Origin of the sequence: Parasphingomonas zepuensis, assembly GCF_036663735.1 — a bacterium.
Classification (GTDB): domain Bacteria; phylum Pseudomonadota; class Alphaproteobacteria; order Sphingomonadales; family Sphingomonadaceae; genus Sphingomonas.
Map to the genome: position 1 here is coordinate 452,403 of NZ_JAXOJO010000001.1, position 55,910 is coordinate 508,312.

General features: G+C 67.5%; 53 protein-coding genes (2 of these 53 cut by a window edge). 25 read left to right on the top strand and 28 right to left on the bottom strand.

Annotated elements, in window-relative coordinates; all coding sequences use genetic code 11:
* The 4 genes in view from U1769_RS02240 to U1769_RS02255 are tightly spaced (at most 23 nt apart) and all read right to left on the bottom strand, a layout consistent with a single transcriptional unit that may run on beyond the window.
* Positions 1–256: the 5' portion of a DUF1801 domain-containing protein gene (locus U1769_RS02240; protein WP_332711341.1), read on the bottom strand. Its footprint begins 131 nt before the window's first position; only the first 256 of its 387 coding nucleotides appear in the window; the start codon lies at positions 254–256; its stop codon lies off the left edge, out of view.
* Positions 253–477 carry a hypothetical protein gene (locus U1769_RS02245; protein ID WP_332711344.1) on the bottom strand — a complete coding sequence of 75 codons (225 nt, stop codon included), beginning with the start codon at positions 475–477 and terminating at the stop codon, positions 253–255. Before U1769_RS02245 ends, U1769_RS02240 begins: the two co-directional genes overlap by 4 nt.
* A gap of 23 nt (positions 478–500) precedes the next feature.
* Positions 501–911 (bottom strand): SRPBCC family protein, encoded by a 411-nt coding sequence (locus tag U1769_RS02250; protein ID WP_332711347.1) that lies wholly within the window; start codon positions 909–911, stop codon positions 501–503.
* Positions 908–1,231, bottom strand: a complete 324-nt coding sequence (locus tag U1769_RS02255) for an ArsR/SmtB family transcription factor (protein ID WP_332711349.1) — start codon at positions 1,229–1,231, stop codon at positions 908–910. Before U1769_RS02255 ends, U1769_RS02250 begins: the two co-directional genes overlap by 4 nt.
* Positions 1,232–1,322: 91 nt before the next feature.
* Here U1769_RS02255 and U1769_RS02260 point away from each other — a divergent pair, with 91 nt between their 5' ends.
* From U1769_RS02260 to U1769_RS02270, 3 genes are all read left to right on the top strand, one after another.
* The gene (locus U1769_RS02260) at positions 1,323–2,018 is read left to right on the top strand and encodes a hypothetical protein (protein ID WP_332711352.1); all 696 of its coding nucleotides are present in this window, start codon (positions 1,323–1,325) and stop codon (positions 2,016–2,018) included.
* A 165-nt stretch (positions 2,019–2,183) separates the two neighbouring features.
* Entirely contained in the window at positions 2,184–2,429 is a 246-nt protein-coding gene (locus U1769_RS02265; protein ID WP_332711354.1) for a hypothetical protein, read from the top strand.
* A 62-nt stretch (positions 2,430–2,491) separates the two neighbouring features.
* The gene (locus U1769_RS02270; protein ID WP_332711356.1) at positions 2,492–3,034 is read left to right on the top strand and encodes a hypothetical protein; all 543 of its coding nucleotides are present in this window, start codon (positions 2,492–2,494) and stop codon (positions 3,032–3,034) included.
* Between the two features lie 36 nt (positions 3,035–3,070).
* On the opposite strand, the gene U1769_RS02275 is transcribed toward U1769_RS02270, so the two are convergent.
* The 5 genes from U1769_RS02275 to U1769_RS02295 form a co-directional block, all read right to left on the bottom strand.
* Complete coding sequence (locus tag U1769_RS02275; protein WP_332711359.1) at positions 3,071–3,697, bottom strand: thermonuclease family protein; 627 nt, start codon at positions 3,695–3,697, stop codon at positions 3,071–3,073.
* 3 nt (positions 3,698–3,700) lie between these two features.
* Positions 3,701–4,681, bottom strand: a complete 981-nt coding sequence (locus tag U1769_RS02280) for a phosphoribosylaminoimidazolesuccinocarboxamide synthase (protein WP_332711362.1) — start codon at positions 4,679–4,681, stop codon at positions 3,701–3,703.
* A gap of 80 nt (positions 4,682–4,761) precedes the next feature.
* Positions 4,762–4,953 (bottom strand): hypothetical protein, encoded by a 192-nt coding sequence (locus U1769_RS02285; protein ID WP_332711365.1) that lies wholly within the window; start codon positions 4,951–4,953, stop codon positions 4,762–4,764.
* Between the two features lie 134 nt (positions 4,954–5,087).
* Positions 5,088–7,961 (bottom strand): TonB-dependent receptor domain-containing protein, encoded by a 2,874-nt coding sequence (locus tag U1769_RS02290; protein WP_332711368.1) that lies wholly within the window; start codon positions 7,959–7,961, stop codon positions 5,088–5,090.
* Between the two features lie 52 nt (positions 7,962–8,013).
* Positions 8,014–8,952: a LysR substrate-binding domain-containing protein gene (locus U1769_RS02295; protein WP_332711371.1), complete on the bottom strand. Its 939-nt coding sequence runs from the start codon at positions 8,950–8,952 to the stop codon at positions 8,014–8,016.
* A 93-nt stretch (positions 8,953–9,045) separates the two neighbouring features.
* Between U1769_RS02295 and U1769_RS02300 the strand changes: the two genes are divergently transcribed.
* The gene (locus U1769_RS02300; RefSeq protein WP_332711373.1) at positions 9,046–9,915 is read left to right on the top strand and encodes an aldo/keto reductase family oxidoreductase; all 870 of its coding nucleotides are present in this window, start codon (positions 9,046–9,048) and stop codon (positions 9,913–9,915) included.
* A 388-nt stretch (positions 9,916–10,303) separates the two neighbouring features.
* Complete coding sequence (locus U1769_RS02305; protein ID WP_332711376.1) at positions 10,304–10,942, top strand: imm11 family protein; 639 nt, start codon at positions 10,304–10,306, stop codon at positions 10,940–10,942.
* Positions 10,943–10,950: 8 nt separating this feature from the next.
* Here the strand turns inward: U1769_RS02305 and U1769_RS02310 are convergent, their stop codons facing one another.
* Positions 10,951–12,003, bottom strand: coding sequence for a TauD/TfdA family dioxygenase (locus tag U1769_RS02310; protein ID WP_332711379.1), 1,053 nt, complete (start codon positions 12,001–12,003; stop codon positions 10,951–10,953).
* Positions 12,004–12,276: 273 nt separating this feature from the next.
* Between U1769_RS02310 and U1769_RS02315 the strand changes: the two genes are divergently transcribed.
* The 4 genes from U1769_RS02315 to U1769_RS02330 all read left to right on the top strand — a co-directional run bounded on the left by U1769_RS02315 (position 12,277) and on the right by U1769_RS02330 (position 16,714).
* The gene (locus tag U1769_RS02315; RefSeq protein WP_332711382.1) at positions 12,277–12,537 is read left to right on the top strand and encodes a PqqD family protein; all 261 of its coding nucleotides are present in this window, start codon (positions 12,277–12,279) and stop codon (positions 12,535–12,537) included.
* A gap of 36 nt (positions 12,538–12,573) precedes the next feature.
* Positions 12,574–14,466 (top strand): asparagine synthetase B family protein, encoded by a 1,893-nt coding sequence (locus tag U1769_RS02320; RefSeq protein WP_332711385.1) that lies wholly within the window; start codon positions 12,574–12,576, stop codon positions 14,464–14,466.
* A 46-nt stretch (positions 14,467–14,512) separates the two neighbouring features.
* Complete coding sequence (locus U1769_RS02325; RefSeq protein ID WP_332711388.1) at positions 14,513–16,348, top strand: RiPP maturation radical SAM C-methyltransferase; 1,836 nt, start codon at positions 14,513–14,515, stop codon at positions 16,346–16,348.
* A 66-nt stretch (positions 16,349–16,414) separates the two neighbouring features.
* A complete protein-coding gene (locus U1769_RS02330) occupies positions 16,415–16,714 on the top strand; it encodes a PqqD family protein (RefSeq protein WP_332711391.1) in 300 nt (99 codons plus the stop codon).
* Between the two features lie 39 nt (positions 16,715–16,753).
* Here U1769_RS02330 and U1769_RS02335 read toward each other — a convergent pair whose 3' ends face one another.
* From U1769_RS02335 to U1769_RS02360, 6 genes are all read right to left on the bottom strand, one after another.
* Positions 16,754–17,362, bottom strand: a complete 609-nt coding sequence (locus tag U1769_RS02335; protein WP_332711394.1) for a 2OG-Fe(II) oxygenase — start codon at positions 17,360–17,362, stop codon at positions 16,754–16,756.
* The gene (locus tag U1769_RS02340) at positions 17,359–18,216 is read right to left on the bottom strand and encodes a Stf0 family sulfotransferase (protein WP_332711396.1); all 858 of its coding nucleotides are present in this window, start codon (positions 18,214–18,216) and stop codon (positions 17,359–17,361) included. Before U1769_RS02340 ends, U1769_RS02335 begins: the two co-directional genes overlap by 4 nt.
* Positions 18,217–18,316: 100 nt before the next feature.
* On the bottom strand, positions 18,317–18,469 hold the full coding sequence (locus U1769_RS02345) for a hypothetical protein (RefSeq protein WP_332711399.1): 153 nt from the start codon (positions 18,467–18,469) through the stop codon (positions 18,317–18,319).
* A 69-nt stretch (positions 18,470–18,538) separates the two neighbouring features.
* Positions 18,539–19,558 carry a class I SAM-dependent methyltransferase gene (locus U1769_RS02350; RefSeq protein WP_332711401.1) on the bottom strand — a complete coding sequence of 340 codons (1,020 nt, stop codon included), beginning with the start codon at positions 19,556–19,558 and terminating at the stop codon, positions 18,539–18,541.
* A gap of 60 nt (positions 19,559–19,618) precedes the next feature.
* Positions 19,619–20,557, bottom strand: coding sequence for a hypothetical protein (locus U1769_RS02355; protein WP_332711404.1), 939 nt, complete (start codon positions 20,555–20,557; stop codon positions 19,619–19,621).
* Positions 20,558–20,589: 32 nt separating this feature from the next.
* Entirely contained in the window at positions 20,590–21,669 is a 1,080-nt protein-coding gene (locus tag U1769_RS02360) for an acyltransferase family protein (protein WP_332711407.1), read from the bottom strand.
* Positions 21,670–21,786: 117 nt separating this feature from the next.
* Here U1769_RS02360 and U1769_RS02365 point away from each other — a divergent pair, with 117 nt between their 5' ends.
* Positions 21,787–23,229: a nicotinate phosphoribosyltransferase gene (locus U1769_RS02365; protein WP_332711410.1), complete on the top strand. Its 1,443-nt coding sequence runs from the start codon at positions 21,787–21,789 to the stop codon at positions 23,227–23,229.
* 62 nt (positions 23,230–23,291) lie between these two features.
* Here the strand turns inward: U1769_RS02365 and U1769_RS02370 are convergent, their stop codons facing one another.
* Positions 23,292–24,632, bottom strand: a complete 1,341-nt coding sequence (locus U1769_RS02370; protein WP_332711413.1) for an ATP-binding protein — start codon at positions 24,630–24,632, stop codon at positions 23,292–23,294.
* Positions 24,629–25,345 (bottom strand): response regulator, encoded by a 717-nt coding sequence (locus U1769_RS02375; protein WP_332711416.1) that lies wholly within the window; start codon positions 25,343–25,345, stop codon positions 24,629–24,631. Before U1769_RS02375 ends, U1769_RS02370 begins: the two co-directional genes overlap by 4 nt.
* Positions 25,346–25,505: 160 nt before the next feature.
* Between U1769_RS02375 and U1769_RS02380 the strand changes: the two genes are divergently transcribed.
* The 3 genes from U1769_RS02380 to U1769_RS02390 all read left to right on the top strand — a co-directional run bounded on the left by U1769_RS02380 (position 25,506) and on the right by U1769_RS02390 (position 27,398).
* Positions 25,506–25,988 carry a hypothetical protein gene (locus U1769_RS02380; protein ID WP_332711418.1) on the top strand — a complete coding sequence of 161 codons (483 nt, stop codon included), beginning with the start codon at positions 25,506–25,508 and terminating at the stop codon, positions 25,986–25,988.
* Positions 25,989–26,049: 61 nt separating this feature from the next.
* On the top strand, positions 26,050–26,493 hold the full coding sequence (locus U1769_RS02385) for an EF-hand domain-containing protein (protein WP_332711421.1): 444 nt from the start codon (positions 26,050–26,052) through the stop codon (positions 26,491–26,493).
* The gene (locus U1769_RS02390) at positions 26,493–27,398 is read left to right on the top strand and encodes an alpha/beta hydrolase family protein (protein ID WP_332711423.1); all 906 of its coding nucleotides are present in this window, start codon (positions 26,493–26,495) and stop codon (positions 27,396–27,398) included. Before U1769_RS02385 ends, U1769_RS02390 begins: the two co-directional genes overlap by 1 nt.
* A 45-nt stretch (positions 27,399–27,443) precedes the next feature.
* On the opposite strand, the gene U1769_RS02395 is transcribed toward U1769_RS02390, so the two are convergent.
* From U1769_RS02395 to U1769_RS02420, 6 genes are all read right to left on the bottom strand, one after another.
* Positions 27,444–27,653: a hypothetical protein gene (locus U1769_RS02395; protein WP_332711426.1), complete on the bottom strand. Its 210-nt coding sequence runs from the start codon at positions 27,651–27,653 to the stop codon at positions 27,444–27,446.
* Between the two features lie 21 nt (positions 27,654–27,674).
* Positions 27,675–29,264, bottom strand: a complete 1,590-nt coding sequence (gene groL / locus U1769_RS02400) for a chaperonin GroEL (protein WP_332711429.1) — start codon at positions 29,262–29,264, stop codon at positions 27,675–27,677.
* Between the two features lie 66 nt (positions 29,265–29,330).
* On the bottom strand, positions 29,331–29,645 hold the full coding sequence (gene groES / locus U1769_RS02405; protein ID WP_332711431.1) for a co-chaperone GroES: 315 nt from the start codon (positions 29,643–29,645) through the stop codon (positions 29,331–29,333).
* Between the two features lie 179 nt (positions 29,646–29,824).
* Positions 29,825–32,413 (bottom strand): bifunctional lysylphosphatidylglycerol flippase/synthetase MprF, encoded by a 2,589-nt coding sequence (gene mprF / locus U1769_RS02410; protein WP_332711433.1) that lies wholly within the window; start codon positions 32,411–32,413, stop codon positions 29,825–29,827.
* A complete protein-coding gene (locus U1769_RS02415; RefSeq protein WP_332711436.1) occupies positions 32,383–32,772 on the bottom strand; it encodes a DUF2147 domain-containing protein in 390 nt (129 codons plus the stop codon). Before U1769_RS02415 ends, mprF begins: the two co-directional genes overlap by 31 nt.
* Complete coding sequence (locus U1769_RS02420; RefSeq protein WP_332711438.1) at positions 32,769–33,512, bottom strand: AcvB/VirJ family lysyl-phosphatidylglycerol hydrolase; 744 nt, start codon at positions 33,510–33,512, stop codon at positions 32,769–32,771. The genes U1769_RS02415 and U1769_RS02420 overlap by 4 nt, the downstream gene beginning before the upstream one ends.
* Positions 33,513–34,021: 509 nt before the next feature.
* Between U1769_RS02420 and U1769_RS02425 the strand changes: the two genes are divergently transcribed.
* The 7 genes from U1769_RS02425 to U1769_RS02455 all read left to right on the top strand — a co-directional run bounded on the left by U1769_RS02425 (position 34,022) and on the right by U1769_RS02455 (position 43,355).
* Positions 34,022–36,433 carry a TonB-dependent receptor gene (locus U1769_RS02425; RefSeq protein ID WP_332711441.1) on the top strand — a complete coding sequence of 804 codons (2,412 nt, stop codon included), beginning with the start codon at positions 34,022–34,024 and terminating at the stop codon, positions 36,431–36,433.
* Between the two features lie 3 nt (positions 36,434–36,436).
* Positions 36,437–37,840: an MFS transporter gene (locus U1769_RS02430; RefSeq protein WP_332711444.1), complete on the top strand. Its 1,404-nt coding sequence runs from the start codon at positions 36,437–36,439 to the stop codon at positions 37,838–37,840.
* Between the two features lie 14 nt (positions 37,841–37,854).
* Positions 37,855–38,790: a TauD/TfdA dioxygenase family protein gene (locus U1769_RS02435; RefSeq protein WP_332711446.1), complete on the top strand. Its 936-nt coding sequence runs from the start codon at positions 37,855–37,857 to the stop codon at positions 38,788–38,790.
* Between the two features lie 149 nt (positions 38,791–38,939).
* Positions 38,940–40,610 (top strand): arylsulfatase, encoded by a 1,671-nt coding sequence (locus U1769_RS02440; RefSeq protein WP_332711448.1) that lies wholly within the window; start codon positions 38,940–38,942, stop codon positions 40,608–40,610.
* 25 nt (positions 40,611–40,635) lie between these two features.
* A complete protein-coding gene (epsC, locus tag U1769_RS02445; protein ID WP_332711451.1) occupies positions 40,636–41,583 on the top strand; it encodes a serine O-acetyltransferase EpsC in 948 nt (315 codons plus the stop codon).
* Positions 41,584–41,781: 198 nt separating this feature from the next.
* Positions 41,782–42,678 (top strand): TauD/TfdA dioxygenase family protein, encoded by an 897-nt coding sequence (locus tag U1769_RS02450; protein WP_332711453.1) that lies wholly within the window; start codon positions 41,782–41,784, stop codon positions 42,676–42,678.
* 35 nt (positions 42,679–42,713) lie between these two features.
* The gene (locus U1769_RS02455) at positions 42,714–43,355 is read left to right on the top strand and encodes a hypothetical protein (RefSeq protein WP_332711456.1); all 642 of its coding nucleotides are present in this window, start codon (positions 42,714–42,716) and stop codon (positions 43,353–43,355) included.
* 8 nt (positions 43,356–43,363) lie between these two features.
* On the opposite strand, the gene lgt is transcribed toward U1769_RS02455, so the two are convergent.
* Positions 43,364–44,194, bottom strand: a complete 831-nt coding sequence (gene lgt / locus U1769_RS02460) for a prolipoprotein diacylglyceryl transferase (RefSeq protein WP_332711459.1) — start codon at positions 44,192–44,194, stop codon at positions 43,364–43,366.
* Positions 44,195–44,540: 346 nt separating this feature from the next.
* Here lgt and U1769_RS02465 point away from each other — a divergent pair, with 346 nt between their 5' ends.
* On the top strand, positions 44,541–44,846 hold the full coding sequence (locus U1769_RS02465) for a ribosomal protein L7/L12 (RefSeq protein ID WP_332711462.1): 306 nt from the start codon (positions 44,541–44,543) through the stop codon (positions 44,844–44,846).
* A gap of 173 nt (positions 44,847–45,019) precedes the next feature.
* On the opposite strand, the gene U1769_RS02470 is transcribed toward U1769_RS02465, so the two are convergent.
* From U1769_RS02470 to U1769_RS02480, 3 genes are all read right to left on the bottom strand, one after another.
* The gene (locus U1769_RS02470; protein ID WP_332711465.1) at positions 45,020–46,000 is read right to left on the bottom strand and encodes a DUF6607 family protein; all 981 of its coding nucleotides are present in this window, start codon (positions 45,998–46,000) and stop codon (positions 45,020–45,022) included.
* Positions 46,001–46,046: 46 nt separating this feature from the next.
* Entirely contained in the window at positions 46,047–48,314 is a 2,268-nt protein-coding gene (locus tag U1769_RS02475) for a TonB-dependent hemoglobin/transferrin/lactoferrin family receptor (RefSeq protein WP_332711468.1), read from the bottom strand.
* Between the two features lie 355 nt (positions 48,315–48,669).
* On the bottom strand, positions 48,670–50,175 hold the full coding sequence (locus U1769_RS02480) for a tryptophan halogenase family protein (protein WP_332711470.1): 1,506 nt from the start codon (positions 50,173–50,175) through the stop codon (positions 48,670–48,672).
* Between the two features lie 221 nt (positions 50,176–50,396).
* On the opposite strand from U1769_RS02480, the gene U1769_RS02485 reads away from it, so the two are divergent.
* From U1769_RS02485 to U1769_RS02500, 4 genes are all read left to right on the top strand, one after another.
* Positions 50,397–51,011, top strand: coding sequence for a TetR/AcrR family transcriptional regulator (locus U1769_RS02485; protein WP_332711473.1), 615 nt, complete (start codon positions 50,397–50,399; stop codon positions 51,009–51,011).
* Between the two features lie 369 nt (positions 51,012–51,380).
* Complete coding sequence (locus tag U1769_RS02490) at positions 51,381–51,788, top strand: hypothetical protein (RefSeq protein WP_332711475.1); 408 nt, start codon at positions 51,381–51,383, stop codon at positions 51,786–51,788.
* The gene (locus U1769_RS02495) at positions 51,785–53,065 is read left to right on the top strand and encodes an efflux RND transporter periplasmic adaptor subunit (RefSeq protein WP_332711478.1); all 1,281 of its coding nucleotides are present in this window, start codon (positions 51,785–51,787) and stop codon (positions 53,063–53,065) included. The genes U1769_RS02490 and U1769_RS02495 overlap by 4 nt, the downstream gene beginning before the upstream one ends.
* A gap of 137 nt (positions 53,066–53,202) precedes the next feature.
* Positions 53,203–55,910, top strand: the 5' portion of a protein-coding gene (locus U1769_RS02500; protein ID WP_332711481.1) for an efflux RND transporter permease subunit. It continues 469 nt past the right edge of the window; 2,708 of the gene's 3,177 nt are visible here — the first part of the coding sequence; the start codon lies at positions 53,203–53,205; its stop codon lies beyond the right edge, outside the window.

The window sequence follows — 55,910 nt, forward strand, 5'->3', positions numbered from 1 at the left end:
ACAGGCCGGCCGGATCGTCGAGCGCGGCGCCCTTCGCGAAGGTGAGCTTCACGACCTTGCGATAGGTCTCCCCGGTGCAGACGATGCCGTTGCGGGACCAGACCGGCACGCCGCGCCATTTCCATTCCTCGACCATCGCCGGATCGGCCTGGAGGATCAGCGCGCGGACCCGGGCGAGCGTCTCGCCGCGCCAGTCGGCAAGGTCCGCGATGCGCTGGTCGATCCGTTGCGCCGGCGTCCCGCTGCCGTCGCTCATCGTGCCTGCTCCCGGGCGCGGGTGCGCCAGCCGGCGGTGTAGGGCAGCGCGAACAGACACAGGCCGCTGAGCATCAACAGGATGAGCGGGAACAGCGCCAGCAGCCCGACCCAGACGACCTGGCTGCCCAGCGCCAGGGCCACGAGGTTGGCGATGACCGCCAGGGTGAAGGCGATGGACAGCCAGCGGTGGATGCGGCGGATCGTCATGTTCCAGTTCATGGGAATCTCCGATTGAAGAGACGTCAGTCGAGTTCAGCGAGCACCTGTTCGAGCGCCTTGAAGAAGCGCGGCCAGCCGGCCTTCGCACCGTGATAGGCCTGGAGCTGATCCGGCTTGAAACCGGTCTGTTCCATGCGCAGCCTTGTGCCGGTGGCGAGCGGGGTGAGCGTCCAGGTGACGACGCTGTCGAGGCCCTGGCTGACCCAGCTGTACGCGAGCGTGCGGTTGGGCTCGACCTCGCGCACTTCGCAATCGACCTTGCCCCAGTCGGCGCTGAGATCGAAGCGGTGGCCGACGACCGGCGCGAAGGCGTTCTTCATCAGCCATGCCTCGATCAGATGCGGCTGGGTGAGCGCGCGCCAGATCTTTTCGGGCGGGTGGGCGATATCGCGTTCGACGATCACCGTCCGCGTGGTGGCTTCGGGTTCCATCATTGATCCATCCTCTTCAGCAGGTCTTCGAGATCGTCGAAGCGCCTTTCCCAGAAGCCGGTCATCTGGCTGGTCCAGTCGATCAACGGGGCGAGCGCGCCGCGCCGGGCGCTGTAATGGGTCTGGCGGCCATCGGGGCGATCGAGCACCAGCCCGGCCTGTTTGAGCAGCCCGAGATGCTTCGACACGGCCGGCTGCGAGACGCCAGCGAGCGCGGTCAGGGCGCCGACCGTCTGCTCCCCATCACGGCACAGCCGCTCATAAAGGGCGCGCCGCGTTGGATCGGCGAGCGTTTTGAAGAGCAGTTCGGGGGCGGTGGACATGGGGATGTATAACTCTGCGGCTATGGATTATCCATAACCACGGGGTTATGCGTTAGTCAAGCTGGAGGATCGGGTGGTCGGCAGGGCGCGAATGGCCTCCTTGCCGGTGATCAGTCGTTCGGCCATGAACCCCTTCATGAACCGTGACGACCCGAAGCAAAGCATCGGCCCCGCCGATTTGGGCGGGCACCGCTCGCGTGGGGCCGCGCATTGGCTGATCGCCCTTGTTGCGGCCGTGGCCATGGCAAGCCCCGGATCGGCGAGAATGCCCCCCGCGGGCGTCGCTCGCCAAGTACCGGCCGGTTTCAAGGTCCTGGCGAGTGCCAGGATGGCGGCGGGTCGCCGGATCTTCGAAATCGTCGCCCTTGGTCACCGTGGCGAGAGCGGCCGCCGGTCGGGCGCTGCGCCGGCGCGGCCCCTGCTGGTCTTCGAGCAGAAGGGCGGCGGCTTCGTCCTTGCCGGACGCAACGACCATGTGGTGATGAAGGCAGACGAAGGCGGCCAGTGCGACCCGTTTCTCGATGGGGGCGCGACGATCGCGACGAAGGGGCGCTACTTCACCGTCCAGAATGGCGTCGCCTGCGGGCAGCACTGGACGGATTATGTGACTTTTCGCCTGGACGACCGCATCGGTGCCTTCGTGCTGGACAATGAGCGCTTCGAATCCTGGTCGATGAACCAGGACAGTTCGCCGGACGCCGAAGCGATGGTTCGCGACGCGCCGCCGCGTGTTACGCGGGACAGGCCCGGGCGTTTCACGCTGTTCTCGAGGTGGCGGCCGCGCTGATTCCTCGCCGGATGGCAGCGGGATTCATGGTGCCGAAGGCCCGGCTGGCGATCGGCCGGCGCTGCCCGGAGCGGCCGCCGGGAGGAGGCTGGCGCGCGACGACGCGTGGCGCAGTTGCGGATATGCATGTGCTCCGCTGCGTTGACACCGCGAAGGAGAAGCGAAGTGGATGAAGATGACCTCGTCGTCCTGCCGATACCCGCGCTTGTCGCCGTGTTGCTCAACCGGGAACGGGACAAGGGCTCTCCTCTGAACGAAGCGGAAGTGCTTGCGATTCGCGATGGCGCGGAATGCGTGATGGCGCCGCCCGACGTGGCAGCGAAAGTCAGACAGGAACGGGGTTACGACGATATCAGGCCCGAATACGCGTGGGAGGACTGGAACGCGATCCGGCCGAGCCTGGAACTATAGATCTTACGCCGCGCATCCCCGGGGATGTTCAGACCGCGCGATACTATTCAAGGAAATGATTCATGCTTCGCTTTGCCCTGTCGCTCCTCATCGCTACCGCAGGCATGGTGTCCGCGCCAGTCATGGCCCAGCTATCGCAGGCAGACCGGGCGACGATCGCCGAGCGGATCGCCGCTTTCGACACGATGATGAAGGAGGGGCGCGTCGGCGACAGTCTCGACTTCGTCCCGCCGCATCTGCTCGAGACGACTGCGAAGAAATTCGGCGTACCCGTGGCGGCCTTCAAGGCATCGTTCGGGGGGCAGATCGCGACGATGATGAAGGACGTGAAGTTCGTGTCGTTCCACATGGACCTGAGCGCGGCGAAAGAGGGCGTCACGCCGGACAAGAGCCGCACCTATCTCATGATTCCGACCGAGACCGTCATCGAGAGCCCGGCGACCGGGCGGTTGCAGAGCAAGAACACGACGCTCGCTCTCAAGGATGGGGGTAGCTGGTACCTGGTGCGCGTCGACCGCGCCGAGCAGATCGTGATGCTGCGCGAAGCCTATCCCGCGTTCGAGGGCATCGAATTCCCGAACGGATCGACGACAGCGGTCAAATAGCGGCGGCCGACTCCCGGTACTGTACCGACAGCCATGTTACTGGCCGGATTCTCTCCCGGCCCATTCGGAGGGCAGATCGAAGGACCCGGCCCATAAGCCGCGCTTCTGGTCGCTGGCGTCCGCTTCGTCGTCCATGAACTGGCCTTCGATGTCGACCGCCGCGCCCCGCGCCACCATTGCCAGATTGAGCGAGCCGTTGCTGCTCTCGCAGGTCTCGTCGCCGTTGCAGGGGGTATCGCGCACGAAGCAGAGGCCGATGAAATGCGATGTGTCCGGTCCTTCGGGGCGGCATGCCACCTTGCGGCCGCCGATCAGGGTCGCGAGTTCGTCCCGGGCAAAGGCGCCGCACGGCCAGGGGCGTCCGCCGCGGTGGCAGGTCTGGGCGAGCTCGGGCGCGTCGATCGTCCAGAGATCGACCTCCGTCCCGCCGATGCGGAGCGAGTCGCCATCGACGACCAGCGCGGGGCCGAACAGCGCCGTCGGGGGCTGTGCGGGTAGCGGCTCGCGGGAAGCGGGTGTCGGTGTCGCGTCGGGGACGGCCGGCGCGGCCATGCGTGCGGCATCGGCGCGCTTGATCGGATGCACGCGCGGCCGGGCGGCGTCATACACGTACAGGCCGCCGGCGAGGATGGCGAGCAGCAGCAGTGCCCAGCGCCACCGCATGGTTCAGGCGGACTCGAACAGCGGCGTCAGGCGCTCCACGATGCGATCGAGCACGGTCGCGCCGGCGAGGTCGGGCTCGAACGGCTGGCCAGTGATCAGCTCGAACGCTTCGGCGTAGATCGCCGAGGTGGCGAGCACGAGCTCCTGCGGGATGGGCGGGATCGGATCGTGGTACGGATCGCAGCGCGCCGCGACCCAGGCGCGGATGACGTCCTTGTCGAAGCTGTCGGGGCGTTCGCCGGCGGCGAAGCGCTGTTCATAGCTTGCCTGTTTCCAGTAGCGGCTGCTGTCGGGCGTGTGGATCTCGTCGGCCAGGATGATGGTGCCCGCGGCATCGACGCCGAATTCATATTTGGTGTCGGCGAGGATCAGCCCGCGCTCGGCCGCCATGGCCTGCCCGCGCGCGAACAGGGCGAGCGCGGTGGCGCTGATCTCCTCCCACTGGGCCGGGGTGAGCAGCTTGTGCTCGAGGATCTCGGCCGGGGTGAGCGGCGCATCGTGGCCGCCGTCGAATTCCTTGCTGGTCGGGGTGATGACCGGGGCCGGCAATGCCTGGTTGTCGCGCATCCCGTCCGGCAGGGTCATGCCGTACATGTCGCGCTGCCCGGCCTTGTAGAGGGTGAGGATCGAGGTGCCGGTGGTGCCGGCGAGATAGCCGCGCACGACGATCTCGACCGGGAGGATATCGAGCCGGCGGCACAGCAGGACATTGGGATCGGGATAGCCGAGCACATGGTTGGCGCAGAGATCGGCGGTCTGTTCGAACCAGAAGCGCGCGGTCTGGGTGAGGATCTGGCCCTTGAACGGCACCGCGCAGAGGATCCGGTCGAACGCGCTCAGGCGATCGCTGGCGATGATGACGCGGCGCCCGTCGGCGAGATCGTAATTGTCGCGGACCTTGCCGCGGTAATGGCGCGGCAGTTGCGGGATGGTCGCATCGTCAAGCGTGCGCGAGGCATTGGCGGCGAGTAGCTCGGGCGACATGACGGATCCTCGATCGGGGCGCGGGGCGCCTCCTACCGCAGAGCGCCCGCGCGTGCCAGTGGCGGTTCGCCGGCGGCAGGCTATCCGGTGGTCGGCCGGTCGGAGCCGGCGGCCGGGGGATCGCGATCGAGTTTCCAGCCAGCCTCGGTACGCAGCATCGGCGCGCCGCAGCCCAGACAGGTGCTGCGGAAATCGGTGCCGTCATGGACGACGTGGCGGCGGCTGCGATGGTGGCGGCCCGCCAGACACAGGAAGAACTGGAGTAAACCCATCGGCGAGCACCCTCTCAACGAGCCCCCCCGGGCCGTGGCCGGACGCAAATAGAGTCCATCAGAATGAGTCGCAATTAAAATCGGCATCGATACTGCCAATTCCTGGGGAGTCGCGCGGATCCGGGCGCCCAGCGCTAGAATTTCACCTCCGCCAGCATGGTGAAGGAGCGGCCGCGGGGATCGGCGACGCGGGGTTCCCAGGAGCTGCCGGTGCCGTTGTTGCTGTCATAGGAGATGGCGAAGGGCGGATCGGTATCGAGCAGGTTGCGCACGCCGAAGGTCAGGCGCAAGCCGGGGATGCCGGTATAGCCGAGCGAGAGATTGTAGAGGATGTAATCCTTCACCCGGGCTACGTCGTTCGCCGGATCGAAGGTGCCGGCGAGCACGCCGGGCAGCACCTGGTTGCGATAGCCGGAGCGGAAGATCTGCGAGAGCGCCACCGTCCAACGATCATTGGCGTAGCTGATGAAGCCATTATGTTTCCAGCGCAGGCCGAGATCCGAGGCGAGCGAATAGACGCCGAGTTCCTGGATCACCGCCGCGGTGGCGTTGACCCGCTCGTCCTTCTTGAGCAGCCAGGTCGCGTCGATCCCGGCCGACACGGTGCCGCCCGCCGCATCGATCGCGCCCCGCGCGGTGATGTCGATGCCCTGGGTGCGGGTGGTGCCGGCATTGGCATAGCTGTCGTCGATGTCGGTCAGCACACCGGCGCCGTTGCGGATGAAGCGATCGGCGAAGGCATCGTAATTAGCGAACAGATATTGCAGCGGCAGCACCTGGATGGTGTCCTCGCGGCGGATCGACCACCAGTCGGCCGAGGCGCTGAAGTGGCGCGACGGCTCGAACACCACGCCACCGCCGAATTCGCGCGCCGTCTCCGGCCCGAGATCGCGGTGGCCGCCGCTGAGGATGTTGACCGAGGTGCCGTTGACGGCGTTGAGCGACGGGCAGCCAGTCGCGGCATTGACCCGCCCGCCCGGGCAATTCTTCGGATCGGCGAAATCGGAGCCGGTATAGACCGTCGCGATCGTCGGGTTGAAGATCTGGTTGAAGGTCGGCACGCGGAATGCCGTGTTGTACGAGCCGCGCAGCATCAGCCAGCGCGCCGGGCGATATTTGAGCGAGACCTTCGGATTGGTGGTGGTGCCGAAGCCGGTATAATCGTCGATGCGCCCGGCGGCCGAGAGCTCGAAGCCGGAGAACAGCGGCACCAGCAGCTCGGCATAGGCGGCCTTGATCTCCCGGCGGACGCCGCCGAGCACGTTGAGATTGTCGTACGGCGCCGCGATCACCACGCCCGCCGCCTGATCCGCCGGCGAGCGGGGATCGCCGTCGAAGCTGTAGGATTCGCGGCGATAATCCACGCCGAGCGCTGCCTTGACCATGCCGCCCGGCAGCCGGAACAGCGAGCCGGAGACCGAGGCATCGCCCTGCCGCACGGCATAGGTGCCACCATACAGGGTGAGCCCGGCGGCCGAGGCCGAGCGGATCGCGGCGCGCCCGGCGTCGCTCTGGCTCTGGCCGGGAAAGAGGAAGGGATTGACGGCGCCGCTGTTCAGCGCCGCGACCAGCTTCGCCTGGTAATAATAGCCCGAGCCGAGCTGCGAGCTCGACTCGCTTTCGGCATAGGACAAGCCGGCGCTGTAGTCCCAGCCGGCGATCAGCGGCCCGCGTGCATTGAGCGCGGCGCGGAAAGTGGTGGTGCGCGTCGTGATCTCGCGCTCGCCGCATTCGAGGCAGCGCCAGCGATAGGCGAAGCTCGATCCGGCATTGGCCAGGCCGGGAAAAGCCGCGTTGAGCCGGGCGACGACTGCGGCGAAGGCGGCATCGTTGACGCCGGGAACCAGCCGGTAGGCGTAATTCTGCGTCGTGGTGTTGGGTGTGATCTGCACCGGCGAGAAGCGCTTGACGGAATCGGCCCGCGAGCCGGTGAGTTCGAGCGCGACCTCATGCGCGCCGAGGCGCTTCGCGGCGCGGCCATAATAGGTCAGCGTGTCGAGCTTCTGCTGGAGATAGACGTTGCGGCCGGTATCGAAGGCGCAGGCCAGGCCATTGCCCGGCGCGCCCCACACCTGCGTATCGTAGATGTCCTGATCGGCGATCGCGTCGCAGCCCGGCCCGCCCGGCAGGCGCAGCAGGTTGATCCCGCCAGTCGCGACCTGGCTGGTGCCGGGGATGAGCGGGAAGCTCGCCCCGGTCGGGAAGCTGGTGCCGGCGAGGTTGACGATCGTCGCGAAGGGGGTGCCGCGCGTATCGACGCCGAGGCCGCGATCATGCTGGAAGGTATCGACGAAGCCGCGCGAGCGCGCATCGAGCGGGGCGACCCAGCTATAGCCGACCGTGCCCATCACATTGAACCCCTGGCGATCGATATCCCCGAAGCCGGCGATGGCGGAGACGCGCTGGATCGGGGAATCGCCGCGTTCGGTGATATCGGTGAAGGCCGAGGCGCCGACGCCCCGATAATTGGTGCGGGTGATGAAGTTGATCACGCCGCCGACCGCATCGGTGCCGTAAATCGCGGACGCACCGTCCTTCAGCACCTCGACCCGGTCGAGCGCCATGAAGGGAATCTGGTTGACGTCGACCGCGGCGCCGGTGGTGCCCTGCGCCGCGACGCGCCGGCCGTTGAGCAGCACCAGCGTCGCCGCCGGGCCCTGGCCACGCAGATTGGCGAAGGACGCGCCATTGTTGCCGCGACGCTCCGCCGTGACGACATCCGAATTGCTGGCGAGATTGTCGGCGCCGTTGCCGTTGTCGGTGAGGAAGGCGAGCAGTTGTTCCGGGCTGCTGATGCTGTTGCGGCGGAGTTCCGCCGTCGTCACGATCTGCAGCGGCAGCGCGCTGTCGTTCGGATCCTGGCGGATGCGCGAGCCGGTAACGAGGATGTCCTTGCCCTCTCCGGCGTCAGCCCCCGTGCCAGCCAACGTGTCGGCCGGCAGGTTGCTTGTCTGGGCAGCGGCGGGCAGCGTCGCCAGCGCGGTTGCCGAAACCAGGGCGGATTCCAACCATCTCGACCAGCGCATATCACCCCCCAGACTTACCCCTGAGCGCAGCGTATCACAGTCGTGCTGGTGGTAGCGACCCCGCCTCTGGCGGCGCCAAGGCGGGTGCCCGGATGTAATCGAGGAACGCCCGGAGCGGCGCGGGGACGAGGCGGCGGCCGGGATAATAGAGGAACGGGCCGGAAAAGGACTCGCACCAGGGCTCGAGCACTGGCTCTAGCGCGCCGCTGTCCAGCTCCGGCCGCAGCCATTCTTCGAACAGATAGAGGATGCCGCCACCGGCAACGGCAGTGGCGATGGCGAGCTCCATCGCGCCGCCGGGACTCACCACCAGCGGCCCGACCGGATCGACCCGCACCAGCTCGCCGTCGCGCTCGAATTCCCATGGCGCCATGACGCCATTCGAGAAGCGGCCGCGCAGACAGGCATGGCCGAGCAGGTCGCGCGGATGCTCGGGCCGGCCCCGCGCAGCGAGATAGGACGGCGCGGCAGCGGCGGCGAAACGCTGCACACGCGGGCCGATCGGCACGGCGATCATGTCCTGTTCGAGCCGCTCGTCATAGCGGATGCCGGCATCGCAACCCGCCGCGAGCACGTCGACGAAGCTGTCCTCAGCGACGATCTCGAGCCGGATTTCGGGAAAAGCGGCGAGGAAGCCCGGCACGATCCCCGGCAGCACCAGCCGTGCGACGCTGACCGGCACGTTGAGCCGGAGCGTACCGGCCGGGCGATCGCGAAAGCCGTTCACGACATCGAGCGCCGCATCGACTTCGCGCAGTGCCGGGCCGAGCCGGGCGAGCAGGCGTTCGCCGGCCTCGGTCGGCATGACGCTGCGCGTGGTGCGGTTGAGCAGCCGCACGCCAAGCTGGGCCTCGAGCCGGCGCACTGCCTCGCTTAGCGCAGACGCGCTCGCGCCGCTGGCGCGCGCGCCCTCGCGAAAGCCCCGCGCCTGGGCGACCGCAAGAAAGGCGTTGAGATCGCCGAGATCAGCCATTGTCCATATTCCCGCACAAGCCGTGCGCATATTGATCCCTAATCGCGCAGCTTGCCAGCGCCCATCTGGGGCGGACCGCAAGAGGAGAAGATCATGTCATCCATCGACCAGTCCGGCACATTCAATCTTGGCGACCGCGCCGTGAAGCGGCTCGGCTACGGCGCCATGCAGCTCGCCGGGCCGGGCGTGTTCGGGCCGCCCCGGGACCATGACGCCGCCATCGCCGTGCTGCGTGCCGCGATCGCCGCCGGCATCGACCATATCGACACCAGCGACTTTTACGGCCCGCACGTCACCAACCAGCTGATCCGCGAAGCACTCGCGCCCTATCCCGACGATCTGGTGATCGTCACCAAGATCGGCGGCCGCCGCGGCGACGACGGCTCCTGGCTGCCCGCGGCATCGCCCGACGAGCTGCGCCAGGCCGTCGAGGATAATCGCCGCAATCTCGGCCTGGACGTGCTGCCGGTCGTCAACATGCGTTTCTGGGGCGATGGCCATGGCCCGGCGGAAGGGTCGGTCGCGGCAGAGATGCGCGTGCTGGCCGAGCTGCAGCAGCAGGGGCTGGTGCGTCATGTCGGCGTGAGCAACGTGACGGCGGCGCAGGTGTCCGAAGCGCGGGGCTTCTGCGAGATCGTGTGCGTGCAGAACCAGTATAATCTCGCGCACCGCGGCGACGACGCGCTGATCGATTCGCTGGTCGAACAGGGCATCGCCTATGTGCCGTTCTTCCCGCTCGGCGGGTTCACGCCGCTGCAATCCTCCGCCCTGTCCGACGTGGCGGCGAAGCTCGGCGCGACGCCGATGCAGGTCGCGCTGGCCTGGCTGCTGCAGCGCGCGCCGAACATCCTGCTGATCCCGGGCACATCCTCGACCGCCCATCTGCACGAGAATATCGCAGCGGCCGACATCGTGCTGCCCGACGCCGCCATCGCCGCGCTGAACGGGATCGGCGGCAGATAAGCGAACGCCCTGCCCGGTGGACCAGTATAGTTTCGCCGGGCACCAGTGAATTTGCTTGGCACCGGGCAAAACCTGGCGACTCGATAGTTAATCGCAGCTCGGTCCTTTACTTTTCAGTCACCAGAATAGGCCCGGATGGCAGTGCAATCGCCATACGCGCATCACGGAACCGGTGCTCGCATTGCAGATTGCCGGACGATCGCAAGGCTCCCGCCCGCACGTCGGCGCGGATTATTTTTTCAACTCTTGGACCATCATTATTCTCTGCTTAATCAAGCCGTTTTTATATGGGAGCGACTGGAACAGGGTGACGGGGGAAGTGTTGCACATGCCGCCTTTACGCATGGCTTTGCGCGATCGGTCCGGCGTCGGCCGGGGGGCCTGACCGATGGCCCATCTGATGCTCGACAAATCCCATCAGCGCTATCGTCCGCGGACGGAAAGCGTGCCGCCGACGCGCGAGGTGGTGCGGGCGCGCAATGCCTATGGCTGGAACAACAGCGGACAATTCCCGTTCGGCCCGGCCAGCTGGGACCGGCAGGGCGTGCGGCTGCCCGAAACGCTGTTTCCGCGCAGCGTCCATATCCAGAGCGGCACCGGCGAGTTGCCGGACGCAATCAACGCCGGCGGTTTCCTGGGCTGTTCGCAACGGCTGAAGGACGTGATCGAGGAGCTCGAACCCGAGGTGCACCAGTTCCATCCGGTGCCGGTGACGGTGAAGGCGGGCGAGCGCACGCCGACCACCTATTACGCCACCGTGCTGGGCCGTGCGCTGGTCGACCAGGTGGTGCTCGAACAATCGACGATGAAGCGATCGAGCGGCGGCAGCTTCGCCAAGGTCGACAATCCGTCGCTGTGGGACGGCGGCAAGATCGCGATCGACCGATCGCTGTCGAGCGGTTGGCATGTGTGGATCAGCTGGGATCTGTACAGCCACTGGACCTGCTCCGACGAGCTCAAGGCGCGGCTCGACGCCGCCAAGATCAGCTGCTTCGACTATATCGAGCTGCGCCAGATCAACGGCTGAGCGCCGGTTCAGGCGTCCGCGGTCTGTGCCTGTTCGGCCTGGCGGCGGCGTTCGAGCATCTCGCGCAGGGCGGGGAGATCATAGCGTACCCCCGCCTCGCCGCGGCCGTGCATCGCATCCATCTGCTCGGCCTTTTCGATGAAGCCGCGCGGCATCGGCCGCCCATCATCGGCGTGCATCCATAGCCGCAGCATGAGCCGTTTCCGGCTCGCGCTGTTCTCGAAATGGGTGCGCGAGTGGAGCACGGTGAAATTGTGCCAGAACAGCATCTCGCCCGGCTGCAGCACGAAGCTTGCCGCAATCTCCGGCCGCCGGGCCACCGCGCCGACGAAATCGAGCGCGTCGCGCAGGCCCTGGGGCAGATCGGTCTGCGCCTGCGCCGCCGCGTTGAGCATGAACATCGGGTGGAGATAACAGCTGACGAGGTTGCCGACCCGGCCGAACACCGGGATCCTGTAATCCGTGTTGCTGCCATTGCCGAGATCGAAGAAATAGCCTTCCTCCAGCGCGGGGAGCAGATCGGGCCGTTCGCGAGCGATGACGTTGTAGATCGCGAGGCTGCTCACCACGCCGCTCTGCCCGCCGCTTTCGGCGAGGCGCACCGACGCGAGGCTGAGCAGTTCGTGGAAATCGGTGTGCGGACCGAGCTCGATATTGCTCTGATAGCCGCGCCCCTGGGGATTATCCTCATTCTGTTCGACCCGGCCGAGCAGATCGCCCTTCGGGCTCTGGATCGCGCGCCGCCCGAGGAAACTGCCAAGGCCCCAATAGAGCTTGCCGAAGACATCCTCACCATACCGGCCGATATCGACGCCGGACAGGATGATCGCGCCGCGGCCGTGCCGCAGCTCGAACTTCACTGCCTGCATCAGATCGGCGATCGCCGGATCGGCGAAGCTGTCGCGCCCGATCGCCGCGAGCGGCCGATCGGCCAGCGCCTCGGCCGCCCGGTCGAGCGCCGCGATATGCCCTGCGCCGAGCCGGTGGGTGAGCCCCTCGCGGCCGCCCAGCGCAGCGCTCGTCCAGGCGCTCGGATGATCGATGGCGGCAGGTTCGAACATGCGGCGATTCTCCATGTAGCGGGGCGAAATATGGCATCGAAGCGCCCGCCCGTACAGTCATCCGGGCATGGCGAACGGGCTTTCGCGGCTCAGGCAGGTGCCCAGCCGCTTCACCAATATCGCCGCGTCGGCGATGAAACGCCGGGCAGCACCCAACAGTCGAGCTTGCCGCGGCGGGGCTGTCGCGCGGCTTCTGAATTCCCATTAACGGTGCGCCGCTAAAATCCCGCACGCTGCTTGCGTCAGCGCAAAGACCGTGCGACTCGCGAAGAAATGGTGACGATCGCTTCGCATGTTTCGTGGCACCCGGTGGACGGCGAACTGGCGCTGTTCGACATGCGCGACGGGACCTATCACATCCTGAATGCGACGGCCGCGGCGATCTGGCGCGGGCTGATCGACACGCAGACGCCGGCGGCCTGCGCCGAGGCGCTGGCCGCCCGCTATGGCGCACCGCACGCCGAGATCCGGGAAGGTGTCGACGCGTTCATCGCCCTGGCTCTGGAGAAAGGGTTGCTCGTTGAAGAAGCGTGAGATCAACCCGATCCGCCTCCGGCGCGGGGCGGCGCAATGAGTGCCATCGCCGGTGCCGTCTTCGTCGACGGCCGCGACATGGACGATGGGGTGCTGGCGCGGATCGTGGGCGCATCCGCCTCGCGCGGGTTCGACGGCGTCACGCGGTGGCAGCAGGGGCCGGCCGGGCTGATCCGCTTCGCCCACGCCACCACGACCGAGGCGCAGGGCGAGATCCAGCCCTTCGTCAGCCCGCGTTCCGGCGCAGTGATGGTGTTCGACGGCCGGATCGACAACCGCGCCGAGCTGCTGACGCTGCTCGGGCCGGACGCGCCGCCGTCCACCGCCCCTGACGGCGAGATCGCGCTCGCCCTGTTCGACCGGACCGGCGACGATTTCGTACAGCGGCTGGTCGGCGACTATGCCATCGCGATCTGGGAGCAGCGCGAACAACGCCTGTTGCTGCTGCGATCCCCTTATGGCTGGCGTCCGTTGCTGTGGACGTTCGACGGGCGCCGCTTCGGCTTCGCCACCGAGCCGCGCGGGCTGGTGCTGGGCCTTGGCCTCGACCGACGGCTCAACGAGGGCGCGATCGCCGAGTTCCTGGCGGCGCGCTTCGTCAGCGAGACCGACACGTTCTGGCGCGACGTCCACCGCGTGCCGCAGGGCGGTGCAGTCGTGCTGCGGGGGGGCCAGGTGCATCTCTCCGTCTGGCATGGCGGCCCGTTCGAGGATCTGTCGCACCTGTCGCTCGACGAGCATGTCGAGAAGTTTCGCGAACTGTTCGATCAGGCGCTGGTTTCGGCAGGGCGCGCCGCCGGGCCGGTGACGTCGCAACTGTCCGGCGGACTCGATTCCTCCTCGATCGTCTGCCGCGCCGCCGAACTGCACCGCGATGGCCGGATGGGCGCGGTGGGCGCGATCAGCGCACGCTTCCCGGGGGAGCCGCATGACGAGACCGAATGGAGCCGGGCCGTGGAGATCCATGCCGGCGTCACCGCCGAAGTGGTCGGCGCGCACCCGTTCGATCCGGACGCGGCGGCACAATGGTGCGCCGATTCCTATCAATTGCCGCTGCGCCCCAACACGCTCGATACGACGGTGTCGGTATGCCGGCGCCTGCGCCAGGACGGCCGCCGCATCCTGCTGACCGGCGAGGGCGGCGACGACTGGCTCAACGGATCCTACGCGCACTGGCCCGATCTGCTGCTGCGCGGGCAATGGGCATCGCTGTTCCGCCACGGCGCGCAGCAATGGCCGGATTCGCCGACCCATGTGATCGCGCGGCGCACGCTCTATCCGGCGCTGATGCCGCTGATCAGCCCGCGGCACCGCGAGGCGCTGCTGCAGCCGCATCTCGATTTCCGGCTGGACAAGACCGACTGGCTGCGCCCCGAATGGATCGCGCGAACCGGCCTGGAGCAGCGCTGGCGCGAGGAGATCCCGCGCGACGGGCTGAAGGGCTTCACGCAGCAGACGCGCTACAGCGTGTTCCGCCACCCGCGCCGCCATATCGGCTATGAACCGGTCTTCGCCTATTGCGAGAGCCAGGGCGTCGAGACGCGCCATCCCTTTCACGACGCGCGGCTCGCCGGCTTTTTCATGGGCGCGTCGGGCAATGTGCTGCGCAAGCAGAATTGCCGGAAATTCCTGCTGCGCGAGGCGATGCGCGGGACCTTGCCCGAGCTGGTCCGCACGCGCACCACCAAGGCCTATTTCGTCGGCCATATCGTCGATGCGGTCGACGAGCTGTTCGAGCGGCGCCCGGCGCGCGAGCTGCTGCCGGCCAAGCTCGGCTGGATCGATCCGGACCGGATCGCGGCGCTCCACGCGCCCTTCACCAAATGGCGCAAGGAGGGATCGAGCGGTCCGATCCCGGACGCGCCCTGGGGCCCGGTGTGGTTCGCGCTGGCGATGGACCTGTGGCTGGAGAATGCCGTCGGGCTCTGAAACGGCGAGGATTCGCCTGATCGCGATTCTCTGATAGACTGGCCCGATGGAGCGCGGGCAATCGCACGAACCAACGGATCGCGGGGCAGATATCTGCCTCGTTCTGCCTGCCTTCAGCTCAGTCCATTTCCCGCATCTCGGCACGGCGATCCTGAAGACGGCGTGCCAGGCCCGCGGGCTGACGACGCGCATCCTGTACGGCAACCTGTTGCTGGCGGCCGGCGCCGGCCTGGAGACTTACGACGCGGTGTGCGAGGCGCCGATGCGGACGATGCTGGGCGAGCGGCTCTATCGCCCGCATGCCTATCCGCCGGAAACCGCGCTGCGGCTGCCCGAAGCCGCGCCGTTGCCGGGCGCGCTCCAGGCTATCCATGACGCCATCGGTCCGGCGATCGGGCCGGCGCTCGACCTGGTGGTCGAGCAGGTGCTCGCGCTCAGGCCGCGCATCCTGGGCGTATCATCGACCTTCGAGCAGAATCTCGCCTGTGCGGCGGTGGCGCGGCGCGTGAAGGAGGCAGCACCCGACATCTGCATCGTCATGGGCGGCGCCAATGTCGCCTGGCCGATCTGCGACGGACTCGCCGCGGCCTTCCCCTGGATCGATCATTTCTTCGCCGGCGAATCGGATGACGACTTTCCCGATTTCTGCGAGCGGCTGGTGCGCGGCGGCGTGCGCCCCAGCACCCGGATCATCCGCAGCGAGCCGATCCGCGACATGCGCACGACGAGCGCACCCGACTTCAGCGATTTCTTCGCGGCGCTGCGGCCGTTGCAGGCGGCGGGCGCCCTGCCCGGCTGGCTGCCGCGCTTCCTGACCATGGAGACATCGCGCGGGTGCTGGTGGGGGGCGAAGAACCACTGCACCTTTTGCGGGCTGAACGGCGAAGGCATGGCGTTCCGCGACAAGCCGGCGCCGCTGGTGATGGCCGAGCTGGCCGAACTCGCCGCGTGGGACGTGGACCATATCCACCTGACCGACAACATCATGCCGCACCATTATCTGACCGACCTGATGCCCGCCCTGGCCGAGGCGGAGCCGCGGATGAAGCTGTTCTACGAGATCAAGGCCAATCTGAGCGAAGCGCAGGTCGATGTGCTGGCGCGGGGCGGCGTGGTTGCGATCCAGCCCGGCATCGAATCGCTCTCGTCCGACCTGCTCCGGCTGATGCGCAAGGGCGTGTCGGCGCAACAGAACATCGCCCTGCTGCGCAGCTGCGCCGGCGTCGGCATCCAGGTGCAATGGGGTATCATCTACGGTTTCCCGGGGGAGGCCGCAGCGCATTACGAGGCGATGATCGCGGTGATGCCGCGGCTCACGCATCTGGAGCCGCCGAACGCAGCGCACCAGATCCTGATCGATCGCTTCAGCCCCTATTACAAGGATCCGGTGGGGCTGGGCATCGGTGCGGTGCGGCCGTTCGAATCCTATCGCGCGCTGTATCCGCCCGAGGTGCCGGCGGCGGACGTCGCCTATCATTTCGACGGCAGCTATTCGACCGAGCTGCTCGATCGGCCCGATCTGGTGGCGCAGCTGCACGCCGCGGTCGCCGAGTGGAAAAGCGCCTGGTCGACCGCGCGGCGGCCGATCCTGCAACTGGTGAAAGTGGGCAGCACCGCCGTGGTGCTCGATACCCGCGCGATCGCCACGGCACCGATGACGCCTCTCTCCCCCAGCCAATATGACGCGCTGGCCCAGTTCGAGCGGCCGCGGGCGCGCGACGGGCTCGATCCGGCGCTGGCGGCTGAAGCCGACTGGCTGGTCGAGCGCGCTTTCGCGATCGAGCATGAAGGCAGGCTGATGAGCGTCGTCGTGCGCCCGCGCCCGGAGGTGGTGGCTGCCGCACGCGCACCGGCCGGGCGGCCGCTCGAACCCGCGGCCTGAGCGTGGTTCGGGCTTGCCATCGCGCAATCGCCTGACCATGAACTCGGCCGATAGAAGGAGTTCGCGATGACCCATGCCGCCCTGATCGACGAAAATGTGCTGATCGGCCGCAAGCCGACGCTGGTCTCGGCCGACGTCGTCGACGAGGCGATCCTGCTCGATGTCGACAGCGGCTATTTCTTCCAGCTCAACAAGACCGCCGCCCGGATCTGGGGCCTCGTCGAGACGCCGCGCCCGCTGTCCGCGCTCTACGCCGAACTCGAGCAGGTCTATGAGGTCGATGCGGCGACATGCCGGCGCGATGCCGCCGAATTCATCACCGACCTGCTCAACCGGGAGCTGCTGGTGATCGAGACGCCGGCCTAACAGCTTTTTGCCGGATGGATTTCCTCTGAGCAATTCCGTCTAATCGCGCGCGCGATAGATCCAGCAGTTCACCGCGAAGCGCGAATCGGCGAAGGCGCGGGACGGGCAGCTGACCGGTAGCACCTCGTGCGGTGCCCAGGACGGGAAGACCACCAGGCTGTTCTGCGCCGGCGGCACATCGATCCCCGTGTCACCGACCTGCGCACCGATGCGGTGCAGCCTGAGGCAGCCGCCGCTGAAGCCCTGCGGTTCCCGGTGGAAATAATAGACCGCGCTCAGCATGCGATCCCCGCGGGCGCGCTGATCGCGGGTATAGGTGTCCGAATGGAGCGTGAAATGCGCGCCGTCATTATGCGCGGCGAGTTCGAGTTCGACTTCGCTGATCGCGAAGGGCGTGACGCGCAGCGCCGCGATCCAGCCCGGGACCGCGGCGCGCACGCGCGATTCCAGGATAGCGTGGTGCGGGCCGAGATCGCGCAGGGTGAGCGCGTTGCGTACCGCCGGATCGACGCGATTCCCGGCAAGACCGGCCGGGACGAAGCCGGCCGCGCCGGCGATCGTCCAGTCCAGCAGCGCCGCATGCTCGTCGGGCGGGAGAAAGTCCGTCGAGCGCAGATGCGGGGTCATCAGGCCGATCGTTGCTGTCATGGCGCGGTTTCGACCAGTCGGGCGGCACGCTCGCGCAGATAACGCAGGGCGAGCGCTTCGCTATGGCCGTCGGCCTGGCGGCGCATGCGGACCGGCGGCGGCTTCGCATTGCTGCCGAACCGAGCGAACAGCGCGGCGATCGCCTGCCGATAATCGGCGACCAGCGCTTCGTAGCTCAGTTCGTGCGGCGCGACGCCCATGGCGGCGAAGAGATTGCGCCAATGGCCGTGGCAATGATCCGAATAGCCCATCAACCGTTCGAGCCGTTCCGAATCGAACGCTGGACGAGTCTCCGCCGCCGGCGCGGTGATCCCCGGGATCTCGCGCCACTGGCCGGTCTCGCTCGCCACCATGGCCGAAATGGCCTGGCGCAACCGATCGTGCCGGCGGAGATGCACAAGGGCCGGCGCCGGGAACAGCCCGGTCAGCAGCGCGGCGAGATCGCGGTAGACGGCGGGCGGCGTGGCGGCGGGGCCGGCGCCGTTCAGCGCGGCGAAGCGGGCCGGATCGAGTTCGAGCGCAAGCTCCTCTACGTCGCGCCAGAACAGCTTGACCGCCAGGACACCGCCCGGATCGGTGCGGTGACGGCTGACGGCGCCGAGATAGCCATGGATTTCCGCAGCGCCCCAGCGCGCCGCCAGCGCCGGACGAAAGCCGGCATGGAAATATTCGAGCGGGCAGCCCATGCCGCCTGCGAAATACAGCGCCTCCCCGACCAGCGTGCTGCCCGAGCGGGGATGGGTGCAGATCAGGATCGTGCGTGCGGGAGGACCATCCCGGACGGGATAATCATGGGCAGCGGTGGACAGATCGTAATGGGGCCGACGCGACGTCGAATCCGGCGGGGAGGTCACTATCTCGCAGCTTCCGCCAAGTGTCCGTCGGGCGCTGTCCGCCTGCCGGGATCGATCGAACCGGCAGGCGCGCGCGGGGGGCGCGGGTGCGCCAAAACCCTCAGGTCAGGTTGCTGATGCCGTCCGTCGGGCGGTAGGAAATGCCTTCAGCGGCCTTGACCGGCTCGAACGAAGCGATTTCCGGCTTGATCCAGGCTTCCCGCGCCGGAGCTTCAAGCGCCTCTGTCGTCGCGATATCGTTGCGCGGATCCATTGGCCAATCCCTTTCAAGAACATCTACTCGTAGCGAGTCCGTAACGCGGCAATCGCGAAAAAGCAACGTTTAGTCGCGCCACAGGCGGATCCGGTCCTTCTCGTGGCGTGCCGCGATCCCGATCTTCTGACCCGCAACCGTCTCCAGGACACGCCCGAACGACCAGAAGATCGCTCCCCAACAAGATGGCACGCCTGCCTTTGGCCGATTCTCGTAGCGCCCGTGATCGTCCATATCGAGCGCGATCCATTGCACGATACCGTTGACCCGGCCGCCACTCGATTCGAGCAAGGCCGCGCCGCGCAGCGCCGGCCAGGGACCGCCCGACGCGAAATCGAAATCGAACAGATCGGCCGGATCGCTGCGCAGCGTGAGGCGATCGCTTTCGACCGGAATTTCGCGATAGGGCTGCGCCAGGCGATTGAACGGGGTGAGATCGAAGCCGCTGGCCGACTCGACCCGGCCGCGATCCCAGCCACTGTCCTCGGCCAGCGCGACGCGGACCTGGCCGCGCGCGGGAATAACGGCGCCGCCGGGCCGGAGCAGCCGGGGAACGGCGTCCTCATGCGCCGGCAGGACGCCTTCGCTGACCATATCGTTGCTGACGATTTCCGACACCAGGATATCGGCCGGACCGCCGAGATCGGCGAGATCGAGCGCCGTCGAGTGCTTGTTGACCACCCGGACGCGATCCGACAGGCCGTTGGCGGCAACCACGTCGCGCGCGGCCAGGGCGACCGCCGGATCGGCCTCGCACGTCACCACCTCTGCACCGGCACGCGCCGCCATCATCGCCAGCAATCCCGTGCCGGTGCCGATTTCGAGTACCCGGCAACCCGGCACGATCGCGCGCTTGAGCGCTGCCTCATAAGCATCGTTGCGCACGCGATCGCGCACGATGACGAAATGCCAGCGCGGTACGCCATTGCTCAGCACCTCGGCGGCGAGCGTCCGCACTTCGCCGTCTTCCGGAGCCAGTGCCGACCCACGGGCCGCCAGATCGAGCGCCCGGGCCCCCTCGCCCGCCGCGGCCAGTTGCCGCGCCAGCGCGACCATCGCCTGGGGATTGCCCTCGACGAGGGGCAACATTGTCAGGAGATCGCTGGTCCGGTCACGCATCGCGCCAGCGTTACGCAACCTCGCCGTGCATCACAATGGCGTCGTCGCCAGAGCGCCGAGCGTCGCCGCGACCGTCGGCAATGCGGCGTAGGATGCCGGATAGGACAACCGCCAGACCGGCGCCGTGCGCATCGCCCCGGTCAACGCCACCAGCCCGGCGATCCGCTCGGCACTGCTCGCGCCCTCGGGATTGAAGCGGATGACCTGCGGCACGACCTGTGCCACGCCCGTCGCCAGCGACAGGCGCTCGACCTGCGGTTCTGCGCAATCCGCCGAGCGATTGAGGAACACGAAACCGCGCAAGGGGACGGCGCCGGTCATCCTCTCGCGCCGCGGATCGTAGCGCAGCTTGCCGTCATAGCCCGGCATGGCGAAACAATCGGCCTGCGGCAGCCCCAGCCCTTCGCGCGATTGCGGCCAGACGCAGACGCCGGTCGCCGCGGCGGCGAGCATCGGCACCTCATCCTTCTCCCGCAGGATCGAGATGTCGTCACTGAGGATTTCCCAGCCGAGGAAGTGGGCAAGCGCGGCGGAAAGCGTCGATTTGCCCGCGCCGGACGGCCCCAGCAGCAACAGGCCGCCATCCTGGCCGGCCAGCGCGGCGGCATGGATCGCGGTCGCCCCGGACAGGGTCGTCACGCGCGGCAGCACGCGGCGGACGAGCACGTCGGCCAGCGCCGGACCGGGCGGCACCGCTTCGCAGACGACATGGATGCTGCGCCCGTCGCGCGCGATCAGGAAGCTGCCGTCGAAGGACGACTGCATCAGCCACTGCCCGCGATACGTGCCGAGCCTGAGGCCGTAGCGGCCGGGCCAGCGATAATGATCGCGGTCAGCCACGGGCGGCGCGCCGATCTCCGCCGTGAGCAGGATATCGGGCTGGCCGGCGGGCGACGGATGACTGCGCAGGCCATCGATGGAAAGCGCCGAACGGATGAAGAGGCCGCCAAAAAGATAATCGAAGGTCACGCGCCGCGCCTTATCGCAGACGGTGGATCGCGTCACCCGCCCAAACCGCTGCCCGGCGGTGCCTGCGCACGTCGCGCCTCGACCCAGGCGAAGGGCCGGGCGATCGTCGCCCGGAAGAAACGGGACCACAACCGCCGCCCACGAAATTCGACCACGTCGTCGATCAGGACGCTCAGCGCGATCAGGGCCAGCATGATGCCCACCAGCATCACCCATTTATTGGCTTCGCTGACCCACCAGGACATCAGGGTGAGGCCGACATGGAAATGCAGCAGATAGAGCGGATAGGTGAGCGACCCGATGCGCCGCGCCCAGGGCAGATCGACCTGGCGGCCGCGCATGAAGAGGAACAGCGCGAAGACGAGCGTGATCGCCGCGGCGCCGATCCAGGGGTCGAAGCTCGCCTGGCGCGCGACGATGAAGACGCAGCGCTGGCACAGCAGGAACGAGATCGCGAGCAGGCCGTAGTTCAGCCATTCGTTGCGGCGCTGGTACAGCAAGGCGAACACGGCGCCGGCAGCGAAGAAGGAGTAGATATAGCCGAATAGCGGCGGGTTCGGAAAAAAGGGGGCGCAGGCGAGTTGCAGCAGGACCCAGGCCGCGACCACGGCCTGGAGATGCCTGATCCAGCCGGCCATGATCACCACGACCACCGCCGCGTAAAAGGCGATCTCGACCGGCAGGGTCCAATAGGATGCATCGACCAAGCGATAGCCGAACGCCATCGGATGGATGGTGAGGTTGGCGAGATATTGCGGGAGGGTGACGGCGAAGCGGGCCGGCCCGAACGGCGATAGCAGAGTGGTGATGGTCAGGCACAGCAGGAAGGTCGGATAAATCCGGCTGGCGCGGTGGGTGACGAAGCTGGCCGCGCTTTGCGACTGAGCGATCAGCGTGATGACCAGGCCGCTTATCATGAAGAAGACGAACAGGGCGATATTGCCGAACCGCCCGATTTCAGTGAGCAGACCGTAGCCGGTGATGCCGTTCGACACCCGCGGATCCAGCCCGACCAGGGCAAAATGATCGAGCATGACCATGACCGCGCACAGCAGCCGGAGATAATCCAGCCAGTCTATCCGCCCAACGAGCGCGTATTTATCGGTCCCCATCACTCCCCCGGCCGCCCACAAGCACGCTTTCGCCGACTGCGGCAAGGCCGGGCCCGGATAAATGCCCGCCCGACATTTACCGATTGATCGCGACGGGCACGGGCCTAGATCGGATGCATGACGCGCGGCTGGCGCGCCGACCCGGGGGCGCCGTTCCGCATGATCAATCCGGTCCTGAACACCGACAGCTACAAGACAAGCCATTTCCTGCAATATCCGCCCGACACGCGCCGCGTGTTCGCTTATGCCGAGAGCCGCGGCGGAGCGTATGACCAGGCGGTGTTCTTCGGCCTGCAGGCAATCCTGAAGCAGGAATTCGGCCGGCCGATCACCCGCCGCGACGTGGACGAGGCGCAGGACGTGCTGCGCGACCACGGCGTGCCGTTCAACGCGCATGGCTGGAACCAGCTGCTGCAGCGCCATGAGGGCCGGCTGCCGATCGAGATCCGCGCGGTGCCGGAAGGGACGATCGTGCCAGAGCACGAGGCGATGATGACGGTGGTCAACACCGATCCGGATTTCCCCTGGCTGACCAGCTATGTCGAAACCGCGCTGCTGCGCATCTGGTATCCGGTGACGGTCGCGACGATCAGCTGGCATGTCCGCCAGCGCCTCCGCGCCGCGCTCGAGGCGACGGCCGACGATCCCGCGGCCGAACTGCCGTTCAAGCTGCATGATTTCGGCGCGCGCGGCGTTTCCAGCGAGGCCAGCGCGGCGCTGGGCGGGATGGCGCACCTGGTGAACTTCAAGGGCACCGATACGCTGTCGGCGATCGTCGCGGCGCGGCGGCTCTACAACGAGCCGATGGCCGGGTTCAGCATCCCCGCCGCCGAGCACAGCACGATCACCAGCTGGGGCCGCACGCATGAGGTGGACGCCTATGCCAATATGATCGCGCAGTTCGGCAAGCCAGGCGCGGTCTATGCGGTCGTCTCCGACAGCTATGATCTCTACAATGCGGTCGACCATCTGTGGGGCGAGCAGCTCCGCCAGCGCGTGGTGGACAGCGGCGCGACGCTGGTGGTGCGGCCGGACAGCGGCGATCCCGTAACCGTCGTTGCGAAGACGATGGCGCTGCTGGCGGAACGCTTCGGCAGCGAGACCAATGGCAAGGGGTACCGCGTGCTGAAGAATGTGCGCATCATCCAGGGCGACGGGGTCAACCCGACGAGCATCGGCGCGATCCTCGACCGGATCATCGCCGACGGCTTTTCAGCGAGCAACATCGCCTTTGGCATGGGCGGCGCGCTGCTGCAGCGGCTCGACCGCGATACGCTCGGCTTCGCCTACAAGACCAGCGCGGTCGATGTCGGCGGTGCGTGGCGCGACGTTTTCAAGGACCCGGCGACCGACAGCGCCAAGCGCTCGAAGCGCGGGCTGCTCGGGCTGGTCGCGGCGGGCGCCGGATATGCGACGGTGCCGGTGGACGGCGAACGGTTCGAGCCGCTCGACGGGCAGCGCAACCTGTTGCGGCCGGTGTGGCGCGACGGCCAGCTGCTGGTCGACGAATCGCTGACGCAGATCCGGCACCGCATTGTGGCCAACGAAGCGCCACACTGACCCTGGCCTTTCCGAGTTTCCGGGAAAAATGCGGTCAACGCTTCTTCCGGGAGGGTCGCGCGTCAGCGGATCGGATAATGCACCGTCACCCGCAGGCCGCCTGAGTCGCGGTTGGTGAACGTCACCGTCGCGCCGTCATGCCCGGCAAGCGCGCGGACGATGGCGAGGCCCAGGCCGGCGCCGCCGGTCTCGCGGTTGCGCGAGGCATCGAGGCGGTTGAACGGCTCGCCGAGCCGCGCGAGCATTTCAGGCGGAACGCCCGGGCCGTCATCCTCGACGATCAGATCTACATGCCCGGCCGCCGGCGCGAGGCGCACGGCGACGGCGGTGCCGTAGCGCAGGCCGTTGTCGATCAGGTTGCCGAGGATGCGCCGCACCGAGAGCGCGGTCGCCCGCACCGGCAGGGGGCCGGCGGGCGGCTCGATCATAACCGCATCGCCCAGTTCCTGCCGCACCGCGACCAGCGCCAGCGCCGCCGCCGCGAGATCGAGCTCGCCGGGCGGCGCACGATCGGCCTCGCCCTGGGCGAGGAACAGCGTATCGTCGAGCAGCGCCGCCATCTCGTCCAGATCGCGCACCGCACCCTCGCGGTGGCGGGGATCGTCGATGAATTCGGCCCGCAGCCTAAGCCGGGTGAGATAGGTGCGCATGTCGTGCGCGATGGCAGCGAGCATGCGGGTACGCTCCGCCATCAGGTCGCGGATCCGGCCCTTCATCTCGTTGAAGGAGGAGGAAAGCTCGCGCACTTCGCGCGGGCCGGTGACGGGCAGGTCCGGTGCGTCGAGGCTGGTGCCGAAGCGGCGCACGCCGTGCGACAGGCGCACCAGCGGCTTGGTCGTCTGGCGCACCGCAAGGCCGAGTGCGACCAGCAGGATCAGCCCGCCAAGCGCACCCACCCACGAGCGCGAGCGGAGATAATGCCGCATCGCCGGGGAGGGCTGGCTGCTCAGCACCACCGCGCCGCCGTCGCCCAGCCCGATCGCGACGGAAACGGGCGCGAAGAAGCGCGCCGGGCGCGGGCGCGATCCGACCAGCCGGCCGAGCCGCGGCCGCCGGCCGTTCACCGCGATCGCCCGCCCGGGCAGGGCGCGAGCATAATAGGCCGACAGCACCACGAGGTCCGGCGTCGGCTCGGCCGCCGTCGCCGGCAAGGCGGGCGCGAGCGACACGCTGTACAGGCCGCCGTTGAGGGCCTCGACCAGGCTGGCGCGCTGGGCGCCCGGCGTCCGGTCGATCGCCTCGACCATCGTACGCGCCTGTTCGGGCAGCGGGAGATTATAGGGTCGCCGATCGTCGCCGCGCGACGGCAGCGTAGTCGCCGCGACGATCAGCAATTGCAGCGCTACAAAGCCGGCGAGCAGGATGGCGGTGATGCGCAGCGAGAGGTTCGAGGCAATGGTCATGCCCGTTCGACCCCAAGCGTGAACTGATAGCCGCCGCCGCGCACCGTCTTGATCAGCGCGGCGCCGCCGGGCCGGTCGGCGAGCTTGCGGCGCAGCCGGCTGAGCTGCACGTCGACCGCACGATCGAACGCGGCGGCGCTGCGGCCGCGCGTCCAATCGAGCAGCTGATCGCGGTTGAGCACGCGCTGCGGATGCGTGACGAAGCACAGCAGCAGATCGAATTCGCCAGCGGTCAGATCGAGCTCCTCACCCGCCGCGCAGGCGAGGCGACGCGCGCCGACATCAATCAGCCAGCCGCCGAAACGGTAGCGCTCGACCGGAAGCGCGGCGGTCACGCGGTGCTGTTCGCGCGTGCGGCGCAGGATGGCGCGGACGCGCGCGACCAGCTCCCGCGGGTTGAACGGCTTGGGCAGATAATCGTCGGCGCCGATCTCGAGCCCGACGATCCGATCCACATCGTCACCGCGCGCAGTGACCATCAGGATCGATACATCGCCGGCGGCGCGCAACCGGCGGCACAGCGACAGGCCGTCCTCCCCGGGCAGCATCACGTCGAGCACGGCAAGATCGACTCGCTGGCGTTCGTGGAGCTGATCGAACTCGGCGGCGGTGCGGCAACCGATCGCGCGGAAGCCCTCGCGTGCGAGCAGATCGACGACCATCGACCGGATCTCCCGATCGTCCTCGACCACGGCAATGCAGCTATTCTCCATGACCGGCAGATTGCCCCGCCGGCGCGTCGCGGGAAAGGGGGCCGGCGGCGCTGTTACACACTGTAACCAAGTGACACCTGATCGACGCCAACGGCTTACGCTATGGCTGCATAAGCCGGGGCGCGGCGGCCGGATCGCCGCCAGTGCAAAGGAGTCAGTCATGTACAAGCCTATGCTGGGTTTCGCCGCCCTCGCCGTCGCCCTGGGCGCGGCGTCCGCAACACCCGCCGAGGCCCGGTCGCGCGGGCATGTCCTCAGCATCCAGGGCGCGCATGGCCGCGGGCTGGTGCAGACCCGCTCGGTGAACCGCCAGCGCGGCGCCGCCTCGGTCAATCGCAGTCTGCAGACCAATGGCGGGCGCGGTTACCAAGCGTCGCGCAGCCGGGACTATGGCCCGGGCCATTATGCGAGCGACCGCAGCGTGCACACCAATGACGGTCGCGGTTACGACACGGCGCGCACCGCGAGCTGGGGCAATGGCAGCTATAGCGGCGGCCGCACCACGACGACCGGCGACGGCCGCACCACCGGCCGATCGACCAGTGCGATCGACAATGGCGACGGCACGGCGAGCTACAACAGCACGGTGACGCGCCTGAATGGCAACACCCGAACCGTCAGCGGCACGATCCCCCGCCCCTGACGCCCGCGGCCGCGCCGGCCCCCTCCCGGCGCGGCCGCACCTTCGATGACAAGGATATGAGATGACCCAGAGATTCCTGATTGCCGCCGCCCTCGGCGTGCTGCTGGCGACGCCGGCAACCGCGCAATTGTTCGGCCGCGGCGATGCGATGGACCCCTTCGCCAATGCCGATGGCAATGGCGACGGCGTCATCACCCGCGCCGAGTTCCTCGCAGCGCGGAGCGCGCGGTTCGCCAGGATGGACCGCAATGGAGACGGCGTCGTCGCCCGCGACGATTTCGGCCGGATGCTGAAGTTCCGCCCACAGGCGGGCGAGCGGCTCGACGCGGTGATCGAGCAACTGGACAAGAATGGCGATGGCCGCGTGACGCGCGCGGAGTTCGACGCTGCGCCGACGCTGATCTTCGACCGTGCCGATGCGAATAGCGACGGCAGGATCGACAAGGCCGAGCTGGCCGCGGCGAAGCAGCGGCTGGAGGCGCTCAAGGCGCAACGGAAAGGGTGATGATGTCCGCCCTGCTCGCCCTCGCCGCGCTGATCGCGCCGGCACAGGAGCCCATGGTCTGCGAGGCGCAGTGGCGCGACACCGCCCGCGACCGGATCGTGCCGGTGCGCATCCGCATGCCGGCCGGCAGCGGCAAGGTGCCGGTGATCCTGTTCAGCCATGGGCTGGGCGGCAATCTCGACGCGGGCACGTTATGGGCCGAGGCATGGGCGCGTGACGGCGACGCGGTGATCCACCTCCAGCATGCGGGCAGCGACAGCGGAATCATCGCTACGGGCGAGATTCGCACCGCGATGTCGATCGAGCAGCTGCGCGCGCGGGCCGACGATGTTCATTTCGTGATCGACCAGCTGGCGCAGCGCGGGCGCGAGGGCGGGTGCGACCTGCGCCGGCTCGACCTGAACCACATCGGCATGTCGGGCCACAGCTTCGGCGCGCAGACGACGCTGGCGATTGCCGGGCAGCGTTACCCGATGGCCGGGCTGACATTCGGCGACCCCCGGGTGACGGCAGCGATCGCGTTCAGCCCGCAGCCGCCCGTCGCCGCCGGCGATGCGGGCGCGTTCGGCAGGATCGCCCTGCCCTTCTTCTCGATCACCGGGACGAAAGACCAGGTCGCCTGGCTCAACCAGGTCACGCCCCAGGACCGCGAGCGTCCGTTCCGCGCCATGGCGCCGGGCGGCAAATATCTGCTGGTGATGGAGGGCGCGAACCACCGCATGTTCAGCGGGCAGGACAATATCCCGCTCCCCGCCAGCACGCCGGCGCCGCATGTACGCGACGTGGTGGCGCGCGCCACGACCCTGTTCTGGCGCTGGACGCTGCGCGGCGACGCGGCCGCGAAGGCCGAACTCGACCGGCTTGGCACAACGCTCCCGCCAGGCGATCTCTTCGAGAAGCGCTGAGCCGAACGGCCGCCATCAGGCGGCCGGGCAGGTTAGTTGGTGAGCTTATTTACTGGCGATATCGCCGGTTTCGGCCTTGTAGGTCTCGCGCACGAAGGTTCGCGCGGCCGTCTGGGTACGGAACGTGTCCGCAAGCAGCTCGGCCGACACGAGCGGATAGCCCTGCGAATTATAGCGGGTGGTGCGCACGGTCACGCGGAACACGCCTTCGTCATCCTTGGCGACGAGGAACGGGCGGACTGGAATTCTCGACATAAATACTCCTCAGAAAATGGATCAGGCGGGATCGACGGCATCGGCAATGGCCGCTTCGGTGGTGAGCAGCAGGCCGGCGACGGACGCCGCATCCTGCAGGGCCGAGCGCACGACCTTGGTCGGATCGATCACGCCCGACTGGACGAGATTCTCGTATCGCTCGGTCTGGGCGTTGAAGCCCATATTCTGGTCGTTGCCGTCGATCAGCTTGCCCGCGACGACGCCGCCGTCATGGCCGGCATTCTCGGCGATCTGGCGCAGCGGCGCCTGCAGCGCGGTGCGGACGATATCGATGCCGCGGGTCTGATCGTCGTTCGCGCCCTTCATGGCGTCGAGCGCCTTCGATGCATAGAGCAGCGCCGTGCCGCCACCGGGGACGATGCCTTCCTCCACCGCGGCGCGGGTCGCGCTGAGCGCATCGTCGACGCGGTCCTTGCGCTCGCGCAGCTCTACTTCGGTCGATGCGCCGACCTTGATGATCGCGACGCCTCCGGCGAGCTTGGCGAGGCGCTCCTGGAGCTTCTCCTGGTCATAGTCGCTGGTGGTGTTCTCGATCTGCTGCTTGATCGCCTCGACCCGGCCGCTGATCGCCTCTGGCGCGCCGGCGCCGTCGACGATCGTCGTATTGTCCTTGTCGATCGTCACGCGCTTGGCGGTGCCGAGCATCTCGATCGTGACGCTCTCCAGCTTGATCCCGAGATCCTCCGACACGGTCTGCGCGTTGGTGAGGATCGCGATGTCCTCAAGCATCGCCTTGCGGCGATCGCCGAAGCCGGGCGCCTTGACGGCCGCGACCTTCAGCCCGCCGCGCAGCTTGTTGACGACGAGCGTGGCGAGCGCCTCACCCTCGATGTCCTCGGCGATGATCAGCAGCGGACGACCGGTCTGGATCACGGCTTCGAGGATCGGCAGCAGCGCCTGGAGGCTCGACAGCTTCTTCTCGTGGATCAGGATGTACGGATCGATCAGCTCGATCGACATCTTTTCGGGATTGGTGACGAAATACGGGGACAGATAGCCGCGGTCGAACTGCATGCCGTCGACGACCTCAAGCTCGAAATCGACGCCCTGGGCATCCTCGACCGAGATGACGCCTTCCTTGCCGACGCGGTCCATCGCCTCGGCGATGCGGCGGCCGATCTCCTCGTCGCCATTGGCGGAGATGATGCCGACCTGAGCGATCTCGTCATTATTGGCGACTGGCTTCGAACGGGCCGCGAGATCCTCGACCACGCGCAGCACGGCGAGATCGATGCCGCGCTTCAGGTCCATCGGGCTGACCCCGGCCGAGACCGACTTCATGCCTTCGCGCACGATCGCCTGCGCGAGCACGGTCGCGGTGGTGGTGCCGTCACCGGCATGGTCATGCGTCTTGGACGCGACCGCGCGCAGCATTTGCGCGCCCATATTCTCGAACTTGTCCTTGAGCTCGATTTCCTTGGCGACGCTGACGCCGTCCTTGGTGATGCGCGGGGCGCCGTAGCCCCTGTCGAGCACGACATTGCGGCCCTTGGGGCCGAGCGTGACCTTCACCGCATCGGCAAGGAGGTCGACGCCGCGCATGATCGATTCGCGGGCGTCGCGCGAGAATTTGACGTCTTTGGCTGCCATGATGACTGTTCCTTGAAATAGGGATCGCGATCCAGGCGGACCGCCGTAATTAGCGGAGCAGTTCGTTCAGCCGACGACGCTCAGCCCGTTGGCGTCGCCAACAATGCCCAAAACGTCCGACTCTTTCATGATCAGCAGGTCTTCGCCGTCGATCTTGATCTCGGTGCCGGACCATTTGCCGAACAGGATCTTGTCGCCGGCCTTGACGTCGAGCGGGGTGATCGTGCCGTTTTCGGCGCGCACGCCCGAGCCGACCGAGACGATCTCGCCTTCCTGCGGCTTTTCCTTGGCGGTCTCGGGAATGATGATGCCGCCGGCGGTCTTTTCGGCGGCTTCGATACGGCGGACAAGGACTCGGTCGTGGAGCGGTCGGAAGGTCATGAATCGCCGATTCGGTCGCTGGGTCGCGACGAAATCGTCGCTTTCACAAGGGGGAAGCCAGCGCTGCCGAGTTGCGATTTGGCGCTCCCGCCCGGGGAGTGCCAGCCACCCCCATGTGGGCGCTAATGCCGCGAGTAGCAAGGGCGCCTGCCCCGAAACGACCCCCGCCGAACCGCCGATCAGCCGCCGATCAGCGCGAGCAGGTCGATCATCGCGCGCGCTGCGGGCAGGCCGGGCGGGGTCGCGATATAGCGCGGCTGCCACTCCGGACGGAACTTCGCCTTGAACGCGCGCAGGCCGGTAAAGCCGTATAACGCCTCTGCGTGGCCGTAGATCGCATGCCCGATTCGCGACCAGCCCGGCGCGAGCCGGCCGCCGCCAAGGCCGGACAGCGGCGCCATGCCCAGGTTGAAGTGACGATAGCCCTGGGCCTTGCCCCACCCCATCAGCGAGACGAGCAGATAATCCATCGTGCCGTACGGCGCATCCGGCAGATGCCGCATCAGATCGACCGACAGCTCGGCGCGGTTCAGCGTCGCCCAGATATTGCCGAAGGCCACGATCCGGTCGCCCTGCCACAACACCGCGCAATCGAAGCGGGTCAGATAGTCGGGATCGAAGCGGCCGATGCTGAAGCGCTTCTCGGCACCGGCCTTGCCCTTCAGCCACGCATCGGACACCGCAGCGAGCGCCGGGCCCTGTGCCGCGACATCGGCGGCGGGCAGGATCTCGAAGCGCAGGCCGGCGGCTTCGCCGCGGCGGACGGAGTGGCGCAGCGACTTCGCCGCCGGGCCATCGAGCGTGAAGCTGTCCAGCGGGACATGCGCTTCCTCGCCATATTTCATCGTCTGCAAGCCGAGCTCGACCAGCAGCGGCAGCATGTCCGCGCTTGCCTGGTAAAAGCACAGCCATCCGCGCGCCGCATCACAATCGGCGCGGAGGCGCCAGACCAATTCCGACCAGGCCTCCGCCGGCCCGACCGGATCGCCCATCACGATCCAGCTGCGCCCCTGCACGCGGTACATCAGAAAGGCATCGCCGGCGGCCGAGACGAGGAAGCATTTGTCCCCGGTAAAGGCGAGCGCGGCATCGGTGCGATCCGTGACGGCAAGCGCCCGCTCGGCGACCGCGCGGGACAGCACGCTTTCGCCCGTGCTGCGCGCCGGCGCGGCGAGCAGCCGCCAGCAGGCCACCGCGAGCAGGATCACGGCCGCGCCGACGCTCGCGCGCAGGAAGCGCGGCGCATTGCCGTGCCACGCGAATTCCCACCACAGGTCGCTCGAATAAGGGACGTGCTTGTATGCGAAGAAGCCGGCCCACAGGCTCAGGCCGACCGCCACCACGGCCGCCGCGATCCACAATCGCTGGAACGGCGCATCGAACAGGCCGGCGCGGCGATAAAAGGCCGGACGGCAATATTGCAGGACCGCCGCCATCACCGCGAGGACCGCGGCTTCCTCATAATCCACGCCCTTCAGCAGCGAGAAGAGCACACCGCCGAGCAGCAGCAGCCGTGCGGCGATGAAGCCGCTGCGCAGCCGCGCGTTGATCGCGGGCGAGACGAGGATCAGCGCGGTGCCGGCAAGGCTCGCGGAGAAATGCGATGCCTCGATAAAGGGCAAGGGCAGGATATCGGCCAGCCAGTGGAGGCGATCCTGCACCGCGGGCAGCGCGCCCGAGACGAGCAGCACCAGGCCCCCGGTGAAGACCAGCACGGCGAGCAGCGGCGGGGCGAGCGCGCGGCTGGCCTGATCGACCAGCGACATGCCGACCGCGAGCGGGCGGCGCAGGCGGTGCCCCTCGATCGCACCGAGCAGCCCGGCCGCGCCGACCAGCGGGAGGACATAATAGACGATGCGATAGAGCAGCAGCGCCGCGAATAGCCCGGGCCGGTCACCGGGCACGATCGCCAGCATCACGGCCTCGAACACGCCGATGCCGCCCGGCACATGCGTCACCAAGACCGCGAGCAGCCCGACGGCATAGGCGATCAGGAACAGATCGGGCGACGGCGCCGCCGCGGCGGGCATCAGCACATATAGCGCGGCGGCGGCGAAGGTGAGATCGAGCGTCGCCACGCCGATCTGTGCCGCCATGATGCCGGCCGGGGGGATCGGCAGGGTGAAACGGCCACGGCCGATCCGCGCGCGGCCGCTCATCCGAAGCACGAACGGCAAGGCGATGCAGGCGAGCAGGATCGCCGCCGCGATGTGGCCCGCCACCGGCGCGATCGTAAGGACGCCGAGATCGATCGGCGCGCCGGCGAGCGAGAGGCCGGCCGCGGCCACCGCGATCACCCCGCCCCAGAAGGTCGCCGAGGCAAGCAGCGTGACGCGCGCCACATCGGGCAGATCGAGCCCCGCCGCGGCATAGACGCGGTAGCGCGCCGAACCGCCGGTCAGCAGCGACAGGCCGAGATTGTTGCTGATCGCATAGCTGGTGAAGGACGCCAGCGCGGCGGTGCGCCAGGGCAAGGGCCGCCCGATCGCCCGCAGCGCGAGCAGATCATAGCAGGTCAGGCAGAGATAGCTGCCCGCGGTCAGCGCCAGCGCCAGCGCGATCCGGCCGGACGGGATGTCGTGCAGCGCGGCGCGCACGTCGCGCAGGCGCACTTCGGCGAGCAGCCCGTGCAGCGCCGCGAAGCCGAGCAGCGCCATGGCGAGCACGGCCAGCCCGACCACCACCCGCCGGTGCCGCAGCATCCAGGGCGCCGCCCCGGGCCGCGTTTCGCCGGGGTTCAGACCCGCTTCCAGATCTGCGACTTGCACAGGAACCCTCCGATCAGGCAGCCCGAGATCTGCAGCGTATCGGGCGAGAGCTGGACGATGCGCGACGAGAAGCTGTGGCCCATATCCGGCACATAGACGGTGCCCGCCCAGCGATCCGGGCCGATCTGCCGGTAATCGCGGAGCAGCTCGGTGCCGATCAGGCTGGTGACGCCGGCGTCGCGCGCATCGGCCTCGGCCGTGGGGCTGGCGGCGACGATCGCGCCGCACAGGGCAGTGCCGCACGGCGCGGTCCGCACCCGGATCGTTGCCCGGGGATTCTCCCACAGGCCGACCGGCTGATCCTGAGGCACGGCGACGGGGGCAGCGGCAAGGGCGAGAGCGGAAAGCAGGGCGATCATGCGGGAATCTCGTTCGGCAGGATTGGATGAAGGGCGGCGCGGATGGTGGCGATCAGCCGATCCCGATCATTGTCGAGAAAGTGGCCGCCCGGCAGGACGATGCGGCGCACGCCCGGCCGATCGAGCAGCGGACACAGGCTGTCGGGCTCGCGGCGGCCATAGATGCAGACCAGCGGCGCCCAGCTGACGGTGCGGATCGTATCGACCGCATAGCTGTCCGGCGTGCCGCGATAGGCGAAGCCGGTGGGATCGGCGCGGAAATAGACCGTGCGGCCCGGCACGACGAGCACGATCGCCGCCACCTTCGCGCGCAGATCGGGCGGCAGCGCGGCGAGGCCGGTGGCGAGCATGTCCGACCCGAAGGACTGGCCGACCAGGACGATGCGATCGGCGTGCGCCCGCGCGAGCGCTTCGCGCACCGCGTCGGCGACGACCGCATCGACCTCGGCCCGGGTGCGGTGCCGGCCGAACAGCGCGGGCGAATTCACGCCCATCACCGGGACGTCATGGGCGAGCGCTCGCGTGACGGCCGGGCCCATGCCGAAGCGCAGCCCCATGTCGCCCGAGAAGAAGACCAGGGCGAGCGGTGTCCGGCTGCGGCTGTAATCCCCCAGGAAGCGCATCGGATCGCGATCGAAGAAGCCGGCGGTCGCGGCCACGCCGAGAGCGGCGGCGGCGACCAGCAGCAGCGCCGCGGCGAGCCAGCGGAGCAGACTCATCGAGGCGGGTCGCAGCGTCATCGCCCGTCGCTAGAACCCGGCGCCTGACGCGATGATGGAAGGCGCGTGACAAAAGCGTCATCCACGGCCGCCCGCCGCGGGAGTTTCCGTACACGGGAGAGCATTGTTTCCGGGCAGCGCGTGTCGGTCATCCGGCTGATTTAGGAGGGGTGGCCGAGGGGAACAGGCACACCTTGGTTTATGGTGCCGTTAGCCGCGCTTTCCGGGCGACAAGTCGAACTTGGCTTTCCATATCCCATCGAATCGATAGGAATAGAGTCGTTCGGTTCGCCACACAGGTCGATGAATCGGGCATGTCGTCAACCCGGCGAGGAGACCGCGATGATTCGTGGCTATTGCTTCAATATTCGACCGGAACTGCTTTTTAGATAACCGGTCCTGATCGACCGTTTCTTACTGAATAAACAACAACGCGCGATTTGCGTGGGGGATTGGCGCGCCTTTTAGCCTGGTGATCTTGCGATCCGGGACGGGAAACGTGCGTCCAGGAACAAAAGGGTATTACCGTCATGACGTCACGCCGCATCTTCCGTCTCACAGCGCTCGCCGGCGCAGCGCCGCTGGCGCTGATCGCCCAGCCGGCCGCCGCGCAGACGGTGAGCGCCAGCAATGCGGTGAGCGCGCCGGAAGACACCGCCGCGCCCGGCGCGGACGAGGCAGGGACCGATGTCGTCGTCACCGCGCGCCGCCGCTCGGAGCGCGCGCAGGACGTGCCGATCGCGCTCAGCGTGGTCAGCGCCGAAAGCCTGCGGGTGCGCGGCGACTATACGCTCGGCACGATCCAGCAGAGCGTGCCGAGCCTGCAGGTATTCAGCTTCAACCCGCGCAACACCAATGTGAACATCCGCGGCCTCGGCTCGAACGTCGCGCTGACCAATGACGGGCTGGAGAACGGCGTCGGCATCTATATCGACCAGGTCTATTACGGGCGGCTCGGCCAGAGCCAGTTCGAGCTGGTCGATCTCGACCGGATCGAAGTGCTGCGCGGGCCGCAGGGCACATTGTTCGGCAAGAACACCACGGCCGGCGCAATCAACATCAGCTCCAAGGCGCCGACCTTCGACCTGGAAGGGTTCGGCGAAGCAACCGGCGGCAATTACGGATTCCACCAGGTGCGCGGATCGATCAGCGGCGGGCTGATCGACAATCTGCTCGCGGCGCGCCTCAGCGTCAGCGATACGCACCGCGACGGCTTCATCCGCAACATCACGACCGGCAAGAAGGTCCATGATTTCGACAATTTCAGCGCGCGCGGCCAGCTGCTGATCACGCCCACGCCGAACCTGACGGCGCGGATCATCGCCGATTACGGCAAGCAGGAGCAGAATTGCTGCATCGGCATCATCGCCGGCGTCATCACCAAATATGACAATGGCGCCGCGATCGCGAACAACTTCATCGATCGCGCGAACGGGGTGGGGTACACCCCCTTGCCCATCGCGCCGTTCGACCGCATCACCGACGCGGAAGCGCATTTCCAGGCCAATATGAACACCTGGGGCGTTTCCGGCCAGGCCAACTGGGATGCCGGGCCCGTCACGCTGACATCCGTTACCGCGTGGCGGCGATGGAACTGGTACCCGGCAAACGACAGCGATGCGACTGCAGTGCCGGCCAATCTCAAGAACCAGCAGCAGAACAACCAGCGCCAGTTCAGCCAGGAAGTCCGCCTCGCCTCGAACGGCCGCAACACGATCGACTATGTCGTCGGCGGCTATTATTTCTACCAGATCATCCGCGGCTACGGCGCCGCCGCCTATGGCTCGGCCGCGGCCAAATGGCTGTTTCCTGCGCAGAACCAGGTCGTCGCCAACGCCGCGGTCAACGGCTTCGAATCGCGCTCGCAATCGACGCCAGCCACCCACAGCTACGCGCTGTTCGGCCAGACCGTCTGGCACATCTCCGACGCGCTGAGCCTGACCACCGGGCTGCGTTTCACCCATGAGAAAAAGGCCGGCGGCTTCGCCCAGCAGCAAGTGGCAGGGCTCTCGCTGGACGGGCTGAACGCGGATCAGCAGAAAGCTGCGATAGCGATCCGCACCCAGCTCAACCCGGTCGTCGCCTATACCGCCAAGACCAGCGACGACAGCCTGTCCGGGCTGGCGACGCTGAGCTGGAAGGCAACCGACGACGTGCTGCTCTATGCGAGCTATGCGCGGGGCAACAAATCCGGCGGGCTAAACCTGTCCAACCTGCCGGCCGGGATCAGCGCGGTGATCGCACCGGAAAAGGTCGACAATTACGAGCTCGGCGTGAAGAGCCAGTTCTTCGGCCGCGCCGTGACGCTGAATGCCGCGGCGTTCTGGACCGATGTCGCCAATTACCAGACGGCGATCACCGAGCAGATCGTCGGCACCACCAATTTCCGCAACTACATCACCAACATCCCGCTGGCCCGATCGCGCGGCATCGAAGCGGATGCGGTGTGGGCGGTGAGCGACCGGATCAGCCTGAACCTGTCCGGCGCCTATACCGACGCCTATTATGTCGATTACCGCAACGGGCCGACCCCGGTCGAGGCGCTGAACCCGACCCAACAGCGGCCTGGCGGCTCTCCCTCATCCGACCTGTCCGGCAAGCCGCTCGCGGGCGTGCCGAAATGGACCTTCACCGGCGGCGCCGACGTGACTCAGCCGGTGGGCGAGCGGACCGCGCTGTACGGCCATATCGATTACAGCTGGCGATCGTCCTTCTACACCGCGGTCAGCGACAGCCGCTTCACGCTCGTACCGAATTACGGGATCGGCAACGCCCGCGTCGGGATCAAGCTCGACGATGGCCGCTACGACCTGTCAGTCTGGGCGAAGAACCTGTTCGACAAGGATTATTTCCAGACTTTGTCCATCGCCGCGACCGGGCTGATCACCGCCAATCTCGGCGATCCGCGCACCGTCGGCGCGACCTTCCGGGTGAGGATCTAGGACATGGCGACGCTTGCCCTCGATTTCCCGACACCGGTCGCGGAGCAGACGGCAGCGCCATCCGGCCGTCCGCCTGCGGGACGGCTGATCGGCTTCGCCTCGATCGCGGTGCCGATCGCCGCGGCGGGCCTGCCGCTGTCGATCTTCGTACCGCAGCTCTATGCGACGCATTACGGCATTTCGCTGGCGACGATCGGCTTCATCTTCCTGCTCGGCCGGTTGTGGGATGTGGCGTCCGACCCGATCGTCGGGGTGCTGAGCGACCGCACGCGGACCCGCTTCGGCCGCCGGCGCCCGTGGATCGCGGCCGGCGGCGTGCTGTTCGGCCTGGGATCGACCCTTTTGTTCTTCCCGCCCGCCGCCCTGGTCGGGCCGCTCTATCTCGGGCTGGTCCTGTTCGTCTTCTATCTCGGCTGGACGATGATCGAGATTCCCTTCTCCGCCTGGGCCGGGGAGATCGACCGCGATTATCACGGGCGCACCCGGGTGGTGACCTATCAGCTCACGTTGCGCTCGATCGGGCTGCTGCTGGTGCTCGTGCTGCCGACGCTGCTCGACCAGATCCGGCCGGGCGACGGCGGGCTGAAGCTGCAGGTGGTCGGCGGCTTCATCATCGCGAGCCTGATCCCAGCGCTGTTCGCCAGCCTGCTCGCCTTTCGCGAACCGCCGCTGCCGGCGGTCCCGCCGGCCCGGGCCGGCTTCTGGCGCACGACGCGGCTGATCTTCGCCGACGGGCTGCTGCTGCGCGTGCTTGCCTCGGACGTCGCCGTGACGGCGGGACAAAGCATCCGCGCCGGGCTGATCGTGTTCTTCGCGGTCTATTATATGGGCCTGCCCGCCTGGGCGAGCGGCCTGTACCTGCTGCAGTTCGTGTTCGGCGTGCTGGCCGGGCCGATCTGGCTCAGGATCGGGTACCGGCTCGGCAAGCGCGAGACGGCGATCGCCGGCGAGCTGACTCAGGCAGCGATCAACACCGCGCTGATCCTGGTCTTTCCCGGCATGCTCGGCCTGCTGATCGTGCTGACCGCGGCGCAGGGGCTGAGCCAGGGATCGGGCAATCTGATGCTGCGCGCGATGGTCGGCGATGTCGCCGACGCACACCGCGTGAGGACGGGGCATGACCGCACCGGCCTGTTCTATTCGGTGTTCAGCCTGTCCGCGAAGCTCGGCCCGGCGATCGGCATCGGCATCGCCCTGCCGCTGGTCGCGTGGTTCGGCTTCGACCCCAAGGGCGCCAGCGCGCCGGGATCGCTCGAAGCGCTGAAATACGTCTTCGCGTTCGGTCCAGCGATCGCCCACATCATCGCCGCCGCGATCATCTGGCGCTTCCCGCTCGACCGCGCCGCGCATGACGAAGTCCGCCGCGCGCTCGACGCCGCCGAGCCATCCACCGCCACGAACGCCTGAAGGAGGGAAATGCCATGACTGCCCTGATCCATCATTTCGACAATGTCGCCGACGCCGACAGCCCGCTGGAGATCGTGCCGGTCGGGGGCCGGATCGGCGCCGAGATCCGCGGCGTGCGGCTCGGCGGCGATCTCGACGATGCCGTCGTCGCGGCGGTCCGCGCCGCGCTGGTGCGGCACAAGGTGATCTTCTTTCGCGACCAGGCGCATCTCGACGACGACTCGCACGAGGCCTTTGCCGCGCGATTGGGCGAACCGCTGGCCCATCCGACCGTGCCGGTCGCGCAAGGATCGCGCTTCCTGCTCGAGCTGAATTCCAAGGAAGGCGAAGCGGCATCGGCCTGGCATACCGACATCACCTTCCTGCCGGCTTTCCCGTCGGCATCCGTGCTGCGCGCGCTGATCATCCCGCCGGCCGGCGGCGACACTTTATGGGCGAACGGCGCGACGGCCTATGCCGATCTGCCGGCGCCGCTCAAGGCCCTGGCCGAGCAGCTGCGCGCCGTGCACACCAATGCCTTCGACTATGCCGCGAGCCGGCCGGAAGCGACGGCCGAGCAGGTGAAGCGGCACCGCGACGTGTTCGCCTCGACCACCTACGAGACCGAGCATCCGGTGGTGCATATCCATCCCGAGACGCAGGAGCGCGTGTTGCTGCTCGGCAATTTCGTGAAGTCCTTCGTCGGGCTGAATCGCGACGATTTCGCCCGGCTGTTCGGCCTGCTGCAGGACCATATCACCAAGCCGGAGAACACGGTGCGCTGGCGCTGGTCGGTGGGCGACGTCGCGATCTGGGACAATCGCGCGACCCAGCACCGCGCGATCGCCGATTTCGGCAAGCAGCGCCGCCTGCTGCGCCGGGCTACGGTGGCCGGCTCCGTGCCGGTGGGCGTCGACGGCGGCGCGAGCCGGGTTGTGAAGCCCGAGCCGGAGCTGGTGGCGGCGGAGTAGAAATTTCCCTCTCCCAGCGGGAGAGGGACCGGTGAGGGGGGCATGCGCGAGTGTCGCGAACCTCACTCCCCCTCATCCGGCGCTTCGCGCCACCTTCTCCCACAGGGGGAGAAGGGAAGACGTGCATCACCTTTTCCAAGGTACCGACCATGAAACGCTATACCCTCCTCTCCGCCGCCATCGTCGCCATGGCCCCGCTGGTGCTGCTGCATGGCGGCACTGCGCCGGCGCCGCTCGACGCGGCCGAGCCGGCGGAGCCGCGGCCGAACATCCTCGTTATCGTCGCCGACGATCTCGGCTATTCCGATCTGGGGGCGTTCGGCGGGGAGATCAGCACGCCGAACCTCGATGCGATCGCCGCGCACGGGCTGAAGCTGACGGGTTTCCATGCCGCGCCGACCTGCTCCCCGACGCGGTCGATGCTGCTGAGCGGGACCGACAATCACCTCGCCGGCGTGGGCAACATGGCCGAACTGCTCGCACCGAACCAGCGGGGCCAGCGCGGTTATGAAGGGTATTTGCCGGGCGACATCGTCAGCCTGGCGGACCGGCTGCGCGACCTAGATTATGCGACGATCATGTCGGGCAAATGGCATCTCGGCACGCGCGCGGAGGACAGCCCGGCGCGCCACGGCTTCGACCAGAGCTTCGATCTCGCCCAGGGCGGCGGCAATCATTACGGGCTCGATCTCTCCAAGGCGCCGGGCGACCGGGGCACGACCTATTGGGAGAATGGCGCGCAATTGAGCACCCTGCCCGCCGGTTTCTATTCGTCCGACACCTATGCCACCAAGCTGATCGAGTTCCTCGGCAAGGCCGACAAGACCAAGCCGTTCTTCGCCTATCTGACCTTCACCGCGCCGCACTGGCCGCTGCAGGCGCCGGACGAGGATGTCGCGCGCTATCGCGGGAAATATGATGCCGGCTTCGAAGTGCTGCGCACGCAGCGGCTGGCGCGGCAGAAGAAGCTCGGGCTGATCCCGACCAATGTCGCGGCCCATCCGCTGGTGCTGAAGCCGGGCGCCGACTGGGCGAGCCTGACGCCGGAACAGAAACGCGAACAGGGCAGGGCGATGGAAATCTATGCCGCGATGGTCGACCGGATGGACCAGAATGTCGGCCGGGTGATCGCCCATCTGAAGGCGACCGGGCAATATGACAACACCATCATCCTGTTCACCGCCGATAACGGCGCCGAGGGGCTGGACGTGGCACGGGCGGAGATCCCGGGGCTGAGCGAGCGGGTGAAGGCGGCCGACAACAGCTTCGCCAATCTGGGCAAGCCGACTTCCTATATCGGCTATGGCCCGGGCTGGGCACAGGCGGCCACGGCACCGTCCTGGCTGTACAAGGGCCATGTCACCGAGGGCGGCACGCGCGTGGCCGCGTTCATCGACTGGCCCGGCGTGACCAAAAGCGGCGTTTCCGGCGCCTTCGGCACGGTGATGGACGTGGTGCCGACGCTGGTCGAGGCGGCCGGCGGCGAGTGGCGCGGCACCAGCTATGCCGGGCGTGCGGTGCAGCCGGTGCGCGGGCAGAGCTGGCTGCCCTATCTGACCGGCCGGGCCGAGCGCGTCCATGCCGCCGACGAGCTGGTCGGCAGCGAGCTGTTCGGCCGGCGGGCGATCCGCCAGGGCGACTGGAAGGCGGTCAATCTGGGCGATGGCTGGAAGCTGTTCGACGTGGCGCGCGACCCGGGCGAGACGCGCGACCTGGCGGGCCGCAACCCGAAGCGCGTCGCCGCGCTGACCGCGGCCTGGGATGCCTATGGCAAGCAGGTCGGCGTGATCATGCCGTCGACGCCGGTGGCGTTCCCATGAGCGACGAGCCTTATCGAGGACCGACATGAACGCGATTCCTCCCCATATCCCGAGTGGCGTGACGCCGATCGACAGCGTCGTTGCCGGCCTCGCGGCGGCGCGGCACGACTGGCGGGTCGCGCACCAGCGCCATGCCAATGCCGGCACGGCGCGCTTCCCGTCGCGGGTCGCGCTCGAATTCATGCTCGAGCATCTCGAAGCCGCGCTGTTTCCGCAGCGGCTCGGCCATTTCGAGGGCACGACCGAGGATGTGTTCGTCCGGCTGCGGCTCGACCAGGCGTTCGGGCTGCTCGCCGCCGAGATCGCGCGCGAACTGCGCTATTGGGAGGCGGAGACCGGCGACCGGTTCGAATGCGATCATGGCGAGACGATCGTGCGGCTGTTCGCGCTGGCGCTGCCCGAGATCCGCCGGCTGATCGACAGCGACGTCGCCGCCGCCTTCCAGGGCGATCCGGCCGCGCGCAGCGTCGACGAGATCCTGATCTGCTACCCGTGCGCGGTGGCGGTGATGTACCACAGGCTGGCGCATGTGCTGTTCGAGCTGGGCGCGCCGCTGGTCGCGCGCGTGATCTCCGAGATCGCCAACACCCGTACCGGGATCGACATCCATCCCGGCGCGACGATCGGGCCGAGCTTCTTCATCGATCATGGCACCGGCGTGGTGATCGGCGAGACCACGATCATCGGCGCGCGCGTGCGGCTGTACCAGCATGTCACGCTCGGCGCGCGCCGCCTGCCGCCGGAAGACGGGCACAGCGTGCGCGAGCGCTTCGCGCGGCACCCGATCGTCGAGGACGATGTGGTGATCTATGCCGGCGCCACGATCCTCGGCCGGGTGACGATCGGGCGCGGCGCGACGGTCGGCGGCAATGTGTGGGTGACCGAGGACGTCGCGCCGGGGGCGCTGGTGATGCAGCCGGCGGCCCTGTCCTTCGCCGCGGGCGAGGGGCCGGGGCTGTTTCCGGAGGGGTGAGAATCCCCTCCCCGTTCGGGCTGAGCTTGTCGAAGCCCTGCTCTTCCCTTGCGCGGAAGAAAGAACGGCCGTTGAGCTGCGCTCGCCCTTCGGGTCGACAAGCTCAGGGCGAACGGAGAGGGAGCGGTTTCCGGCGCGCTGCACCTATTGCGTAACCGCTCGCGAGAGCAGACATTCAAGCACGGAGAGGAGATCGCCATGGCGACCGCTTTGAACATCCAGACCGACCTGCAGGAGCGCGCTGCGTCCCGCGGGATCACGATCGCGCCGTCGACCCCGACGATCGGGGCCGAGCTGACCGGCATCGGCCTGAACCAGCCGCTCGACGACAGCGTCGCCGAGATCGTGCGCGAGGCGTGGTTGCGCCACAAGGTGATCTTCTTTCGCGACCAGGATGTGGATCATGAAAGCCATCTGCGGCTCGGCCGGCTGTTCGGCGAGCTCGAGGGCCATCCGGTGATCCCGCATGTCGAGGGCCACCCCGAGATCCTGCTGATCAAGGGCGTCGAAGGCGTGCAGCTGACGGCTGACACGGTCGCGCCGTTCAAGGCCTATAATAAGTGGCATACCGACGTAACGTTCCGGCAGCGGCCGTCGATCGCCTCCGTGCTGCGCGCCCGGCTGATCCCGCCGCTTGGCGGAGACACGATCTGGTCGGATGCGGCGGCGGCCTATGACGGGCTGCCCCAGCCAGTGAAGGAGCGCATCGCCAATCTGGACGCCGAGCACGACATCGTCGCGAGCTTCGGCGGACGGGTGAGCGAGGAGAAGCGCGCTCAGCTGGCGCGCGATTTCCCGGCGGTGACGCATCCGGTGGTGCGCACGCATACCGAGACGGGCGAGAAGATCCTCTACGTCAACTACACCTTCACGACGAAGATCCTGGGCATCCCCGAGGAGGAGAGCCGGGAGCTGCTGCGGCTGCTCTACGACCGGATCAAGGTGCCGGAATATCAGGTGCGGTTCCGCTGGACGCCCAATGCGATCGGCATCTGGGACAACCGATCCACCCAACATTATGCGGTGGGCGATTACTGGCCGGCCGACCGGGTGCTCGAGCGGGTGACGGTTTCCGGGGATGTGGTGAGTCGGTAGTTGCGATCGGGCTGCAGGAATCGCTAGATTGCCGCATGTTGATCGTCGCCATCGCGCTCGCGGCCCTGCAGGAGGCAGCATCGAAACCTGCCGGACCGCAACCCGCCCCGCAGGTGGAAAGCGATGCCGAGCCGATCGTCATCCTGTGCGATCCGCAGCATTTCCGTTTCTCGGTGAGCGCGAGCAACGCCGCCCGTTCGGCCGAAACCGGCTATCCCCGACGCACCGTGATCGATCCCGAGACGTTGTCGCAGGCCTTGCCCGGCTGGACCGGCCAGGCCGACATCCGCGGGCCGCTGATCCGCTACGTGCGCTGCGGGCCCTATAGCTTCAAGCTGCAGGGCGATGCCTATAATGCGAATGTTCAGGGCGAATCCGGCGCCTATCCCGGGTTCGCAGCGATGACCGTGATCCGGGGCAACCGGATCGTCTATCCGGAGACGGGCGAGCCGGTGCGCCTGGTGGAATGCGACCGCCTGCTGCCCCGCGCTCGCCCCTGCCCGACCGGCTACGCGATCCGGCTTGACGGCCACTATGACGCGCGGACGAAGACGCTCAACCTCAGCGAGACCAGTGCCTCCACGACCGACGACGATCCGGCGACGCGCCGGGTGACCGTGCGGCGCTTCTCAGTCGAGGAGGATCTGAGCCTGTGGCATCCCGACATGGACGATTGAGCGGCGCCTCATCCCGTCGCTGAGCCGGCCGTCCTGACGGGCTGGTGGAACGCGTAGAAGGTGAAATACAGGCCTGCCACGATGATCGGCACGCTCAGCGTCTGGCCCATGGTCAGGCCCCAGGACAGATGTTCGAGCCCGCGGTCCGGCTGGCGCACCTGTTCGAGCATGAAGCGGGCGCAGCCATAGAGCAGCAGGCCGGCGCCGAGCAGCCGCCCCGGCCGGTAGCGCGCGTCGGTGCGCCAGAACAGGAAGCCGAGCACCGCCATCATCAGCAGACCCTCGAGCCCGGCCTCGTAGAGCTGGCTCGGATGCCGCGGCAGATCGTCTCCGGCGCCGGGAAAGACCATGCCCCAGGGAAGCGACGTGGGCCGGCCCCACAGTTCACCATTCACGAAATTCGCCAGCCGCACCAGGACGAGGCCGAAGGGCGTGGCGCAGCCGATATAGTCGCACAGGCGCAGCAGGTTGACCGCGTGGCGCCGGGCGAACAGCCACAGCGCGACGACCAGGCCGATCAGGCCGCCATGGAAGGACATGCCGCCTTCCCATAGCTTCAGCACGTCGAGCGGGTGCGACCACAGCGCCGGCTGATAGAATAATGTGTAGCCGAGCCGGCCGCCGGCGATGACCCCGATCGCGACATAAGTGACGAGATCATCGACCTGCGCCGCGCGCATCGGCGCGCCCGGTTGTCGCACGAGCAGGCGCAGATACCACCAGCCCAGCAGCAGCATGGCGAGATAGCTGAGGCCGTACCAATGGACCGCGAGCGGGCCGAGATTGAACGCCACCGGCGACAGGCCGAGATCCGTCCAGTGAAGGGGTGTCGCAGCCATGGGTCTCCGCTTTCGCCGGCGGCGTTCCTAGCCGATCGGCCGAGCGGTGGCGAGACGGCCGGCGGCGGCGGCGACGGAGCTGTGGGGGGCCAGTCTGGCCAAGATTCATGCAGGGCACTGTTCCCCGGCGAAGGCCGGGGCCCAGTTGGGAAGGTCGTAATAACGAGGCGCAGCGCTTCGCCACGCTCGTCCCCCAACTGGGCCCCGGCCTTCGCCGGGGAGCAGAAGGAGCGGCGAGTATCTGTAGGGACGCCCAGGCCGCGCTCGCCCTGGCCTGCCGTTTTTGACGATCCGGGGCGGCCGTCGCTACGGTGCCGATCGCCACTGTCGGCACAGAGGAGCAGCGATGTTCGTTCCCATCCCCGTGCTGATCGCGATCGGGGTCGCGTTCCTGATACTTCTGCTCTGGGCGCTGCGCTCGTCGCGCGGGCGCGATCCGTTGATGGGGGGCGGGCAGGCGCCGCATTATCGGCCGGCGCCCGTGGTGCAGAAGGTATCGCTGGCGGCGCCCGTCGCCTTGCCGCCGGAGGTGGAGGCGCAGGTTCGCGCGCTGCTTGCTGCCGGGCGCAAGATCGAGGCGATCAAGCTGGCGCGGGATGTGACGCATCTGGGGCTGAAGGACAGCAAGGATCTGGTGGAGTCGATGGAGTGACGGATGATTCCATCACCCCTTCCCGTTCGGGCTGAGCTTGTCGGGCCGAAGGCGGCCGCAGGTCAACCCTTGCTCTTCTCTTCCACGCAGGAAAGAACAGCCGTTGAGCTACGCTCGCCCTTCGGGTCGACAAGCTCAGGGCGAACGGAATGTGGTGGTATCCGCCGCCCGGCTCAGCGTTTCGTCACCTCGGTTATAACCGCCTGCGCCTTGCCGATCGCGGCCGCGGTGGTGAGCTTGCCGGCCTGGATCTCGTCGGCAAAGCCCATCAGCCGTTCGCCCGAGGCCGATCCGGTCTCCGCCACTTCGGCGACCGACACGCCCTTGTCGCGGGCGATCGCTGCGTCCCACGCGGTGCGGACGGCGGCCCAATACTCCTTCGTCGCGGCCCAATAGGCGTCGCCGGCCTTCACGTCGTAGGCATCGTCCTTCGCATAGGTGTTGAGCACCGATTCCTGGACGAAGGGCACGATCTTGCCGTCGACCGGGCCCATCTTGATATTGTCCTGCCAGTGAATCCAGCCGGCCGGCGAGGGCGAGTGGCGGTTGATGCCGAGATAGCGATCGTAGCGCGGGTGGCGCACCGCATCGCGCCGGGCGAGAGGGCGCACCGTCCAGTTGCTGCGCCAGCGCCGCACGCCGCCGTCATCGGTCCATTCGCCCCAGCCGCCATAGCGCGGGGAATCGTCCGTCTGCCACACCGTCTGCGACCAGCGGCCCTTGCGCATCCGTTCCGGCACGGCCTCCTCGTTCCAGCGGCCGTTGCCGGCATAGACGAGCACGGCGGCTGGCTCGAAATTCCAGTCCTGCCGCCAGTGCTTGATCACCATCGTCTTGCCCTCGCTGGTGACGACCAGCAGATGTTGCAGCACGATGTGGCGGCCGCTGTCCTCGACCACGCGGACGCTTTCGTGCCCGCCCGAGATCTTGGCCGGGATCGGGGTGTAATCGGCGCGCCACGACGTGGTCTCGCGCATGTCGAAGGTGACCTTGTAATTGCCGGCCATGGCAAGGATCGCGGCGCGATCGGCATCGAAGGCAGCTTTTTCATCGACGGCCGTGCGGGCGGCGACGGGGCCGTCGGCCAAAGCGGGCGCCGCGAGCGGAAGGGTGAGCAGGCCGGCGGCAAGGGCGAGGCGGAAAGAGATGTTCATGAGCATCGGCTCCTTTTCACGATATCCCGTTTGCGGGAGAGGAAGGTCAGAATTTCGCGGTGAGCGACACGCTCGCGTTGCGGCCGGGCTGGGTATAGGCGTCCTTGACCGTGGAGCTGTCGGCGAGACCGCGTACGTCGCTCCACCAGGCATATTTCTTGTCGAAGATGTTGAAGATGCCGGCGCGCAGGGTCACGACATCGCCAAGCCGGACATAGGCGGTGGCATCGAGGATGGTGAAGCCGCCGGGGCGGAAGCAGCCCCCCACGCCGGTGCATATGCTGGCCTCGCCGGTGGTGCCGACATAGGTCGTCGCGGACAGGGATTTTTGCGCGGCATGCGTGGCGATGAGCTGTCCGCCGAACCGGCGATCGGCCGCATCATAGCCGATGCCGGCGACCAGCTTGACCGGATCGATCGTCGACAATGGCGACTTCACCCCGCCGGTGCCGGTAACCGTTCCCTTGGCATAGCTGGCCGCGAGCCTGCCGGTGAAGCCGCCGCTGCTTGCCTCGAGCTTGCCCTCGACCCCCTCGATCTTCACGCGGTTGAGGTTGATGAACTGGAACACGGCCGGATTGGCCGGGGTGAAGCTGCCGCTCACCACTTCCTGGCTGATGAAATCCTTGTAGCGTCCGGTGAAGCCGGCGATTTCGGCATTGATCGGGCCGGTGGCGACCTTGACACCGCCTTCCCAGGTCTCGCTCGTTTCCGGGCGCAGATCGGGGTTGGGAATCGACGTATAGCCTTGCCCCAGATTCTGGAAGAACTGGTTGACCTGAGTCGGTGACGGCGCCTTGAAACCGCGCGCGTAGTTGGCGAACAGGCGCACGCCCTCCACCGGCCGCGCCACCAATCCCAATTTGGGCGACAGGTGCGAGTCGCTCTGCTTCGCCGCGGCAAAGCCGGGCAACAAAGGATCGGTCTTCGGATTGAGGCTGTAATGATCGAAGCGCAGCGCCGGAAACAGCGTGACCATTCCGTCCGCGATGCCGATCTCGTCGGAGATGTAACCGCCGGCCAGCGTGTAATCCGTCACCGGGAAGGCGCGCGTCGGGAAGACGTCCGGCGCGGTCGGCACGGTGCCGTCGCGCAGGCCCTTTTGCCGGGTGACGCTGACATCGCCGCCATAGACGAGCTTGTGCGTCAGCGCGCCAGTGGCGAAATCGCTGCGCAGCTCGGCGCTGGCGCCGTAAACGCGGTTCTCGAAGGTGTTGAGCCGGGTGCGATCGGCGGAGATGTTGCGGTCCTCGGCGGTGAACTGGCGGTTCTCGCCATCCTGGTACCAGGCAGTGAGCTGGGCCGACTCGATCAGGCCGGTGCCGGTGTAGCGCCAGTCGAGCGCGACGCGGTCGCGCCGGGTGCGGTCGCGCGCCGTCAGGCCGATCACGCCGTTCGCGGGGATCGTCACTGCGTTGGAGATGCCGCTCAGCACATTGGTGCTGACCCTGCCGTCGAGATGATCATAGGTCAGCCGGATGCGGTTGGCGTCGTCCGGCGCGAAGACGATCTTGGCGAGCACGGCGTTGGAGCGCGTGTCCTGCGGGTTGGGCGCGGTGCGGCTGGCGTTGGGGGATTCGTTGCTGCCCTTGTTGTCCAGTTCGTGCCCGTCGCGGCGGGTATAGGCGACCATGCCGGACCATGCGCCGGACTCGCCTGCGACGATGCCGGTCTCCGAGAACTGGTCGTCGGCCGAATCATAGCCGGCGCGGACGATGCCCCCCACGCTCTTGCCGCCGACCAGGAAATCGCGCGGATCGCTGGTGACGAAGCTGACCGCGCCGGCCAGCCCGTCGCTGCCATAGAGCGCCGAGGCCGGGCCGCGCAGAATCTCGACCGACTTGATCGTGCCGAGATCGACATAGTCGCCGCGTCCGGCCGACTGAGCGCCGAATTCGAAGCCGTCGGGCACGCGCACGCCGTCCACCTGGATGAGCACGCGATTGCCCTCCAGCCCGCGGATGTTGAAGCCGGCATTGCCGTCACGCCCGGTGACGCCCTGCGCCGCACCGAAGCGGGTCGGCGCGCGGCGCACGCTGATGCCGGGTTCGAAGCGGACGAGATCCTTCACGTCAGTCGCGAGCTGATCGGCGATCGTCTCGGCGTCGATCACGGTGACGGTGGCGGGCGCGTCGGAGATCAGCACCGGCGTTCGCGTGGCGGTGACCGTGACGAGATCGCGGTCCTCATCGGCCGGGGGCGTGTCGGCGGCCAGGGCCGGGCTGGCGGCGAGCGCGCAGGCGAGGGCGGTGGCGGACGCGCGCAAGGCGATGCGGCGGCGTGCGGCCAGCGGCGATGGTTGACGATCGATCATGTAACCCCCGAGTCAATGTAATGCTAATGCGAGTGATTCGCGTTTGCATTGGCTAGACTTGGGGTTTCGGCGTGTCAATCGGTGCGGCCGTGGTTGTATCGCCCGCTGTCGCGGATCGCGGCTGAGCGCGCTGGGTGCATGGGATATTCAGGAGTGGAGCCAGCTATCGGCTCGGCGGCCTCCGCGATGACCGACGACGAGCTACGTGGCTCGCGCGAATCTCGGTTGGCTGTACTCCTCCCGTTCGCCCTGAGCTTGTCGAAGGGCCGTTCTTTCTTCCGCGCAGGAGAAGAACAGGGCTTCGACAAGCTCAGCCCGAACGGGGTTAGGAGCGTCTACCAAAATCGAAAAAGCGCTATGGCGCCGCGGGGCAATAGCTCTGCAGGAAGTCGGGATGGCCCGGCAGGCCGGCGACGGCAGTGGCGATGTTCGTCCGCAGACCGGCCAGCGCCTGGGCCAGATCCTGATCCGTCATCAGTGCGGGGACGCGGTGGTGGCCGCGCGGCTGAAGCCGCTGGCCCTGCAGCACCTGCACCCAGGAATCGACGCGGAACAGCTCCTCCTGCGCCTGATAGGCCATGCCGGTTTCGCGGAAGAGCGCGATGCGCTGCGCCAGCGAATCCGGGATCTCCATCGTGCGGCAGCGGCGCCAGAAGCCGGAATCGTCGCGTTCGGTCTGGTGATAATGCAGGATGATGAAATCGCGGATTCCTTCGAATTCCGTGCGCGATTTGCGGTTGAAGCGTTCGATCAGCGCATCGTGAAAACCGTCGAACGGGAAATCCTCGATCAGCCGCGTCACCGCGACCTTCATCAAGTGGATGCTGGTCGATTCGAGCGGTTCGATGAAGCCGCCGGCCAGGCCGAGGGCGACGCAGTTGCGGTTCCATGCCTTGCGCCGGGTGCCGGTGCGGAAGCGCAACAGCCAGGGTTCGGTCAGCGGCTCGCCGTCGATATCGGCCAGCAGCTTGGCATGCGCTTCGTCGGCCGACATGAAATCGCTGTTGAAGACCACGCCATTGCCTTCGCGGTGCTGCAGCGGGATGCGCCAGCGCCAGCCGGCCTCGTGCGCGATCGCCGCCGTATAAGGCTCGGGCGGGGCGACCGAGCGCGACTGGACCGCGACGGCGCTGTTGGTGCTGATCCACTGGCCCCAATCCTCGAAGCCCGTCTCGAGCGCCTGCTCGATCAGCAGCGCGCGAAAACCGGTGCAATCGAGGAACAGGTCGCCTTCGACGCGCTGACCCGATTCAAGCACGAGCGCGGCGATGGAGCCGCTTTCCGGATCGAGCTCGACCTGCTGGATCTTGCCCTCGACCCGCTTGACCCCGGCCGGCTCGGCCAGGCTGCGCAGGAAGCGAGCGTAGCGCGAGGCGTCGATGTGATAGGCATAGTTGAGCGGCGGCTGGCTTTCGGTGGAACAGCGGTTCGCCTCCCCCGCCTGCAGTTCGAAATAATAGTCCGCCAGATCCCCGCCGAAACCGCGGGATTTTGCGCTGAGCCAGAAATGGTGGAAATCCGCCATCCAGTTGGGCCGCTTGCCGGTCGTACCGAAGGAATGGATGTAGCGATCGCCGATCTCGCCCCAGTTCCGGAACTCGATGCCCAGCTTGAACGTCGCCTGGGTGGCGCTCATGAACGCGCGCTCGTTGATGCCCATGAGATCGTGGAAGGTCCGCGAGGTCGGCACGGTCGATTCGCCGACGCCGACGGTGGCGATCTCGTCCGATTCGATCAGGGTGATGTCGAGCAATGGGCCGAGATGCCGCACCAGCGCGGTGGCGGCCACCCAGCCGGCGGTGCCGCCGCCGGCCACCACGACTCGCCTGACAACCTGCTCGCCCGTGTGGATATCCGTCATGCTTCCCCGCCCGATCGCTGATATTTGTCCAACGCAGGCCATTGATCGCCCAGCGGGCGCGCGAAGGCAATGCGCGAAGCGCCGGACTGGAAAAATGGCAGTGCGTGCCCAATATTTTAGCCGCAGCGCGGGGCAGCGATGACGCCATGACGGCGGCGCCCGGCAGCCAAGTCCCGGAGGGTACTGGACCTTTCCGTAAAACACGCTATATACCGATCGGTATGGAACAATTGATTGCCCCATCGCCCACCAAGGGCAGGCCGCGGGAGTTCTGCGTCGACATGGCGCTGGCCGCCGCGTTGCGCGTCTTCTGGCAGCACGGTTATGAAGGCGCGTCGATGGCCGAGCTGACCGCCGAGATGGGGATCACCAAGCCAAGCCTCTACGCCGCGTTCGGCAACAAGGAGCAGCTGTTCCACAAGGCGCTCGATCTCTACGAGCGCGAGAAGCTGGAATATATGCGCACTGCGGTCGATGCACCGACGGCACGCGGCGTCGCTGAAAAACTGCTGTGGGGCGCGCTCGAAATCCAGATGAGTTCGTGCGATCCGCGCGGCTGTCTCGGCGTCATCAGCACGACGGCCTGCGGGGCCGAAGCCGAATCGATCAAGGCCGAAGTGGTCAAGCGCCGTGCCTCGTCCGAGCAGGCGCTGATCGAACGCTTCGAACGCGCCAAGGCCGAGGGCGACCTGCCCGACGGGCTCGAGCCCGAAGCGTTGGTGCGGTATCTGTTCGCCCTGATGCAGGGCATGTCGGTCCAGGCCGGTTCCGGCGCGACCTTCGAGCAGATGAAGCAGCTGGTGTCCACCAGCCTTTCGGTATGGCCGACGCGCTGAGCGCCGGCGGTTTCCGCCCGTCTCGCATCCTATCAAATCCTTGTTGAACGCCGGCTGAAAATAAAATATACCTGCCGGTACACAAAGTAGTTGACGCACCGCAGCACAGCGTTATATACCGCTCGGTATGGAATGTGGGACTCCCGAGTGAGCCCCGCCAACCGGCGAGGGAAACGCCTATGATCGTGGCAAAGGGCTGAACTACCGCGGCACGCTTTCGGGCATGGCGCACTCCACAGAATTTTCGAACGGCAAGCTCAGGACAGATCAGTCCTGCGCGGGGCCGTTCTCGTCTCAAGGCCAGGCACTGACGCGGAACATCCGGTTCCTGCGAGGATGTCGTGCGGCCGAAGCAAAAGGGATTTCCACATGGCCTATCTCGACATCGACAACATGTTCGCCGCCCCCGTCCGCAGCCGCGCTGCCGATACCGCGGTCCCGACCGAGACCGGTTTCTCGGCGCTCGAGTGGAGCGTGATCGCGGTTTCGCGCCGCGATCGCCTCGCCAGCCTGCGCGATCCGGGCCGGATCTCGCGTGCACTGGGCGGGGTGTTCGGCATCGGCGCTGCCTCGCGCCTGGCCGACAGCAAGCTCGAGGCGCTGCGGCGGCTCGCCGTCCATGCATGGCGGCGCGGCTATGCGCTGCCCCAGGCCGAGATCGACCAGTTCGTCGAGGCCGGCTTCACCATCGAGCAGGCCGAGACCCTGGTGGCAAGCGTCACCGGCGACCGGGTCGGGCTCGTCCAGATTTACGCCAATCCGAGGATCGCCGCATGAACATGATCACCCCCATCGAAAGCGAAAGCGAAAGCGCATCGGCCAGCCCGATGCGCGATCGTTTCAAGCGCATGTCGCGCACGCGCCGTGCCGCCATCGTCCTCATCCCTCTCGCGCTGGTCGCGGCGGCGGGCACCAAGCTCGCCGATACGTCCCCGGCCGTTGCCGCCGCGCCACCCCCGCCGGCGGTAACGGTCGCGGCACCTCTGGTGCGCGAAGTCAGCGAGTGGGACGATTATGTCGGCCGCTTCGCGCCCAGCCGCACGGTCGAGATCCGGCCGCGCGTCGCCGGCGAAGTGACCGGCATCCACTTCCGCGACGGCGAGATCGTGCAGAAGGGCCAGCTGCTCTTCAGCATCGATCCGCGCCCGTTCGCGGCGGCGCTGGCCGAAGCACGCGCCAACGCGGCGAGCGCTCGTAGCGCACTCGCGCTGGCGCACGCCGATCTCGGCCGCGCCACCCGACTGATCGCTGACGAAGCGGTGTCCGCCGGTGAAGTCGATTCGCTGCGGGCCCGCGTCCAGGCAGCGCAGGCAGCGGTCGCAGCGGCTGATGCCCGGCTGCGGGCGCGCGCGCTCGATGTCGAGTTCACTCAGGTTCGCGCACCGATCGCCGGGCGTATCTCGGACCGGCGCGTCGATGCCGGCAACCAGGTCGCCGGCGGCGAAGGCACGGCCGGCACTGTGCTGACCACGATCAACGCACTCGACCCGATTTACTTCACCTTCGACGGATCGGAGGCGCTGTACCTGAAGACGCAGCGCGCGCGGCAGCCCGGCGCCGAGCCGGCCGCGGTCGAGATCCAGCTGCAGGACGAGACCGAGCATCGCTGGAAGGGCCGCCTGGACTTCACCGACAACGGCCTGGACCAGCGCAGCGGCACGATCCGCGGCCGTGCGGTCCTGTCCAATCCTGGGTATTTCCTGACGCCCGGCATGTTCGGCAACATGCGGCTGGCGAGCGGCGGCAAGGCATCCGCCCTGCTGGTGCCGGATACGGCGATCCAGACCGACCAGGCGCGCAAGATCGTGCTGACGGTCGACGCGCAGAACCAGGTCTCGGCCAAGCCGGTCGAGCTTGGCCCGGTGGTCGACGGTTTGCGCATCGTGCGCTCCGGCCTCAGCCCGAAGGACCGGGTGATCATCGCCGGCAACCAGATGGCGATGCCCGGCGCCAAGGTCTCGCCCAAGGCGGGCCGCATCGCCGCGGCCGCGGCGCCGTCAGCCGCACCGGCGGTGTCGCTGCCGGTCGCCGGCGAGGCGACCATCGCGAACTGACATGACGACCCCTCCCCGTTCGGGCTGAGCGCGTCGAAGCCCCGTTCTTGTCTTTCGATCGTCGAAAGGAAGAACGGCCCTTCGACAAGCTCAGGGCGAACGGAGCGGTTTGCTCTTCTTTTTCGAGGACGAAATCCATGCGCTTCTCGCGCTTTTTCATCACGCGGCCGATCTTCGCCGCGGTGATCGCGGTCGTCATCACGCTCGTCGGAGCGATCGCCTACATGACCCTGCCGGTGTCGCAATATCCCGACATCGTGCCGCCGACCGTGACCGTCAGCGCCGCCTATCCGGGCGCCTCGGCGGAGACGGTGGCGGAGACCGTCGCCGCGCCGATCGAGCAGGAGATCAACGGCGTCGACAACATGCTGTACCAGTCGTCGCAATCGACCGGTGACGGCAAGCTCGTCATCACCGTCACCTTCAAGCAGGGCACCGATCTGGATGCCGCGCAGGTGCTGGTGCAGAACCGCGTCGCCATCGCGGTGCCGCGCCTGCCCGAAGAAGTGCAGCGGCTCGGCATCGTGACGCGCAAGACCTCGCCCGACTTCCTGATGGTGGTCAACCTGATCTCGCCCGACGATTCGCTCGATCGCGGCTATATCTCCAACTATGCGCTCACTCAGGTGCGCGACCGCCTCAGCCGCATCGACGGCGTGGGCGACGTGCAGCTGTTCGGTTCGCGCGACTATTCGATGCGCGTCTGGATCGATCCGGGCCGCGCCGCCGCGCTCGACCTGACCGCCGGCGAGATCGTCGCGGCGCTCCGCGCGCAGAACGTTCAGGTCGCGGCCGGCACGCTAGGCCAGCCGCCTTATGCCAATGGCAATGCCTTCCAGCTCAACGTCGAGACGCAGGGCCGCCTGACGGATCCCAAGCAGTTCGCCGATGTGGTGATCCGCACCGATCCCGATGGCCGCCAGGTCAAGGTGGCGGACGTCGCCCGGGTCGAGCTCGGCGCGCAGGATTATGGCAGCAACACCTATCTCTCGGGCAAGCCGACCGTGATCGTCGCGGTGTTCCAGCGCCCCGGCTCCAACGCGCTCGCCGCGGCGGAGGGTGTCGCCGCCGAGATGAAGTCGATGTCGGCGCGCTTCCCCAAGGGCCTCGAATACAAGGTCATCTACAACCCGACCGAGTTCATCGCCCAGTCGATCGACGCGGTGAAGCACACGCTGTTCGAGGCGATCGTGCTGGTCGTGCTCGTCATCCTGGTCTTCCTCCAGAAATGGCGCGCGGCGATCATTCCGGTCGTGGCCATCCCGGTCTCGCTGATCGGAACCTTCGCGGTGCTCGCCGCCTTCGGCTATTCGCTCAACAACCTTTCGCTGTTCGGTCTGGTGCTGGCGATCGGCGTGGTCGTCGATGACGCCATCGTCGTCGTCGAGAATGTCGAGCGCAACCTCGAACGCGGGCTCTCCCCGCTGGAGGCGGCGCGGACGTCGATGGACGAAGTGTCGGGCGCGCTCGTCGCGATCGTGCTGGTGCTCTGCGCGGTGTTCGTGCCGACGGTGTTCCTCACCGGCCTGTCGGGCGCCTTCTACCGCCAGTTCGCCGTGACCATCTCGACCGCGACGATCATCTCGCTCGTCCTGTCGCTTACGCTGTCGCCCGCGCTCGCCGCGCTGCTGCTGCGCCATCAGGAGGATACCGGCCAGGGCAACCGCGTGCAGCGGGCGATCCGCCGTGCCGGTGACGCGTTCAACCGCGGCTTCGAGCGGATGAGCGTCGGTTATGCCAGCCTCACCCGCAAGCTGGTCAATGCGCCGAAGAAGATGATGTTCGCTTATGCCGGCCTCATCGCGCTTACCGGCGGGGTGTTCTGGATCACGCCGACCGGCTTCGTGCCGGCGCAGGACCAGGGTTACTTCCTGACCGTGATCCAGCTGCCGCCGGGCTCCTCGATCGAGCGGACCGACGCGGTGATGCGCAAGGTCGCGGCCAAGATCCTGCCGCTCAAGGGCATCAAGGGCTCGGTCATGCTGGCCGGCTTCGACGGCCCGTCGCAGACGCTCGCGCCGAACTCCGCCGCGGCCTATTTCCCGCTGCAAAGCTTCGAGGAGCGCCAGAAGCTCGGCGTCACCTTTGCCGGGATCATGGACGAAGCCCGCAAGGCGACCGCCGATGTGGATGAGGCGCGGCTGCTGATCGTGCCGCCGCCGCTGATCCAGGGCATCGGCTCGGCCGGCGGCTATCGCATGATGGTGCAGGATACCGAGGGCCGCGGCTATGCGGATCTCGGCAAGGTCTCCTATGATCTGATCGGCAAGGCCAACCAGACGAGCGGCCTCGCGCAGATCTACACCTTCTTCGAAACCGCCACGCCGCGCATCTTCACCGATGTCGACCGGACCAAGGCGAACATGCTCGGCGTACCGCCGGAGCGAGTGTTCGAGGCGCTGCAGGTCTATCTCGGATCGGCGTTCGTGAACGACTTCAACCTGCTCGGGCGCACCTACCGCGTCACCGCACAGGCCGATGCACCGTTCCGCAACACGACCGCGGACATCGCTAACCTGAAGACGCGGTCCAACTCGGGCCAGATGGTGCCGATCGGCTCGGTCGCGACGTTCCAGGACAAGACCGGTCCGTACCGCGTCGTCCGCTACAACCTCTTCCCCGCGGTCGAGGTGGATGGCGACACCGCGCCGGGATTCTCCTCGGGCCAGTCGCTGGTGACGATGGAGAAGCTCGCCGACTCCACGTTGCCCGCCGGCTATTCCCATGAGTGGACGGGCATCGCCTATCAGCAAAAGGCGGCCGGCAGCACGGCCGGGCTCGTCTTCCTGATGGCGGTGGTGTTCGTCTTCCTGGTGCTGGCGGCGCAATATGAGAGCGTCACCTT

What these genes read in the sequence shown, in the direction of transcription:
- U1769_RS02245 (WP_332711344.1), bottom strand. Translation starts at nt 477, where the DNA reads ATGAACTGGAACATGACGATCCGCCGCATCCACCGCTGGCTGTCCATC.
- U1769_RS02250 (WP_332711347.1), bottom strand. Translation starts at nt 911, where the DNA reads ATGATGGAACCCGAAGCCACCACGCGGACGGTGATCGTCGAACGCGAT.
- U1769_RS02255 (WP_332711349.1), bottom strand. Translation starts at nt 1,231, where the DNA reads ATGTCCACCGCCCCCGAACTGCTCTTCAAAACGCTCGCCGATCCAACG.
- U1769_RS02260 (WP_332711352.1), top strand. Translation starts at nt 1,323, where the DNA reads ATGGCCTCCTTGCCGGTGATCAGTCGTTCGGCCATGAACCCCTTCATG.
- U1769_RS02270 (WP_332711356.1), top strand. Translation starts at nt 2,492, where the DNA reads ATGCTTCGCTTTGCCCTGTCGCTCCTCATCGCTACCGCAGGCATGGTG.
- U1769_RS02275 (WP_332711359.1), bottom strand. Translation starts at nt 3,697, where the DNA reads ATGCGGTGGCGCTGGGCACTGCTGCTGCTCGCCATCCTCGCCGGCGGC.
- U1769_RS02280 (WP_332711362.1), bottom strand. Translation starts at nt 4,681, where the DNA reads ATGTCGCCCGAGCTACTCGCCGCCAATGCCTCGCGCACGCTTGACGAT.
- U1769_RS02285 (WP_332711365.1), bottom strand. Translation starts at nt 4,953, where the DNA reads ATGGGTTTACTCCAGTTCTTCCTGTGTCTGGCGGGCCGCCACCATCGC.
- U1769_RS02295 (WP_332711371.1), bottom strand. Translation starts at nt 8,952, where the DNA reads ATGGCTGATCTCGGCGATCTCAACGCCTTTCTTGCGGTCGCCCAGGCG.
- U1769_RS02300 (WP_332711373.1), top strand. Translation starts at nt 9,046, where the DNA reads ATGTCATCCATCGACCAGTCCGGCACATTCAATCTTGGCGACCGCGCC.
- U1769_RS02305 (WP_332711376.1), top strand. Translation starts at nt 10,304, where the DNA reads ATGGCCCATCTGATGCTCGACAAATCCCATCAGCGCTATCGTCCGCGG.
- U1769_RS02310 (WP_332711379.1), bottom strand. Translation starts at nt 12,003, where the DNA reads ATGTTCGAACCTGCCGCCATCGATCATCCGAGCGCCTGGACGAGCGCT.
- U1769_RS02315 (WP_332711382.1), top strand. Translation starts at nt 12,277, where the DNA reads ATGGTGACGATCGCTTCGCATGTTTCGTGGCACCCGGTGGACGGCGAA.
- U1769_RS02320 (WP_332711385.1), top strand. Translation starts at nt 12,574, where the DNA reads ATGAGTGCCATCGCCGGTGCCGTCTTCGTCGACGGCCGCGACATGGAC.
- U1769_RS02325 (WP_332711388.1), top strand. Translation starts at nt 14,513, where the DNA reads ATGGAGCGCGGGCAATCGCACGAACCAACGGATCGCGGGGCAGATATC.
- U1769_RS02330 (WP_332711391.1), top strand. Translation starts at nt 16,415, where the DNA reads ATGACCCATGCCGCCCTGATCGACGAAAATGTGCTGATCGGCCGCAAG.
- U1769_RS02335 (WP_332711394.1), bottom strand. Translation starts at nt 17,362, where the DNA reads ATGACAGCAACGATCGGCCTGATGACCCCGCATCTGCGCTCGACGGAC.
- U1769_RS02345 (WP_332711399.1), bottom strand. Translation starts at nt 18,469, where the DNA reads ATGGATCCGCGCAACGATATCGCGACGACAGAGGCGCTTGAAGCTCCG.
- U1769_RS02350 (WP_332711401.1), bottom strand. Translation starts at nt 19,558, where the DNA reads ATGTTGCCCCTCGTCGAGGGCAATCCCCAGGCGATGGTCGCGCTGGCG.
- U1769_RS02360 (WP_332711407.1), bottom strand. Translation starts at nt 21,669, where the DNA reads ATGGGGACCGATAAATACGCGCTCGTTGGGCGGATAGACTGGCTGGAT.
- U1769_RS02365 (WP_332711410.1), top strand. Translation starts at nt 21,787, where the DNA reads ATGACGCGCGGCTGGCGCGCCGACCCGGGGGCGCCGTTCCGCATGATC.
- U1769_RS02370 (WP_332711413.1), bottom strand. Translation starts at nt 24,632, where the DNA reads ATGACCATTGCCTCGAACCTCTCGCTGCGCATCACCGCCATCCTGCTC.
- U1769_RS02375 (WP_332711416.1), bottom strand. Translation starts at nt 25,345, where the DNA reads ATGGAGAATAGCTGCATTGCCGTGGTCGAGGACGATCGGGAGATCCGG.
- U1769_RS02380 (WP_332711418.1), top strand. Translation starts at nt 25,506, where the DNA reads ATGTACAAGCCTATGCTGGGTTTCGCCGCCCTCGCCGTCGCCCTGGGC.
- U1769_RS02385 (WP_332711421.1), top strand. Translation starts at nt 26,050, where the DNA reads ATGACCCAGAGATTCCTGATTGCCGCCGCCCTCGGCGTGCTGCTGGCG.
- U1769_RS02390 (WP_332711423.1), top strand. Translation starts at nt 26,493, where the DNA reads ATGATGTCCGCCCTGCTCGCCCTCGCCGCGCTGATCGCGCCGGCACAG.
- U1769_RS02395 (WP_332711426.1), bottom strand. Translation starts at nt 27,653, where the DNA reads ATGTCGAGAATTCCAGTCCGCCCGTTCCTCGTCGCCAAGGATGACGAA.
- groL (WP_332711429.1), bottom strand. Translation starts at nt 29,264, where the DNA reads ATGGCAGCCAAAGACGTCAAATTCTCGCGCGACGCCCGCGAATCGATC.
- groES (WP_332711431.1), bottom strand. Translation starts at nt 29,645, where the DNA reads ATGACCTTCCGACCGCTCCACGACCGAGTCCTTGTCCGCCGTATCGAA.
- U1769_RS02415 (WP_332711436.1), bottom strand. Translation starts at nt 32,772, where the DNA reads ATGATCGCCCTGCTTTCCGCTCTCGCCCTTGCCGCTGCCCCCGTCGCC.
- U1769_RS02420 (WP_332711438.1), bottom strand. Translation starts at nt 33,512, where the DNA reads ATGACGCTGCGACCCGCCTCGATGAGTCTGCTCCGCTGGCTCGCCGCG.
- U1769_RS02425 (WP_332711441.1), top strand. Translation starts at nt 34,022, where the DNA reads ATGACGTCACGCCGCATCTTCCGTCTCACAGCGCTCGCCGGCGCAGCG.
- U1769_RS02430 (WP_332711444.1), top strand. Translation starts at nt 36,437, where the DNA reads ATGGCGACGCTTGCCCTCGATTTCCCGACACCGGTCGCGGAGCAGACG.
- U1769_RS02435 (WP_332711446.1), top strand. Translation starts at nt 37,855, where the DNA reads ATGACTGCCCTGATCCATCATTTCGACAATGTCGCCGACGCCGACAGC.
- U1769_RS02440 (WP_332711448.1), top strand. Translation starts at nt 38,940, where the DNA reads ATGAAACGCTATACCCTCCTCTCCGCCGCCATCGTCGCCATGGCCCCG.
- epsC (WP_332711451.1), top strand. Translation starts at nt 40,636, where the DNA reads ATGAACGCGATTCCTCCCCATATCCCGAGTGGCGTGACGCCGATCGAC.
- U1769_RS02450 (WP_332711453.1), top strand. Translation starts at nt 41,782, where the DNA reads ATGGCGACCGCTTTGAACATCCAGACCGACCTGCAGGAGCGCGCTGCG.
- U1769_RS02455 (WP_332711456.1), top strand. Translation starts at nt 42,714, where the DNA reads ATGTTGATCGTCGCCATCGCGCTCGCGGCCCTGCAGGAGGCAGCATCG.
- lgt (WP_332711459.1), bottom strand. Translation starts at nt 44,194, where the DNA reads ATGGCTGCGACACCCCTTCACTGGACGGATCTCGGCCTGTCGCCGGTG.
- U1769_RS02465 (WP_332711462.1), top strand. Translation starts at nt 44,541, where the DNA reads ATGTTCGTTCCCATCCCCGTGCTGATCGCGATCGGGGTCGCGTTCCTG.
- U1769_RS02470 (WP_332711465.1), bottom strand. Translation starts at nt 46,000, where the DNA reads ATGAACATCTCTTTCCGCCTCGCCCTTGCCGCCGGCCTGCTCACCCTT.
- U1769_RS02475 (WP_332711468.1), bottom strand. Translation starts at nt 48,314, where the DNA reads ATGATCGATCGTCAACCATCGCCGCTGGCCGCACGCCGCCGCATCGCC.
- U1769_RS02480 (WP_332711470.1), bottom strand. Translation starts at nt 50,175, where the DNA reads ATGACGGATATCCACACGGGCGAGCAGGTTGTCAGGCGAGTCGTGGTG.
- U1769_RS02485 (WP_332711473.1), top strand. Translation starts at nt 50,397, where the DNA reads ATGGAACAATTGATTGCCCCATCGCCCACCAAGGGCAGGCCGCGGGAG.
- U1769_RS02490 (WP_332711475.1), top strand. Translation starts at nt 51,381, where the DNA reads ATGGCCTATCTCGACATCGACAACATGTTCGCCGCCCCCGTCCGCAGC.
- U1769_RS02495 (WP_332711478.1), top strand. Translation starts at nt 51,785, where the DNA reads ATGAACATGATCACCCCCATCGAAAGCGAAAGCGAAAGCGCATCGGCC.